This is a genomic window from Antarcticirhabdus aurantiaca (assembly GCF_009765365.1).
GTDB classification, from domain to species: domain Bacteria; phylum Pseudomonadota; class Alphaproteobacteria; order Rhizobiales; family Rhizobiaceae; genus Antarcticirhabdus; species Antarcticirhabdus aurantiaca.
On the sequence record NZ_VTOM01000003.1, the window covers coordinates 277,828 to 330,661 of the forward strand.

General features: G+C 70.4%; 49 protein-coding genes, 1 tRNA gene and 1 pseudogene (1 of these 51 cut by a window edge). 33 read left to right on the top strand and 18 right to left on the bottom strand.

Annotation, left to right across the window (positions count from 1 at the left end):
* A protein-coding gene (locus FZN60_RS05220) for an exonuclease domain-containing protein (RefSeq protein WP_158871915.1) crosses the window boundary here: on the bottom strand, positions 1-309 show its 5' end (the start). It extends 507 nt beyond the left edge of the window; the window shows 309 of its 816 coding nt (coding positions 1-309); it begins with the start codon at positions 307-309; its stop codon lies beyond the left edge, outside the window.
* 162 nt (positions 310-471) lie between these two features.
* Between FZN60_RS05220 and FZN60_RS05225 the strand changes: the two genes are divergently transcribed.
* Positions 472-547 (top strand) — tRNA-Thr (locus tag FZN60_RS05225).
* 249 nt (positions 548-796) lie between these two features.
* Here the strand turns inward: FZN60_RS05225 and FZN60_RS05230 are convergent.
* Positions 797-1,816 (bottom strand): ParA family protein, encoded by a 1,020-nt coding sequence (locus FZN60_RS05230; protein WP_158871777.1) that lies wholly within the window; start codon positions 1,814-1,816, stop codon positions 797-799.
* Between the two features lie 202 nt (positions 1,817-2,018).
* A complete protein-coding gene (locus FZN60_RS05235) occupies positions 2,019-2,396 on the bottom strand; it encodes a hypothetical protein (RefSeq protein ID WP_158871779.1) in 378 nt (125 codons plus the stop codon).
* A gap of 294 nt (positions 2,397-2,690) precedes the next feature.
* On the opposite strand from FZN60_RS05235, the gene FZN60_RS05240 reads away from it, so the two are divergent.
* The gene (locus tag FZN60_RS05240) at positions 2,691-2,873 is read left to right on the top strand and encodes a hypothetical protein (protein WP_158871780.1); all 183 of its coding nucleotides are present in this window, start codon (positions 2,691-2,693) and stop codon (positions 2,871-2,873) included.
* A gap of 43 nt (positions 2,874-2,916) precedes the next feature.
* Here the strand turns inward: FZN60_RS05240 and FZN60_RS05245 are convergent, their stop codons facing one another.
* Entirely contained in the window at positions 2,917-3,054 is a 138-nt protein-coding gene (locus tag FZN60_RS05245) for a hypothetical protein (RefSeq protein ID WP_158871782.1), read from the bottom strand.
* Positions 3,055-3,405: 351 nt separating this feature from the next.
* Between FZN60_RS05245 and FZN60_RS05250 the strand changes: the two genes are divergently transcribed.
* The gene (locus FZN60_RS05250; RefSeq protein WP_158871785.1) at positions 3,406-3,810 is read left to right on the top strand and encodes a VanZ family protein; all 405 of its coding nucleotides are present in this window, start codon (positions 3,406-3,408) and stop codon (positions 3,808-3,810) included.
* A gap of 45 nt (positions 3,811-3,855) precedes the next feature.
* Positions 3,856-4,062, top strand: coding sequence for a KTSC domain-containing protein (locus FZN60_RS05255; RefSeq protein ID WP_158871787.1), 207 nt, complete (start codon positions 3,856-3,858; stop codon positions 4,060-4,062).
* A gap of 118 nt (positions 4,063-4,180) precedes the next feature.
* Here FZN60_RS05255 and FZN60_RS05260 read toward each other — a convergent pair whose 3' ends face one another.
* From FZN60_RS05260 to FZN60_RS05275, 4 genes are read right to left on the bottom strand one after another with little or no spacing between them, the layout of a single operon-like run.
* Positions 4,181-4,909: an SDR family oxidoreductase gene (locus tag FZN60_RS05260; protein WP_158871789.1), complete on the bottom strand. Its 729-nt coding sequence runs from the start codon at positions 4,907-4,909 to the stop codon at positions 4,181-4,183.
* 52 nt (positions 4,910-4,961) lie between these two features.
* Positions 4,962-5,981 (bottom strand): zinc-dependent alcohol dehydrogenase family protein, encoded by a 1,020-nt coding sequence (locus FZN60_RS05265; protein ID WP_158871791.1) that lies wholly within the window; start codon positions 5,979-5,981, stop codon positions 4,962-4,964.
* Between the two features lie 29 nt (positions 5,982-6,010).
* Positions 6,011-6,793 (bottom strand): SDR family NAD(P)-dependent oxidoreductase, encoded by a 783-nt coding sequence (locus FZN60_RS05270; protein WP_158871793.1) that lies wholly within the window; start codon positions 6,791-6,793, stop codon positions 6,011-6,013.
* 14 nt (positions 6,794-6,807) lie between these two features.
* A complete protein-coding gene (locus FZN60_RS05275) occupies positions 6,808-7,506 on the bottom strand; it encodes a FadR/GntR family transcriptional regulator (protein WP_158871795.1) in 699 nt (232 codons plus the stop codon).
* 174 nt (positions 7,507-7,680) lie between these two features.
* On the opposite strand from FZN60_RS05275, the gene uxuA reads away from it, so the two are divergent.
* The 5 genes from uxuA (at position 7,681) to FZN60_RS05300 (ending at position 12,179) form a co-directional block, all read left to right on the top strand.
* Entirely contained in the window at positions 7,681-8,871 is a 1,191-nt protein-coding gene (gene uxuA, locus FZN60_RS05280) for a mannonate dehydratase (protein WP_158871917.1), read from the top strand.
* A 27-nt stretch (positions 8,872-8,898) separates the two neighbouring features.
* Positions 8,899-9,588 (top strand): D-lyxose/D-mannose family sugar isomerase, encoded by a 690-nt coding sequence (locus FZN60_RS05285; RefSeq protein WP_158871797.1) that lies wholly within the window; start codon positions 8,899-8,901, stop codon positions 9,586-9,588.
* Between the two features lie 165 nt (positions 9,589-9,753).
* The gene (locus FZN60_RS05290; protein ID WP_158871799.1) at positions 9,754-11,364 is read left to right on the top strand and encodes a putative bifunctional diguanylate cyclase/phosphodiesterase; all 1,611 of its coding nucleotides are present in this window, start codon (positions 9,754-9,756) and stop codon (positions 11,362-11,364) included.
* A gap of 8 nt (positions 11,365-11,372) precedes the next feature.
* Complete coding sequence (locus FZN60_RS05295) at positions 11,373-11,816, top strand: BLUF domain-containing protein (RefSeq protein ID WP_158871801.1); 444 nt, start codon at positions 11,373-11,375, stop codon at positions 11,814-11,816.
* Between the two features lie 96 nt (positions 11,817-11,912).
* The gene (locus FZN60_RS05300) at positions 11,913-12,179 is read left to right on the top strand and encodes a hypothetical protein (protein ID WP_158871803.1); all 267 of its coding nucleotides are present in this window, start codon (positions 11,913-11,915) and stop codon (positions 12,177-12,179) included.
* 66 nt (positions 12,180-12,245) lie between these two features.
* Here the strand turns inward: FZN60_RS05300 and FZN60_RS05305 are convergent, their stop codons facing one another.
* Both FZN60_RS05305 and FZN60_RS05310 read right to left on the bottom strand, forming a co-directional pair.
* The gene (locus tag FZN60_RS05305) at positions 12,246-12,995 is read right to left on the bottom strand and encodes a PspA/IM30 family protein (RefSeq protein ID WP_158871805.1); all 750 of its coding nucleotides are present in this window, start codon (positions 12,993-12,995) and stop codon (positions 12,246-12,248) included.
* Entirely contained in the window at positions 12,992-13,417 is a 426-nt protein-coding gene (locus FZN60_RS05310; RefSeq protein ID WP_158871807.1) for a YjfI family protein, read from the bottom strand. The genes FZN60_RS05305 and FZN60_RS05310 overlap by 4 nt, the downstream gene beginning before the upstream one ends.
* A gap of 106 nt (positions 13,418-13,523) precedes the next feature.
* Here FZN60_RS05310 and FZN60_RS05315 point away from each other — a divergent pair, with 106 nt between their 5' ends.
* The 4 genes from FZN60_RS05315 (at position 13,524) to FZN60_RS05330 (ending at position 16,406) form a co-directional block, all read left to right on the top strand.
* On the top strand, positions 13,524-14,180 hold the full coding sequence (locus FZN60_RS05315; RefSeq protein ID WP_422570288.1) for a DUF2491 family protein: 657 nt from the start codon (positions 13,524-13,526) through the stop codon (positions 14,178-14,180).
* 66 nt (positions 14,181-14,246) lie between these two features.
* Positions 14,247-14,648, top strand: a complete 402-nt coding sequence (locus tag FZN60_RS05320) for a DUF350 domain-containing protein (protein ID WP_158871811.1) — start codon at positions 14,247-14,249, stop codon at positions 14,646-14,648.
* Between the two features lie 13 nt (positions 14,649-14,661).
* Positions 14,662-15,246 (top strand): DUF1190 domain-containing protein, encoded by a 585-nt coding sequence (locus FZN60_RS05325; RefSeq protein ID WP_158871813.1) that lies wholly within the window; start codon positions 14,662-14,664, stop codon positions 15,244-15,246.
* A 2-nt stretch (positions 15,247-15,248) separates the two neighbouring features.
* Positions 15,249-16,406: a glutathionylspermidine synthase family protein gene (locus FZN60_RS05330; protein ID WP_158871815.1), complete on the top strand. Its 1,158-nt coding sequence runs from the start codon at positions 15,249-15,251 to the stop codon at positions 16,404-16,406.
* Positions 16,407-16,417: 11 nt separating this feature from the next.
* Here the strand turns inward: FZN60_RS05330 and FZN60_RS05335 are convergent, their stop codons facing one another.
* The 3 genes from FZN60_RS05335 to FZN60_RS05345 are packed head-to-tail and all read right to left on the bottom strand — an operon-like array spanning position 16,418 to position 19,043.
* A complete protein-coding gene (locus FZN60_RS05335) occupies positions 16,418-17,311 on the bottom strand; it encodes an NAD(+)/NADH kinase (protein WP_158871817.1) in 894 nt (297 codons plus the stop codon).
* A gap of 10 nt (positions 17,312-17,321) precedes the next feature.
* Positions 17,322-18,308 (bottom strand): SPFH domain-containing protein, encoded by a 987-nt coding sequence (locus tag FZN60_RS05340; RefSeq protein ID WP_158871819.1) that lies wholly within the window; start codon positions 18,306-18,308, stop codon positions 17,322-17,324.
* 18 nt (positions 18,309-18,326) lie between these two features.
* Positions 18,327-19,043, bottom strand: a complete 717-nt coding sequence (locus tag FZN60_RS05345; protein ID WP_158871821.1) for an NUDIX hydrolase — start codon at positions 19,041-19,043, stop codon at positions 18,327-18,329.
* Positions 19,044-19,404: 361 nt separating this feature from the next.
* Here FZN60_RS05345 and FZN60_RS05350 point away from each other — a divergent pair, with 361 nt between their 5' ends.
* From FZN60_RS05350 to FZN60_RS05390, 9 genes are all read left to right on the top strand, one after another.
* Complete coding sequence (locus FZN60_RS05350; RefSeq protein ID WP_158871823.1) at positions 19,405-23,259, top strand: DUF4132 domain-containing protein; 3,855 nt, start codon at positions 19,405-19,407, stop codon at positions 23,257-23,259.
* Entirely contained in the window at positions 23,256-24,359 is a 1,104-nt protein-coding gene (locus FZN60_RS05355) for an ATP-binding protein (RefSeq protein ID WP_246726605.1), read from the top strand. The genes FZN60_RS05350 and FZN60_RS05355 overlap by 4 nt, the downstream gene beginning before the upstream one ends.
* Positions 24,360-24,368: 9 nt before the next feature.
* Positions 24,369-26,858 (top strand): DUF5682 family protein, encoded by a 2,490-nt coding sequence (locus FZN60_RS05360; RefSeq protein WP_158871825.1) that lies wholly within the window; start codon positions 24,369-24,371, stop codon positions 26,856-26,858.
* Positions 26,855-28,003 (top strand): VWA domain-containing protein, encoded by a 1,149-nt coding sequence (locus tag FZN60_RS05365; RefSeq protein WP_158871827.1) that lies wholly within the window; start codon positions 26,855-26,857, stop codon positions 28,001-28,003. The genes FZN60_RS05360 and FZN60_RS05365 overlap by 4 nt, the downstream gene beginning before the upstream one ends.
* Positions 28,000-30,084 (top strand): SWIM zinc finger family protein, encoded by a 2,085-nt coding sequence (locus FZN60_RS05370; protein ID WP_158871829.1) that lies wholly within the window; start codon positions 28,000-28,002, stop codon positions 30,082-30,084. Before FZN60_RS05365 ends, FZN60_RS05370 begins: the two co-directional genes overlap by 4 nt.
* Before the next feature lie 130 nt (positions 30,085-30,214).
* Complete coding sequence (locus tag FZN60_RS05375) at positions 30,215-30,511, top strand: hypothetical protein (protein ID WP_158871831.1); 297 nt, start codon at positions 30,215-30,217, stop codon at positions 30,509-30,511.
* Positions 30,512-30,624: 113 nt separating this feature from the next.
* Positions 30,625-31,113: a GreA/GreB family elongation factor gene (locus FZN60_RS05380; protein ID WP_158871833.1), complete on the top strand. Its 489-nt coding sequence runs from the start codon at positions 30,625-30,627 to the stop codon at positions 31,111-31,113.
* Positions 31,114-31,214: 101 nt separating this feature from the next.
* Positions 31,215-32,192 carry an aldo/keto reductase gene (locus FZN60_RS05385; protein WP_158871835.1) on the top strand — a complete coding sequence of 326 codons (978 nt, stop codon included), beginning with the start codon at positions 31,215-31,217 and terminating at the stop codon, positions 32,190-32,192.
* A gap of 19 nt (positions 32,193-32,211) precedes the next feature.
* Positions 32,212-32,907 (top strand): SDR family NAD(P)-dependent oxidoreductase, encoded by a 696-nt coding sequence (locus tag FZN60_RS05390; RefSeq protein ID WP_158871837.1) that lies wholly within the window; start codon positions 32,212-32,214, stop codon positions 32,905-32,907.
* A 16-nt stretch (positions 32,908-32,923) separates the two neighbouring features.
* Here FZN60_RS05390 and FZN60_RS05395 read toward each other — a convergent pair whose 3' ends face one another.
* Entirely contained in the window at positions 32,924-34,270 is a 1,347-nt protein-coding gene (locus tag FZN60_RS05395; protein WP_158871839.1) for an MFS transporter, read from the bottom strand.
* Positions 34,271-34,457: 187 nt separating this feature from the next.
* Here FZN60_RS05395 and cyoA point away from each other — a divergent pair, with 187 nt between their 5' ends.
* The 7 genes and pseudogenes from cyoA (at position 34,458) to FZN60_RS05430 (ending at position 41,531) form a co-directional block, all read left to right on the top strand.
* On the top strand, positions 34,458-35,711 hold the full coding sequence (cyoA, locus tag FZN60_RS05400) for a ubiquinol oxidase subunit II (RefSeq protein WP_422570215.1): 1,254 nt from the start codon (positions 34,458-34,460) through the stop codon (positions 35,709-35,711).
* Positions 35,712-35,747: 36 nt separating this feature from the next.
* Positions 35,748-37,754, top strand: a complete 2,007-nt coding sequence (cyoB, locus tag FZN60_RS05405; protein ID WP_158871841.1) for a cytochrome o ubiquinol oxidase subunit I — start codon at positions 35,748-35,750, stop codon at positions 37,752-37,754.
* A gap of 5 nt (positions 37,755-37,759) precedes the next feature.
* Positions 37,760-38,395, top strand: coding sequence for a cytochrome o ubiquinol oxidase subunit III (cyoC, locus tag FZN60_RS05410; RefSeq protein ID WP_158871843.1), 636 nt, complete (start codon positions 37,760-37,762; stop codon positions 38,393-38,395).
* Positions 38,392-38,733, top strand: a pseudogene (gene cyoD / locus FZN60_RS05415) (cytochrome o ubiquinol oxidase subunit IV); the annotation flags it as partial. The gene cyoC and the pseudogene cyoD, both read left to right, overlap by 4 nt.
* 131 nt (positions 38,734-38,864) lie before the next feature.
* Positions 38,865-39,662 (top strand): SURF1 family protein, encoded by a 798-nt coding sequence (locus tag FZN60_RS05420; protein WP_199266488.1) that lies wholly within the window; start codon positions 38,865-38,867, stop codon positions 39,660-39,662.
* The gene (locus FZN60_RS05425; protein WP_246726606.1) at positions 39,659-41,008 is read left to right on the top strand and encodes an ATP-binding protein; all 1,350 of its coding nucleotides are present in this window, start codon (positions 39,659-39,661) and stop codon (positions 41,006-41,008) included. The genes FZN60_RS05420 and FZN60_RS05425 overlap by 4 nt, the downstream gene beginning before the upstream one ends.
* Positions 40,998-41,531: a response regulator transcription factor gene (locus FZN60_RS05430; RefSeq protein ID WP_158871847.1), complete on the top strand. Its 534-nt coding sequence runs from the start codon at positions 40,998-41,000 to the stop codon at positions 41,529-41,531. Before FZN60_RS05425 ends, FZN60_RS05430 begins: the two co-directional genes overlap by 11 nt.
* A gap of 17 nt (positions 41,532-41,548) precedes the next feature.
* Here the strand turns inward: FZN60_RS05430 and FZN60_RS05435 are convergent, their stop codons facing one another.
* Positions 41,549-42,544, bottom strand: a complete 996-nt coding sequence (locus FZN60_RS05435; RefSeq protein WP_158871849.1) for an SDR family oxidoreductase — start codon at positions 42,542-42,544, stop codon at positions 41,549-41,551.
* A 172-nt stretch (positions 42,545-42,716) separates the two neighbouring features.
* Between FZN60_RS05435 and FZN60_RS05440 the strand changes: the two genes are divergently transcribed.
* From FZN60_RS05440 to FZN60_RS05455, 4 genes are all read left to right on the top strand, one after another.
* On the top strand, positions 42,717-43,679 hold the full coding sequence (locus FZN60_RS05440) for a PfkB family carbohydrate kinase (RefSeq protein ID WP_158871851.1): 963 nt from the start codon (positions 42,717-42,719) through the stop codon (positions 43,677-43,679).
* A 117-nt stretch (positions 43,680-43,796) separates the two neighbouring features.
* Entirely contained in the window at positions 43,797-46,241 is a 2,445-nt protein-coding gene (locus tag FZN60_RS05445) for a glycoside hydrolase family 65 protein (RefSeq protein ID WP_158871853.1), read from the top strand.
* A gap of 92 nt (positions 46,242-46,333) precedes the next feature.
* Positions 46,334-47,383: a L,D-transpeptidase family protein gene (locus FZN60_RS05450; protein WP_422570214.1), complete on the top strand. Its 1,050-nt coding sequence runs from the start codon at positions 46,334-46,336 to the stop codon at positions 47,381-47,383.
* Between the two features lie 142 nt (positions 47,384-47,525).
* Positions 47,526-49,391 carry a DEAD/DEAH box helicase gene (locus tag FZN60_RS05455; protein WP_158871855.1) on the top strand — a complete coding sequence of 622 codons (1,866 nt, stop codon included), beginning with the start codon at positions 47,526-47,528 and terminating at the stop codon, positions 49,389-49,391.
* A gap of 485 nt (positions 49,392-49,876) precedes the next feature.
* On the opposite strand, the gene FZN60_RS05460 is transcribed toward FZN60_RS05455, so the two are convergent.
* The 3 genes from FZN60_RS05460 to FZN60_RS05470 form a co-directional block, all read right to left on the bottom strand.
* Entirely contained in the window at positions 49,877-50,089 is a 213-nt protein-coding gene (locus tag FZN60_RS05460; RefSeq protein ID WP_158871857.1) for a hypothetical protein, read from the bottom strand.
* Between the two features lie 509 nt (positions 50,090-50,598).
* On the bottom strand, positions 50,599-52,089 hold the full coding sequence (locus tag FZN60_RS05465; protein WP_158871859.1) for an NAD-dependent succinate-semialdehyde dehydrogenase: 1,491 nt from the start codon (positions 52,087-52,089) through the stop codon (positions 50,599-50,601).
* A 149-nt stretch (positions 52,090-52,238) separates the two neighbouring features.
* Positions 52,239-52,834: methyl-accepting chemotaxis protein (locus tag FZN60_RS05470; protein WP_246726607.1), on the bottom strand; the 596-nt coding region annotated here is incomplete at its 5' end.

A 52,834-nucleotide genomic window follows, 5' to 3' on the forward strand; every position in this document is an offset into this window, starting at 1 on the left:
CGCGCCGAGAAACGGCTTCACCGCCTCGGCGAAGGGCGGCGCGCCGACGAGCATCTCGTCGCTGATGTGGTGGACGCGGCGGGCACGGGGATCGATCCCGACGCCGGCCGGATCGACGAGGGTCTGCATCGGATTGCCGATCGTGCCCGTCGCAAGGTCGAGGTCAACCGAGCCGATCTCGATCACCGCGTCTTCCGCCAGCGGGCGCCCGGCGGTTTCCGTGTCGATGACGCGCACGAGGCCGGATACGGGCGGCGCGAACAGGTCGGGCGCCGCGTCGATCCTCGCGGCGGGAAAAACATCGTCCATCCGCCGCAATGTCGCCATCCCGTCGATCCGGCGCAAGCCCCTGCGTCACCGGGCGCCACGGCCAGGCTTGCGCGGAGTTTGCCTCAGCCCCCGCTTCCCGCTTGAACCCGCCGACGAACCGGTCTATGAGACCCCCATCCGCAGGCGCCACCGCCTGACAGGGCCGCTTTAGCTCAGCCGGTAGAGCACATCATTCGTAATGATGGGGTCGCGTGTTCGAGTCACGCAAGCGGCACCACTTCCCGCAACCAGAACAACCACTTACGTGATCAGCCCGCCTCGGGCGGCGATCGACGTTTTCCGCGAGGAATCACGGCGGAACCAAAGGGTCCAGCCGCCGGGTGCCCGTTCGCCGACGCTTCGCGAAGTTTGCTAAAACCCGAGCGACCCGCTCTCCGACACCCCCTGACATCCGACGCGATTCGTCGGATGTCGCGACATGGCGAGCGCCGATGGGGTGGCGATTCGCCACCCCGTGGCGTGCTCTTCACAGCTTCATGACCATCTCGTCGATCGCCTGTAGGCAGTTCTGACGATAGGGCTCGTTGACCTCGACTCGATGGCCGCCGACCGTCTGCTTGCCGGACTTCAACTGGCTGAAGGGCAGCCCCCGGGCGAACGCAACGACGCCAGTGGTCTGGAAGTCACGGATCGACACGGTGCCGTCGTGCAGGTTGTTGAAAGTGAACAGCTGCGGGTGGCCGAGCTGCAGGTTGGCGATGTCGACTTCAATGGCGTGAAGGACCGCAGCATAGGCCGACGCCGGGCCCATATACTGAGTGATTCGGTTCTTAGCGATCATGTGCACGAGCGGCAGCTGACGTCCGGCGGCCCGGAGCTTGGCGCTGAACGCGTACGTCGCATAGATCGGCGACGGAAGGCTCAACCCGTAGACTAGCGAGAGGGCGTTCTGGACGGCGCGGCGTGAGCTGTCGTCAGCCATGACCGGCAGCACGAGACGGTCGACCGTCGCGAGCGCGATCTGCGTGTAGAGCGAGAAGCTAGGATTGCAGTCGATGAAGACGACGTCGAAATCGTTGGCGAGCGGATTGAGGAAGTCCCGCAGCCAGTCGGCCACAGCGATCCACGTATCGGTGCCGGGGATCTGCGTATTCGACAGCGTGTTGATGGCGTTCGATTGAAGCTCAAGCAGCGGATCGCCACAAACAAGCGATATGTTCGCCGGCACCGCCGTGTTCTGGCTGTGCGGCTGCATCACGTAGTCCATCGGATTAAACGCCGGAACCGAGTACGGCGACGGAAGCCGGATCTGAAAATAGCCGCCGATGCTGCAACGTGGGATGCGGCCCTGCTGCAGGAGGAGCTTGTTCCCGCCACCGTTGGTCATGCCGCCAAGCAGCAGCTCCGACATGTTGGCCTGTGGGCACATATCGACGACAAGGATGCGAGTCTGAGGGTGCAGTTCGGCGTAGCGGGTGATCGCCTGAAAGGCGAGGCTCGTCTTCCCCGTGCCGCCCTTGTTGTTCCAGAATGCGTACTTGAGCATGGGTCCTCCTCGGACGCCTCGGCGTCCTAGCGGACGTCATGTTGTCTATTTATGACATATAGACGTCCATTTCGGACGTTTCAAGGTCTTCCTCGGACATGTTCTCCGCTAGGCCAAATCACCGTCGCCGCGGCGGTCAGCAGGACGTCGAGCCATGACAATTCCCCCGCTGGTGGAAGTCTCCAACGCCCGCCGCGACCCTTCACAGATCCGGGGCCCAGCCGTTGAGCTCGCGCAACGCCGAGCGCATGGCGTCGAACACCTCCATCAGCTCGCGCTTGCGATCGTCCGATCGCCGGCACGCCTCCACATTTGGGAATAGCGTGGCCTCCACGAGCTCGATGACCTCGTCGAGAGCGGGCGGCGTGAGGTTGGAGCCAGCCGGCATGTCGGCGGCCATCAGGTTGACGCCATTCCAAAGGAGCTTCGTCACCTCCTCGGCGTAGCTGCGCCGGGCCAGGAAGCCCCAGGACAGGCCGTCGGCATCGACGCGGAAGGCGTTCTCCGCCTCGCACGCGTTGATCATCGGCAGGAAGCTCACGAAGACGGGCAGGATCACTCGGTGGTGGATCGGCGTCACGCGATCGCCCGCTCGAGCTTAGACTACCGCCAGCGCTCGACGCGGTTCAGCGGCACTACTGCGACCGGGCCGTCGAAGGGTGCGCTGCGGATGGCTGCGAAGGACGGCGCTCGGTCGAAGGAGCACTTCTATGCGCCAGCACGCAGAAGCCAACCGGGCGAATGCCGGGCGGGCGCTGCATCCTCTTCGACACCGGGTTGGAGCGTCAGGTAGCTACATTAATCGTTTTATTTCCCTCTTTACGGCCATCAGGCGCCAGCTAACTCTCAGCCGGGACGCTTAATGAGGGGGGACATGATGTCCCATCTGAACATCGTTCAGCCGGTCGAACCGACACCGGCTGGTGCAACCGCGCGCAAGAAGGGTCCCGCCAAGCGGCTCTTGGTGCCGACATTGATCCTGGTCGGCGGCTTGAGCCAGATCGCCTGGGTCGTTTTCCTGGCCTGGTGTTTAGCCTGGCTCGTCGGCCTGGCCTGACGCTCGGCCGCCTCGAACGGACAGCCTGAAGCGAAGCTGTCCCTCAGCCGAAGATCAGCAGAAAAATCGCATTCCAAAGAAGCAGCGAGATCGAGAGGCCGAGGGCCATGCCCTGTATCGCCGAGACGCGAGCCTCGGCCCCATGCACCGTGCGAGCGTCGCAGCCAACGAATCGAGACATGCGTTTTCCCTCCCCGATCTCGGTCCAACGGCTCATTGGGCACGAGCGAATGAGAGTTGTACGTGAATCTCGGGGCGTCAACTATGTCATTCGGCGTATATGCCCTGCGGTTGGGACCAAGCACTTGCCGGCCCGCGATGCAGCGGACGACCGGCAGGGCATCATCGCAGAAGCCGGGCACGGCAAGCGCGGTCGCGATGCCCCGGAGGTGGCGGGCGCGGCACTTGACGCCCGGTGCAGCGAGCGATGGGCCGAGCTCATCACGGGCCGATGCCGCATGAGACGGCACGCCTCGGCACGGGAGACAGGCCGGCGTGTTGCAGCGCACACAAACGGCGCTATATCACGCGAATGGATTATCCGCGCGCGCTCAAGACTGCCTCCGCCATCGCGGCATGGGGCAGCGTCGCCTTTATCGCCTTCGCCACGATGTCGCCGATCCAGGCTCGGCCTCACCTTTCCTCGCAAGGCATCGAGCACCTCGGCGCGTTTGCTCTGGTCGGCTTGTTGTTTGGGATCGCGCATCCACGGCGCTTACCCCTCGTGGCCGCGGGCATCGTGCTCGTGTCGGGTGGGCTGGAAGCCGCCCAGCACCTGACGCCCGACCGACATGGCAAGTGGGTGGACTTCGGCATGAAGGTTCTCGGAGGCGGCATCGGCCTGGGCCTGGCTGCCGCCATCACCCTTTCGCTCGAGCTGTTCGCCCTTCGTCGGAGGCAAAGGATAAAATTGAAGCCGTTCTCCGACGGCATTTAAAAGCTTTGCCGGTCATCTTCGCTCCAATTGCGGTTGGAGCAACTGATGACGGACATCCCTGTCGCATCTCGCATCATCAAGGGCATTCACTTCAGCCCGTCTGATGGGCGTGTCATGCTCAGCTTCGCGAACGGGCAGACCCGTGTCTTCGAGGGCGTCCCGCTCGAAGCGATCACGGACATGGTCGAGGCCCCCTCGCCCGGACAGCACTATGTTGAACGCTTCCGGCATCAGTACCAGCGTGTCGCCTGAACCATGTAGGCGGCAGCGGGAGATGCTTCCGACCGTTGCTTGCACGGCGAAGACGTGACGATCGAGGAAGTGGGGCGCGCGAGCCCGTGATGGGCGCGCCCGCGCGTCCCCGAGGCTCTCAAAGGTCGAAGTTGCTCGGCAACATGACGACGTCGCGGATCGTCATGCCGCGGGGGCGCGTCAGCATGAACAGGATGACGTTCGCGACCTCCTCGGGCTCCAGCAGGCTGCCGGAGGCCTTGGCCTCGGCGAGCTTGTCGGCGGGCCAGTCGGCGATCAGCGCGGTGATGACGGGCCCGGGCGAGATCGAGCCGACGCGGATGCCGTCCTTGAAGACCTGCCGCCGCACCGTCTGGACGAAGCAGTCGATCGCCCACTTGGACGAGGCGTAGACCGGCTCCCAGGGGGTCGGATAATGCGCCGCGAGCGAGCTCGTCACGACGATGTCGCCGCTCTTGCGCTCCATCATGTGGGGCAGCACGTCGCGCACGTTCTTCATGACGACGTTGACGTTGAGGTTCAGCATCCGGTCGATGGCGGCGCCGTCCGCGTCCACGAGATTGCCGCCGATGTAGCTGCCGGCATTGGCGTGGAAGATGTCGATGCGCCCCGCCGCCTCGATGATGCGCGGCGCGAGCGCCGCGCAGGCCTGCGGATCGAGGAGGTCGACCGCCAGCGTCGAGGCGGCGTCGCCGAACTCGTCGCGGATCGCGCCGAGCGCCCTCTCGTCCCGGTCGACGGCGACGACGTGCGCGCCCGCGGCGAGCATCGCACGGCTGCTGGCCAGCCCGATTCCCGAGCCCGCCCCCGTCACCGCGGCAACCTTGCCGGCGAGTTCACCTGCCATGGTCGTTCTCCTTCCCAGTCGTTCTTGGGTGTTGGTGGTCGCGCGCCGCCCGTCAGGGAACGACGATCGTCCGGATCTCGCCGGCGGGCGCCGCGCCCGCGATCGCCGCGATGCCTTCATCGAGGCCGACCCGGCGCGAGACGAGCGGCTCGACCGAGATCTGCCCGCTGGCGATCAGGTGCGCGGCGCGGGCGTGGGTGAACGGATTGACGAAGGACGACAAGAGCCGGATCTCGCGGAACAGGAGATCGAAGGGCTCGACCGAGACCTTCTTGCCCTGCGGCAGGACGCCGAGGACGACCACCGTGCCGCCGCGGCAGGCGAGCCGCGGCGCCTGCTCCACCGTTTCCGGAACGCCGGCCGCCTCGATCACCACGTCGGCCCCGCCCGGAAGGAGCCCGCTTTCGCCGCAGATCGCAGCATTGGTGTCGCCGCTCGACGGGTCGATCGCGTCCGTCGCGCCGAGCCGCAGGGCGAGGTCCCGCTTGGCCGCGCTGCGCGTGACGAGGACGACGCGCGACGCGCCGGCAAGGCGGGCGAGCTGCACGGCGAGAAGGCCGATGAGGCCGCCGCCGAGCACGACGACGCAATCGCCGCTGCGGATCTCGGCCATGTCGATGCCGTGGATGCAGCAGGCGAGCGGCTCGCAAAAGGCGCCGAGCACGGGATCGAGGCCGTCCGGCAGCCGGTGCGCCTGGGTCTCGGGCAGGCAGACATAGTCCGCGAAGCCGCCGTCGCGATGGATGCCGATCGCCTGGAGGTTCCGGCACAGGTTCACGCGGCCGCGGCGGCATTCGGGGCACCGCCCGCAGGCGATGTTGGGATCGCCGGTGACCAGCATGCCCGGCGCGAAGTCGAAGACGCCCTCGCCCACCGCCTCGACCCTTCCGGCGAATTCGTGCCCGAGCGTCACCGGCGGACGCGACGGGAACTCGCCCAGGAACAGGTGACGGTCGGTGCCGCAGACCCCGCAGGCCGCAACCTTCACCAGGAGCTCTCCCGGCCCCGGCGCGGGCACCGCGACCTCGCGCAGCGCCAGTTCCCTCAGCCCTTCCAGGCGAATCGCCCGCATGCTCGTGATCCCCTTGCTCGTCATCGCACTCAGCGCACCGCGAGGCCGGCCTTCAGCCCGCCGTCGATCAGGAAGTCCGCGCCGGTGACGAAGCCCGCGCGATCGGAAGCGAGATAGGCGATGAGTTCGGCGATCTCCTCCGGCTCGCCGATCCGCCCGAGCGGATGGGCCGCACCGAAGCGCGCGAAGGCTTCCGCCTCCGAAACGCCCTCGCCGCCATAGGTGCGCGCCGCGAGCGACAGGATCGGGGTGCGCACGGAGCCGGGCGAGACCGAGTTGACGCGAATGCCGGCCGCCGCGTGGTCGAGCGCCATCGCCCGCGTCAGCGCGTGGATCGCGCCCTTGGACGCGACGTAGGCCGCGACGTTCTCCTGGCAGTTGTGGCCTTGCACGGAGGACAGGTTGACGATCGCTCCGCCGCCGCGGCGCATCATGTGCGGAACGGCGAAGCGCCCGGTCAGGTAGATCGAACCGACATTGACCGCCATGCAGCGCTCCCAGTCGGCCATCGCCGTCGAGACGACCGTGCCGTAGGGATGAACGGCCGCCGCGTTCACGACGATGTCGACGCCGCCGTGGCGCTCGACGCACGCGGCCACTGCCGCGTCCACCTCCGCCTCGCGCGACACGTCGGTCCGGCGGGCCCGCATCGACAGGCCCCGCTCCTCGGCCATGCGATCGAGGGCGGCGTTCGCCGCCTCGTCGATGCCGCAGGCGAGAACGGCGGCGCCGGCCGAGGCGAGCCGCACCGCCGTCGCGGCCCCGATCCCCGACGTTCCCGTGACGAGCGCCACCTTGCCGGCAAATTCCATCTGCTTGTCCTCGTTCAGATCGTGTCCGCCGGCATGCCGGGGCCAATGAAGCGCAGGCCGTAGCTGAGATGCCGGCCGACGAGATAGGCGTAGGCGACGCGGTCGCGCTCGCGCAGCGCCGCGACGATCTCGGCATGGGCGGCGTGGGTGTCGGCCTCGACCGTGCGGGCGGCCTTGCCGACGCGCATCAGGTTCTCGACGGCCGGCCGCAGCATGCGAAAGGTCGCGAGCGTCGTGCCGTTGTTCGACAGCGCGATCAGCGCCTCGTGAAACTCGTAGTCGGCGCGCGCCAGCTCGGCGACGCCGCCCGCGCCGAGGATGCGGTCGTTGATCGCCTCGAGGCGGTCGAGGTCCGCGCCCGTCGCGTGGAGGATCAGGTGATCGCCGATGCCGGTCTCGAGAATGCGGCGGAAGCCCTGCAGGTCGCGGAAGGTCTCGGCCGAGACGTCGCCGTGAAAGGAGAAGAGCTTCTCCACCGCGGCCGCGTGCCCGTCCGAAACCACCGCCCCGCTCTTCGGGCGTGTCTCGATCAGCCCGAAGGCGCGCAGGATCACCAGCGCCTCGCGCACCGTGTTGCGCGAGGCGCCGAGGAGCTCGCACAGGTCCCGCTCGGTCGGAAAGGGATCGCCGACCTTCAGGCCGCGCGCGGACACGAGCCCGCGGATCTCGTCCACGAGCCGGTTCACCACGGACCCGCCGGGCGCTTCGGACATGCCCGGTTCTATGGAAGGCTTCGACCCCATCATGTCGGCATCATGCCCGCCTGGTTGGTCCAGATGCAAGAGATTTGCGGGAGGCGGGTTGATGATCGCCCTATTTTCCGCCAATCCTCGCCCATCTGGACCAACCAGATCGTGCGCAGGCAAAAGGGTTCGTCGATGGATCACATGAAGGAGTGCTTCCGCTGGTACGGGCCGAACGATCCCGTTCCGCTCGCCCATATCCGGCAGGCGGGCGCGACCGGCATCGTCACCGCGCTCCACGAGATCTACGACGGCTCGGCCTGGAGCGAAGGCGACATCCGCGCCCGCAAGGCGCTGATCGAGGCGGCCGGGCTCGAATGGGCCGTGGTCGAGAGCATCCCGGTCCACAACTCCATCAAGATCGGCACGCCCGAGCGCGACCGCTACATCGGCTGGTATCAGGATACGCTCAGGGCGCTCGCCGCCTGCGGCATCGAGACGGTCTGCTACAACTTCATGCCGGTCCTCGACTGGACGCGCACGGAGCTTCGCCACCCCATGCCTTCGGGCGCGCTGGCGCTGCGCTACGACGCGGTGGACTGCGCGGCCTACGACCTCTTCGTTCTCCAGCGGCCCGGCGCCGACGCCGACTACGACGGCGCGCGGATCGCGCAGGCGCAGGCGCGCTTCGAGGCGATGGGCGCGGACAGGATCGCGCTGATCGAGCGCAACCTCATCGCCGGATTGCCCGCCAGCGAGCGGCAATACGACCGCGCCCGCTTCCTCGCTGCGCTCGGCGACTATGCCGGGCTCGGCCGGGACGAGCTGCACGCCAACCTCGCCTACTTCCTGCGGGCGATCGTGCCGGTGGCCGAGGAGGCCGGCCTGCGCCTCTGCATCCATCCGGACGACCCGGCCTTTCCGCTCTTCGGGCTCCAGCGCATCGTGTCCACCGCCGAGGACGCGCGGCGCATCCTTGCTGCCGCCGACAGTCCGGCCAACGGTCTCACCTTCTGCACCGGCTCCTACGGCACGCGGGCCGACAACGATCTGGCCGGGATGGTCCGCGCGTTCGGTCCCCGCATCCACTTCGCGCACCTGCGCAACGTGACGCGCGAGCCGGACGGCTCCTTCCACGAGTCCGATCATCTCGGCGGCTCGGCCGACATGCCCGCCGTCATCATCGCGCTGATGGAGGAGCAGGCACGGCGCCGCGCCGAGGGCCGCGCGGACTGGCAGATCCCGTTCCGGCCCGACCACGGGCACCTCATGGCCGACGACCTCGCCAAGGAGCGCATCAATCCCGGCTACTCGCTGATGGGGCGCCTGCGCGGCCTCGCCGAGATCCGCGGCGTCATGCACGGCGTGTCCGCCGACCGGCGCCTGTCGGTCTGACCCTTCTGGCTCCTTGAGGACGACGCGATGAAGCGCTCCGAGATCAACCGCATCCTGCGCGAGGGCGAGGCCTTCATGCGCTCCTTCGGCCAGGTGCTGCCGCCCTTCGCCTATCTCTCGCCGGCCGAGATGAAGGCCCGGGCGGCCGAGCTGCGGGCGCTGCCCGAGCGCCAGCTCGGCTGGGACGTCACCGACTTCGGCTCGGGCGAGTTCGCCCGCACCGGCCTCTTCCTGTTCACCGCCCGCAACGGGCAGGCCGCCGATCTCAAGCGCGGCGGCGGCATGGTCTATGCCGAGAAGATCATGATCGCCCGCCGCGACCAGCTAACGCCGATGCACCGGCACGAGCAGAAGGCCGAGGACATCATCAACCGCGGGGGCGCCCGCCTCGCCATCGAACTCTTCTCGGCGGCGCCCGACGGCTCGATCGACCCGGACCGGCCGGTCGAGATCCAGACGGACGGCCGTCTTCGCCGCCTGCGCGGCGGCGACGTCCTGACGCTCGGACCCGGCGAGAGCGTCACGCTCCTGCCCCGCCTGCACTGGCACGCCTTCTGGGGCGAAGGCGGCGACGTCCTCGTCGGCGAGGTGTCCACCGTCAACGACGATCTCGGCGACAACGTCTTCCGCGATCCGGTCGGACGGTTCGCCACGATCGAGGAAGACGAGGCTCCGCTCCACCTCCTCGTTTCCGACTACGAGACCTGGCTGCGCTGACCGCCGGAGGGACGCGAGCACTGGGTGACGATCGGTAAAGGATGTGGCCGACCGCCGCCCAACTCCGCCGCGGAACCACCGGCCGACGGAATATACGCGGCTGACATTCACTCCTACGTAGTTTTTCGCAGCTAGGCTGCTCCGATCACTCCGATCGGGAAGCCCATGTCCGTCCATCCTTTGCCGAACTCCGATGGGCGGGGCCGCGCCGCGCCGGGGTCGGACGCCGTTCTCGACGCCCTGCCCCATCCGGTGGTCGGCTTCGACTGGGACGGCGAGGTCATCTTCGCCAACGCGTCGGCTCGCGACTGCTTCGGCGAGCGGATCGTCGGCTCGGATTTCGCCGACCTCTTCCCGAACGGCTCGGACCCGTTCAAGCAGCTGGCCGCGGCTGGGCGCGTGCTCGGCCTTGTGTCCAACGCCCAGACTCGCTTTCGCGGCCTCTTCGGCGCCATGGCCGCCGGCGGCTTCGTCCTCAGCCTGATTGCCGAGGAGGCGGACGCGGCGGCTGGCGCGGAGGCGGACGAGCTTACCGGCATGATGAAGCGCGGCGGGCTCGCCCTCCGGCTGGACGCGGCGCTCGCCGATCTCGCCGGCGGCGGCGCGCGGCTCGCCGTCCACTGCATCGACCTCGACCGCTTCAAGACCGTCAACGACACGCTCGGTCACGGCGTCGGCGACGGCCTCCTGAAGAAGGTGGCCGACCGGATGCGCGCGGCCTGCCGCAAGGAGGACTGCGTCGCGCGCATCGGCGGCGACGAGTTCGTCGTCATCCAGGCCGGCGTCGGCGACCGCACCGATGCCGAGCGCTTGGCCGCCCGGCTCGTCGACCTCATCGGACGGACCTACGTCCTGAGCGGCCACACCGTGAACATCGGCGCGAGCGTCGGCGTGGCGCTCGCCGAACCGGGCCAGGGAACGCGCGATCTCCTGCGCAACGGCGACCTCGCGCTCTACGAGGCCAAGCGCGCCGGGCGCGGGCGCTTCCGCGTCTTCGAGGACGGGATGGACGCGGCGCTGCGCGACCGGCGCGAGCTTGAGATCGACCTGCGCCGCGCACTCGCGCTCAAGCAGTTCAGCCTCCACTATCAGCCCTTCATCGACCTCCAGACGGAGCGGACGATCGGCTTCGAAGCCTTGATCCGCTGGGATCATCCGGTGCGCGGCCGTGTGACGCCGGCAGACTTCATTCCGCTCGCGGAAGAAACCGGGCTGATCAGCAAGATCGGCGAGTGGGTGCTGCGGACGGCCTGCGCCACCGCGACGACGTGGCCGGACGAGATGTCGGTCGCCGTCAACGTTTCGCCCGTGCAGTTCAAGTCGGACAACCTCATCGAGACGATCGTCTCGGCGCTCGCTCATTCCGGCCTGCCGGCCCATCGGCTGGAGATCGAGATCACCGAAGGCGCGCTCCTGGAGGACACGTCCAACGTCCTGAAGACGCTGCACGCGCTGCGCGACCTCGGCATCCGCATCTCGATGGACGATTTCGGCACCGGCTACTCGTCCCTGAGCTACCTGCAGAAGTTCCCCTTCAACAAGATCAAGATCGACCGCTCCTTCGTCCAGGGTGCCGACGAGGGCGGCGACAACGAGGCCATCCTCAAGGCCATCGCCGGCCTCGGCCTGAGCCTGGGCATGGCCATCACCGCCGAAGGCGTCGAAACGCCCGAGCAGCTCGCCCGCATCCGCGGCGAACAGTGCACGCACGTGCAGGGCTACTTCACCGGCCGTCCCATGCCCGCGGACGGCATCGCGACCTTTCTTCAAGCATGAGAACCGGAATGCCCGCCCCCCTCTACCAGCTCGTCTACTACAGCCGGAACGCGGTCTCGCGCGACGGGGCCGGCTTCGAGGCGGAGGTCGCCTCGATCCTCGCCGCCAGCCGTCGCAACAACGAGGCGGCAGGCGTCACCGGCACGCTCCTGTTCAATGCGGGCGTCTTCGCGCAGGTCCTGGAAGGCCCGCTCGACGCCGTCGAGGCGACCTTCGAGCGCATCCAGCAGGACGACCGGCACGGCGACGTGTCGCTCCTGGCGCTGGAGCCGATCGCGCAGCGCTCGTTTTCCGGCTGGGCGATGGGTTTCGTCGGGCGCTCGGCGGAGAACACGGCGCGCTTCGCCGAGGTCGGCCTGTCCAGCGGCTTCGACCCCGCCGCGCTGGGCGGCCAGAAGGTCCACGCCATCCTGCGCGATCTGACCGTGGAAGAGGAAGCGGCCGCCGCCTGACGCCGTTCCGGGAACCCGCGCGCCGGCCGGGGGCTTCACCCCACCTGTTCCGCCCGCCGAAAAAGGGCAGCGGTGCGAGACCGAGGAGGATCGAGGATGGACATTTCCGATGACGAGCGCGAATTCCTGCACGGGATGCGCGCGCTGGAGATCAACGAGGCCGGCGACGAGGTCTATGTCGGCCTCAGCCGGGCGGAAAGCGTCGAATTCCTCGACCTCATGCGCCAGTACGAAACGGGCACCCTGCCCCCCGGCTCGACGGAGCGCTTCGAGGCGCTGCGCAAGCGGCACGAGGAAACGCGGCGGGCGATCGTCGCGGGCGAGGCGCCGATCAACCACTCCGCCCCCGACGGCAGCCGCTAGAAAGGCGCGGCTCTCCGCTCACATGCCGGCCCGCCGCCGAGGCTTCGGGCCGGCCGCCTCGACCGGTCAGGGTTTGGGATCGTAGCCGATCCCCGGCACCGGAGCTTGCGGTCCGGGCAGCGCCTTGTTGGCGTCGCCGCGCATGATCTCGGCGAAGACGTCGTCCGACGAGGAGCGGCTGCCGCCGATGCCGGCTTCGAGAAGCGCCTGGTCGAGCGAGGAGCCGCTCTGCAGCGCCTGGAGTTCGGCGCCCGCTTCCAGGCGGCCCGCCATGGTCTCCTGCCGCTTCTTCACGCGCTCGAGCGACTCCATCGCGCTGCCGAGCCGCGAATTGACGCCGGCATGGCTGGAGGCGATCGCCGACTGCGCCTGCAGCAGCGACTCGTTCGCCTTCACGCTCTCCACTTCGCGGCGCATGGTCTGGATGCGCGTCTCGGTGTCCTGGACGGCGCGGAGCATCTGCGCCTGCGCGCCCTGGAGCCGCTGCAGCTCGCTCTCGTCGCGGGCCATGTCGGCGCGGTTGCGCGACATGCGGTCGGCGAGCTGGCGGGCGAGGTCCTCGCGGCCGGCCGTCATCGCGGCACGCGCCGACTCCATGTCCTTCTGGTCCTTCGCCCGCGCCTCGTCGACCCGGCGGCCGAGCGACTTGGCGGAGGCCATGATCCCGGCGAGGTCCGAGCGCGCCTTGCGCAGAGCGTTCTCCGCGTCGCGGATCTCCTGGTCGAGGATGCGCAGCGCCTGCGCGTCGACGGCGGTCTCGGCCGCCTCGTTGATGCCGCCGCGCACGGCGGAGAACAGCTTGCCCCAGACGCTCATGCCGCGATCTCCCCGTTGCGCCATTCCTGGATGAGGTTGGCCGCGTCCTCGGCATTGCTGGCCAGGACAGCGATCTCCTCCACCACGACCTCGGCCGACGAGCGGGCCGAGAGCGAGCCGAAGAGTTCGTACCATTCCTCGCCGTTCACGATCGAGATGCCGAAGGTGGAGAGCGGCACGAGCTTGTGCGTCTTGAGGGCGAGGCGCTCGAAGGCGCTGCGCTCGGGCACGCTGTCGGCCGGGGCCAGCATGACGCTGGCGAGGATCTGGTCGCCGCCCGCGACGACGAAGACGTCGAGGTGCCCCTTCTCCTTCAGCGTGACCCGCAGGACGTCGCCCTCGATCGAGACGTCGACGTCGCCGAGGGCGGGTGGATCGGAGGCGAAGAGCTCCGTCAGGGATGCGAGGTTCCAGTTGGCCAAGTCTCTCAAACTCCCGTCTCGAACCGTCGCCGCCCTTCCGTTGGGCGGCCGGCATGTAATAAGGGTTGCGGCGAACGGCACAAGGTGAATCGAGATGATCGGACGCATCTTCGGCTGGGGATCGGGCGGCGGGCAAGCGGCGCTGCCGGCCGAGCGCGGGCCGCTCGGCGTCGCCATCGGCGGCGGGATCGAGATCGACACGCTGAGCCTCCAGGCCGGCATGGCCGGGGCCGAGCCCTCCATGCCGCTGCCGTCCGGCGGCATGATGATCGTCGCGGCCTATGGCGAGGCCCGGCTCGACGCGAGCACCGTCCTGTCGCGCTACTACGATGCCGACAACACCATCCTCCAGGTTCTCTCGGCCTCCGCGACCCTTGGCGAGGAACTCCTCGACGTCAGCATCTACCAGCCCTGGGACAGCGTGGTGCCGGCGGGCGCGGCAGACTGGGCGCGCTGGCGCGGGCCCTCCGGCCTCATCGGCCAGCCCCGCTACGACGCGGACGGCATCGTCTTCGAGCGCTTCTGGGGCGACGGCGCGGGGCGCGCCGACCTCGTGGAGTTCGTCGAGACGGTGGACGACGGGGAAAGCCGGCGCGAGATCCACCAGTCCTGCATGCTCTACGCCCGCCCGCTCGGCCAGGCGCGGGAGATGCTCCTGATCAACATCGAGCGCGACCTCGGCCTCGGCGCGGCCTCGCAGGGCACGTCGATCGAGTTCATCCTCGGCTACGGGCTGATGGCGGCCGACGTGCGCCGCCTCTGACCGCTCCGCCGCTCCCTTCGCATCGTCCGCCCGATCCCGCCACCTGAGCAAAGGACTTCCCGCAGCATGTTCGGCTACGTCGCAGGCCTGCCGGCCTTTCTCGCCTACTTCGCCACCGGGCTCGGCTCGCTCGCCGCCTTCTCCATCCTGTACTCCGCCCTCACCCCGCAGCACGAGCTGTCGCTGATCCGCACGGGCAACGCGACGGCCGTCGTCGCCTTTCTCGGCGCGATCCTCGGCTTCTCCCTGCCGCTCGCCTCGGCCGCGGCGAACTCCGTCTCGCTCGTCGACTTCCTGATCTGGGCGATCGTCGGCGCGGTCTTCCAGGCCATCGCCTTCGCCGTCGCCTGCCTGACCATGAAGGGCCTGCCACAGCGGATCACGAACGGCGAGATGGCCGGCGGCCTCTGGTCGGCTGGCATCTCCGTCGCCGTCGGCATGCTCAACGCCGCCTGCATGACCTACTGAGCGGGGCGCGGCCATGACCAGACGCTTCATCAGCCGCAAGCCGCCGCTGCTCGCGCTCGGCACGATCGCCGCCGGCGGCCTCGCGCTGTCGGCCTGCGGGGACGAGCCCGCCGACGACACGCTCTTCACATCGCCGGCCCAGTGCATCGAGGCCGGCGTCGAGACCGACATCTGCAACGCCGAGTACCAGGCCGCGCTCAGCCAGCACCTGCGCGACGCCCCGAAGTTCGACGGCCAAGCGGCCTGCGAGGCCGAGTACGGCGCGGGCCGCTGCATGGAGGTTCCGCGCGACCAGGCCGGCGGCTCCGGCGCGGGCAGCTTCTTCCTGCCCTTCATGACCGGCTACCTGATCTCCTCGGCCGTCCAGAGCCTGACGAACTACAACTCCTACGGCACCTATGTCGGCGGCGGTTCCTATCGCCGGCCGACGCCGATCTTCACGGGCCGCAACGGCACGACCTACCGGTCCGATCCCGCCATCGGCAACCGGACGTCGACGCCGCGCCCCGCCAACGTCAACACCCGCACGGTGTCGCGCAGCGGCTTCGGCGGCCTGTCCTCCAGCCGGAGCGGCGGCGGCTTCTCCTTCGGCGGCTGACGGTGGAGCGCCTTCCGATCGAGCCTCGCGAAGGCTGGCAGGCGAAGGCCGAGGCCGTCGGCTTCGGCTTCCACGAGATGTACGGCGAGCCCTACTGGCTCGACGACGTGCACTTCCGCTTCACCATGGCGGAGATCGAGAACGAGATCGAGGCGCCGACGCAAGACCTGCACGACCTCTGCCTCGACCTCGCGGCGGAGGTCGCCGAATCCGACGCGCTGATGGCGCGGCTCGCGATCCCGCCCGAGCAGTTCGCCACCGTGCGCGAGTCCTTCCGCTCCGGCCAGCGCTCGCTCTACGGCCGCTTCGATCTCGCCTATGACGGGCGTGGCCCCGCCAAGCTTCTCGAATACAATGCCGACACGCCGACCGGCGTCTTCGAGGCGGCCTACTTCCAGTTCAACTGGCTGACCGATCAGGTCGCGCTCGGGCGCCTGCCCGAGGCGGCCGACCAGTTCAACCTCCTGCAGGAGAGCCTGATCGCGGCCTTCGCCGCCTTTCCGGCCGACCGCATCTTCCACTTCGCGGCGGTGACCGCGAGCGACGAGGACCGGGGAACGGCCGCCTATCTCATGGACTGCGCCGTCCAGGCAGGCCATCGGACCGCGCTCATCGACATGGCTGCGATCGGCGTCGACGCGGTCGGGCGCTTCACCGATCCGCAGGACCGCGTCATCGACCGCTGCTTCAAGCTCTACCCCTGGGAAGACATGATGCGCGAGCCCTTCGCGCGCCATCTCCCGGGGTCCGGAACGGAGTGGGTCGAACCGGCCTGGAAGGCGATCCTGTCCAACAAGGGCATCCTGCCGCTCCTCTGGGAGCGCCATTCCGGCCACCCCAATCTCCTACCCGCCTTCTTCGGGGACGATCCGCGCGCAGCCTCGCTGGCGGACGGCGTGCGCAAGCCCTTCTTCTCCCGCGAGGGCGAGAACATCGCGATCGTCGAAAATGGCCGCGAGATCGAGGCGACGGGCGGCGACTACGGCGCCGGCCCGACGATCGTCCAGGCCCTGACGCCGCTGTTCGAGGCCGGGGGCCAGTTCGCCGTTCTCGGCACCTGGGTCGTGGGGAACGCGGCGGTCGGCCTCGGCATGCGCGAGGACCGCTCGCGCATCACCCGCAACCTGTCGCGCTTCGTTCCGCACGCGATCGTCGGCTGAGATCGCGCGGCTCAGCCGGCGACGAGGTTGAGGGTTCTGGGAGCCGGCGACAGGCGGACCTGCCGCCCCCAGTCGAAGGCGATGAAGTCCTGCTCGATGCCGTCGGCGAAGATGACGCCGCCCTCGTTCATGCGCGAGGTGACGAGGAGCGGCTCGACCGACAGCTTGCCGGCGCGCATCCGCGTCGCGGTGGCGAGGCTCGGAAAGGGCTCGCGAACCCAGTAGCCGACCGCCCGCTCCTCCCGGCCGAGATCGAGTTCCAGATGCGTCGCCTCGGCGATGGAGCGGGCCCACCCCGTCGCCCCGGTTCCCGAGGCGACGATGAGGCCGCTCGACGCGTGTTGCTCGGCCGCCCCGTCCGCCTCGATGCGGTAGCGGGCGGACTGGTGGCTGCGATGGCCGACGAAGATCTCGTTCAGCGCCAGAAGCGTTTCGCCGCCGTCCAGCACGGCCTGCACCATGGTCCGCCGCTCCAGCCGCGCCTCGCGCGCCGCGCTCGCCGGCAGGAGCGCCGCGAGTTCTTGCGCGGAGAAGCGCACGAGGACGCCGTCGACGACGTCCGGCGCCGGGTTGACGCCGATCACGGGCTGGGCGTCGAGATATTTGGCGACGTTGGCGACGAGCCCGTCCTGGCCGAGCGCGATGACGACGTCCTCGGCGGCGAACAGGAAGCGGTCGAGATCCTCGCGCCGCACCGCCGCCTGCCGCCAGGTCGGGGGCACGGCGGCGCGCGCCTGCCCCAGCGCCGCCTGGAAGCGCCGGTGACGCTCCTCGACGTCCTCGATCCGCTGGCCGCGGCTTTCGAGGAAGAAGCGCGCCTGGTCGCGCGTCGCGTGGGCCGCGACCAGGAGCTCGTAATCCGTCGCGCGCGTGACGAAGACGGCGCGGGGCGCGAGGGTCGTCATGGCCGGCCCCTCACCGCGCCTCGATGCCCGCGACCGGCGCCTTGCCGAGGCCGCCGAGAAGCGTCGCGAGAAGGTCGGGCGTGACGTTCAGGTGCTCGATCGTGTCGAGCTTGCCGGCGAACTCGCGCGCGGCGAGCGCGAAGAGGATCGGGGGCGGCAGGTCGCGATAGACCGCGACGTGGTCGCGCTCGGCCGCGATCTTGGCGCCTTCCAGGGCGCGGATGCGGTTCGCGTCCGTCGCCGTTTCCACCTCGCGCGCCTCGGCGGCGCCCATCGCGCGGTTTCGAGCGTTCTCGGCCTCCTCGGCGATCAGGAGCTTCTCGCGCCGGGCAAGCTCGGTGCGCGTCGCCAGCTCGTTCTCGGCAATCGCCCGCTCCTTCTCGACGGCCAGCGCGCGGCGCTCGAACACGGCCTCGTCGGCCTTCTGCTGCAGGGCTTCGAAAGTCGGCGTCTGCAGCGCGCGCTCCAGCTCGCTCGTCGGCGCGAGGCCCTTCAACCGCACCGACACGACGGCGATGCCGATCTCGGCGAGCGCTGGGTCGGCGGCGAGCACCGCTTCCAGGCGTCGGCGCATCGGCTCGGGTCCGGCGTCGAGAAGGACGCGCACCGGCTCGCCCGCCAGTTCCTGCAGCACCGCCTGGTTGGCGACGCCCGCGATGCGGGCCTCGATCCGCTCGATCGGCTCCTTCTGCGGCTTGCCGCCGACGAGGCCGATCGAGAAGTCGACGCGGCTCGCCAGAAGCTCGGGATCGACGACGTGCCAGCCGACCGTTCCCTGCACCGCGACGGTCTGGAAGTCCTTGCTGCGGCCCTTCACGAAGAGCGTCATTTCCCGGTCGTCCATCGGCAGCTCGGCGATGCTGGCGGTCTCCGGCCGGAACCAGAAGACGAGGCCCCGGCCGCTGCGCTTCACGCGGCCCCGGCGGTAGTGGATGACGTGGTGGCTCGCCTCGCTGCGAAGCTGGGCGAGGACGCCGAAGTTGCGGATCGTGGCCATGGAAAGCCTCCTTTGCGGTCAGGTGTTCGGCTGGAAGCGGAAGAGCTCGGCGGGGCGGAAGGAGGCCCCTTCCTCGCGGGCGCCGGTCGGCGCGATCCAGCCCTTGTCGAGCATGCGCCGGCGAAAGGCGGGCTTGTTCAGCGACGTCCCGAGGATCGCCTCGTGCACCTCCTGGAGCTGGCGCAGCGTGAAGCGCTCGGGCAGGAGCGAGAAGCCGACATCCGACCAGTCGAGCTTGCCGCGCAGCCGCATCAGCGCCGCGGCGAGGATCTCGGCATGATCGAAGGCGAGCGGCAGCGCCTCGCCGCGCGGCGAGCGGGCGGCGAAGCCTTCCCCGGTCGGCCCGATCTCGAGGACTGCGCCGAGACGGTCCGGCGTGTCGCGAAGCGCGTCCTCGAAGGCGCCCTCCTCCATCAGCCCGAGATAGGCGACGGTCACGATGCGCATGCGCGGATCGCGGTCCACGGCACCGAAGGTGTAGAGCTGCTCCAGCCGCGCTCCCTCGATCCCGGCCTTGTCGCGCGCAACCCGGGCCGCCGCCGCTTCCAGGTCCTCGTCGATGCCGACGAAGCCGCCCGGCAGCGCCCAGCGGTCCGCCTGCGGCGGCGCCGTGCGGCGCATCAGCAGAACGGATGGGCGCCCGCCGCGGATCGACAGCAGCACCAGATCCACCGTGATCGATGGCCGCGCGAAGGCTTGCGGATCGTAGTTCCGGAGAAAATCGTCATCGCTCATCGGAAAGCCTTACGCCATTTTCTAGATATATCTAATACGCAAAAAAGATATATGTAAAGAGGGCTTTCGTCCTGGCCTGCAGAGTTGGTGGATCCGATCTCCCTCCGAAGTTCTCCGAACTACGATCCGGTCGACGGCCCCTCCAGCGGAACGCTGCGGGCATAGTCGCCCGTCAGTCAGCTCTACAATCTTAGGCTTTAGTCGTGCGCCCTTTGCTGCCGCACAGCCGTCCCCGGCCGACGCCTGCGGCCGTGCTTTCCGGACTTTCCGAGTCCCCTTTTCGTCACATGTTCGACAAGCTGAGGATGCAGACCGGCACGAGAAAACGGCAGAAGGCGACCCGATGATCGGATCTAACCTGATGAAACTGTTCGGAATCGGCGCAACGCCGGCGACCGCTCGATCTGCCGAAGGCCTGACGGAAGCAGACCGGCGGGCGATCGCCGCCGACCTCCAGCCGCTCGACGAGGTCGAGAAAGGTCTCGGCGAAGCGGTGACGCGGCACGTGCTCGGCGGCGAGGAAGCCTCGGCCTTCCTGCGCATCGAGGCGCTCCTGGCGGGCGGACGCAACGGCTCGCCCCCTGACATCGTCTCCGCCCTTCAACCCTGGGGCGCCTACACGGAGAACAAGACGGAGAACAAGCGCCGCCTTGCCGCCCGGGCCCGCGTGATCATGGGGCTCGAAGGCTTCGACCCCGGCGTGATGCGGCGCTACGGCCAACTCTTCGCCTATCACTACGCGACCGGCAGCTACCGCTGGAACTTTCCCGGAAGCGACGCATCGCCGCTCTGGCTGCGCACGCTCGTTGCAATGGTGACGAACCACCTCGACCGGGACCAAAATCCGAAAGGTGCGGGCTTCCTGTCGGTGCCTCGGATCGCCGCCATGCTGGAGGGCGCGGGCATCGCGTTTCTTCGCCCGCTCGTCGACTGCGCCTTCACCGACGGCGAGGAGCGGCGCTACAGTTCCTCGGGAAGCGGCAGCTACCTGCGCATGGACGGCTTCGCCGAGGCCCTCGCGGCGCGGCCCGACGAAGCGCTGGAGGCGATCCGGGCGCTGGCCGCCAGCGGCCGCCTGACCATGCTCAACCTCCTCGCCCGGACGCAGCTGATCAACGCCGATCCGCGCTTCTTCGACTTCGCCTTCGCCTCGGCCGGGGACGGCTCGCGCGTGGTGCGCGACGGCGCGATCGCCACACTTGCCGGCGCGGACGCGGCGCGCATCCGCCAGAAGGCCAACGAGGCGCTGGCTTCGCGCCAGGCCGCCGATCGCCTCGCTGCCGTCCGGATGCTGCTCGCGCGCTTCGGTGCCGAGGCACTGCCGATCCTCGACGCGCACGAGGCCTCCGGCGAGAAGGCCAAGGCCGTGCTGCAGGCCATCGCCACCGCCCGGGGCACGGCGACGCTCGCCAGCGAGAGCGACGACGGCGTGGCGGACGGCGCGGAGGGCTTCGTCGCCTTCGACGGCGCCCTCGTGCCCGCACCGCCGCCGTCCGAGCCCGAGCCGCCGTTGCCCGCCGACCTCGAAGCGGCGCTTCGCGAGGTCTTCGAGGCGGTGAATGCGGCAGCGCGCGTCGACTACGACCGCACGCCGCCGGGCAAGAACTGGAACGAGCGGCCCGCAAAGCCCTTCGCCCAGCCGATCGATCCGCGGGTTGCCCGGCATGTCGTCGCGGCGATGCGCGGCGAGAGCCTGTCCGACGCGGACAGGAAGTGGGTGCGGCGGACGGTGGCCGGTCATCTCGACCATTGGATGACGACGGCCCGGCGCGCGCACTGGAGCGGCCTCCTGGCGGTCATGGGGCGCAACGACGTCGGTACGGTGGCGATCGCCCGCCTGCTCTTCCTCGACGAAGGCCGCAACAGGGCCTGGACCCGCGTCGTGCAGGACGTGCTCGGCCTGCACTCCTATACGTCCGACGCTGCCGAAAAGGAGCTGAAGCGGCGGTTGGAAGCGGGAGCCGACTTCCGGGCCGTCATCGAGGCCGCGGAGGCTGCCGAACGCCCGTTCAGGGCGGAATACGCGGAATGCGAATCGGGATATGCCAACTTCCCCACCCATCCGAAGGCCCCGCGCAACGACAGCGTCTGGCCCGTCCTGTCGGCGAACATGGACGTGCTCGATGCCGGCTTCGGCACGGTCACGAGCCGTGCCCGCGGCAACGCCGCCGACGTCGCGCTCTTTGCCCTGCGCTTCTTCCCGCGCCTGCCGCGCCGCTTCTTTCCGGCCGTGGTCGACCGGGCCTCGCAGGGCACGCTGCGCCAGCGCAACTTCGCCCGCTGGCTCCTTCGCGACATCGCCGACCTGACACCGGTGATCGCGCCCATGCTGGAGGCCGGGCCGGAAGCGACGCGGATCGCCGGGGCGCGCTGGCTCGGCGAGCGGCGCGATCCCGCCGCCATCGCGCCCTTGCGCGCCGCATTGCTCAAGGAAAAGTCGGTCGGCGCGAGCGCCGCCATCCTCGCGGCGCTCGCCGCCTGCGGCGACGACGTGTCCGACCAGTTCTCGGAGGAAAAGCTCCTCGCCGACGCCGAAGCGGGCCTCGCCAAGACCAAGGCCGACTTCTCCGTCCTGTTCGACGCGGACAATCTTCCGGCGCTGCGCTGGGCGGACGGGCGCCCCGTGCCACCCAAGCTCGTGCGCTGGTGGTTCGTCCGGGCGCACAAGCTGAAGAACCCCGGTGGCGACCCGCTCCTCCACATGGCGCTGGAGCGGCTGGACCGGAGCGACGCGGAACGGCTCGGGCGCGAGGTGCTCTCGGCCTTCATCGCCTACGACACCCGCCGGCCCTCCAGCGAGGAGGCCAATGCCTATGCCGGCCAACATGCCAAGAGCCGCGCCGACGGCTACAAGCGCTGGCGGCAGGACTATACCGAGGATCTCGCTTTCGCCGAGCTGCGCCGCGAGAAGCTGGCCGAATATCTCGGCAGCGCGCTCGACCATCGCGGGCTCCTCGCCCTCGCCCGCTTCGCCCCGGCGGCGGAATCGACGGCGCTGGTGAAGCGCTTCCTGCGCGATCACGGCAAGCGGCCGAACCAGTGCCGCGCGCTCGTCGACGCGCTGATGGCCAATCCGACGCCGAGCGTCCTCCAGCTGGTGCTGGCCGCCTCGCAGCGCCACAAGCAGCCGGGCCTGCGAAAGTATGCCGGCGAGGTGGCGGCGCGCTATGCCGAGGATCGCGGCTGGACGCCGGCCGAACTCGCCGACCGCACCATCCCGACCGCCGGCCTCGACGAGACCGGAATCCTGGAACTGCCGATCGGCGAGCGGACCTTCCGCGCCCGCCTGGAAACGGCCAAGAACAAGAAGGGCGGGCAAGACCTGCGCCTCGTCCTGGAGAACCCGGACGGCAAGCCCGTCGCGTCCCTTCCATCGCCGAGCGATCCCGACGAGGCGAGCGAGGCCAAGGACGCCAAGGCCGCCCTGTCGGCCGCCAAGAAGGAGCTGAAGCAGACCGCCGAGCTGCAGACCAAGCGGCTCTACGAGGCCATGTGCTCCGGCCGGATCTGGTCGCGCGAGGACTTCGAGGGCTTCATTCTCGGCCATCCCGTCATGGTCCACCTCGTGCGCCGGCTGGTGCTGAGCGGCCACGACGCGGACGGCGCGCCGATCGCGAGCTTCCGCGCCCTCGAGGACGGCTCCTTCACCGACGCCGAGGACGGTCGCGTCGAGGTCGCCGCGTTTTCCGGCATCGCCATCGCCCATCGTGCCGGGCTCGGCGAGGCCGCGAGCGAGGCGTGGCGCACGCACCTCTCCGACTACGAGGTCGCGCCGCTGTTCGAGCAGTTCGAGCGTCCGACGCTCGAAGGCGCCAAGCCGGAAGCGACCCGCATCGAGGACCGCCGCGGCTGGATGATCGACAACCTCGCCCTGCGCAGCGCCGCGGAAGGGCTCGGCTACGGCCGCGGCTCGGTCGAGGACGGGGCCGGCTTCTACACCTACGAGAAGACCTTCCCCGACAGCGAGCTCGTGGCGGTGATCGAGTTCAGCGGCAGCTACATCGGAGAAACCGAGCGGGTGGCGAAGTTCCTGACGGCCCTGACCTTCGAGCCGGCGGGCGGCGAGCGCGCCGGGCGCTGGTTCGGCAGCGACAACGGCGTGAAGCTCGCCGACGTGCCGCCCGTTCTCCTGTCGGAGGCCTGGAACGACTATCACCAGATCGCCGCCAAGGGCACGGGCTACGATCCCGCGCACGAGCGAAAGGGCGGCTGGTGAGCGCCGTGTCCGAAATCCGCGCGCTCCGCCCCGCCGCCGAGGCGCTCCACGCCGCCGAACTGGAACGCCTCCTCGACGCCGACCGCGCGCCGCGCCCGCCGGGGTGGCGGCTGTCGGCCCGGGCGGTGCGCGCCTTCGTTCTCGGCGACGAGGCGCTCGGCGTTTCGCGCAAGTTCTACGGCGACGACGCGCTCGTCGAGCGGGCGATCGTCAGCCTCATGGGCGAGCAGGGACTGATGCTGGTCGGCGAGCCGGGAACGGCGAAGTCGATGCTGTCCGAACTCCTCGCCGCCGCCGTGTCGGGAACGACACGCCTCGTCGTCCAGGGCTCGGCCGGCACGACCGAGGACCACCTGCGCTACGGCTGGAACTACGCCCTGCTCATCGCCGAGGGGCCGAGCGAGCGGGCGCTGGTGCCCTCGCCCGTGCTCCAGGCGATGCGCTCGGGCTCGATCGTGCGCGTCGAGGAGCTGACGCGCTGCCCGCCGGAGATCCAGGACGGGATGATCTCCATCCTGTCGGAAAAAATGATCGCCATTCCAGAGCTCGGCGAGGACGCCGTGGTGCGCGCCGCGCCCGGCTTCAACGTCATCGGCACGGCGAACCTGCGCGACCGCGGCGTCAACGAGATGTCGAGCGCGCTCAAGCGCCGCTTCAACTTCGAGACTGTCCACCCGATCGGCGATCCCGCCTTCGAGCGCGAGCTGATCGCCCGCCGCCTCGCCGACCGGATGGGACCGTCCGGCATCGAGCCGCGCCTGCCGGACGCGACGCTGGAGATCCTCGTCGCCTGCTTTCAGGAGCTGCGCGAAGGCAAGACCCGCGAGGGCGTCGCGCTCCAGAAGCCGGCGGCCGTGATGTCCACGGCCGAGGCCGTCAACGTCGCGCATGCCGCGGCGCTGGAGGCGGTTTATCTTGACGGCGGCGAGGTCACCGGCGCCCATCTGGCGCGGCAGATCGGCGGCGTGGTTCTCAAGGACGATCCCGAGGACGGGCGCAAGTTCAAGTCCTATGTCGACCACGTCGTGAAGGACCGGGCGCGCGGCGGCGGCGCCTGGCGAACCTTCTACGAGGCCGCGCGGACGCTGAGGCTCGGCTGAATGACGGCGATGGCAGACGGATCGCGGGCCGGGCGCGGCGATCTCGCCGCCTGGGGTCGGCGGCTCGCCGCCGGCGAGAACGGCACCGTCTTCTTTCCCATCCGCCACCACAGTCCGGCCTGCGCGCTGCACCTCGCCCGCGCACTGGCCGAAATCCGCCCCCGCGCGCTCGTTCTGGAGATGCCGGCCGACTTCGCGCCGCTGCTGCCGCTGCTCGCCGACCCGGCCATCCGCACGCCGGTTTCGATCGTCTCGATCGCGGCGGGCAAAGGCGACGAGCGCGTGCCGATCGGCCATTGGCCGCTCTCGGCGACGGCGCCGGAATGGGCGGCGTTGCGCTTCATCCAGGCGAACGAGGTTCCGGTGTTCCTCGCCGACCTGCCGAGCGGAACGCGCCTCGCGGACGAAGCCGCGACGGACGAGGAGGCTGAGCCGGACGCGCCTGAGGAGCCGGCGGACGCGCCGGCCCCCATGCTCCTCACCGACGAGGCGGCGCTCGCCTATGGCCGCTACGCCGACAACATCGTCCGCGCCCTCGGCGCGCGGGACTTCAACGAGGCCTGGGACCGCCTCTTCGAATCGCGCCTCGCCGCGACCGACTGGCGCGGCTTCTTCCGCGACGTCGGCGTCCATTGCTTCCTGACCCGGCAGGCGACGTCGGAAACGACGATCGCCGCCGACGACACGTTGGCGCGCGAGGCCGCGATGCGCGCCGCGATCGCCGAAGCGCGGGACCTCGCCGGCGACGGGCCGGTCGCCGTCGTCACCGGCGGCTTCCACACGCCTGCCCTTCTCGACCCGCCGGATGCTCCCGAGCCCAGGCGCCACGCGGCGAAGCCGGGCGCGGCGACGCCCTATCTCGTGCGCTACACCCATCAGGCGCTCGACCGGATCAACGGCTACGGCGCCGGCATGCCCGCCCCCGCCTGGTACGAGCGGCTGCAGGCCGCGGCGCAGGCCGGCGCGCCCGATCCCTTCGCGGCGGCGACCGACGACCTCGTCCTGCATCTCGCCGACCGGCTGCGCCGCGAGCGGCCGGGCTTCGCGCCGCCCTTTCCGGCCGTGGTCGAGACGCTCGCCCATGCCCGCCGGCTGGCGGCGCTGCGCGGCCTTCCCGGCCCCGGCCGCTGCGAGGTGCTCGACGCCGCGCGCTCCTGCCTCGTCAAGGACGAGGAGCCGCGGCTCGGCTCACCCCTTATCGAGCTGCTGGTGGAGGAGCTGACCGGCGGCGCCATCGGCGAGGTGCCGCGCGCCGCCGGAAGCCCGCCGCTCGTCGAGGCCGTGCGCACCCGCGCCCGGGCGCTCGGCTTTCGCATCGAGGACGGCATCGAGAAGGCCCGCAGCCTCGACCTCCATCGCCGCGCGCGCCACCTCGCCGCGAGCCGCTTCCTTCACGCCATGACGCTGCTCGGCACCGGCTTCGGCCAATGCCGGCAGGGGCCGGACTGGACCGGCGGCGTGTCGACCAACATCCTGACGGAGCAGTGGACCTATCGCTGGTCGCCGGCCGTCGAAACCCGTCTCGTCGCGCTCTCCGCCGACGGCGACACGATCGAGCGGGCGGCTGGCGGGGTGCTGGCGCGGCAGGTCGCAGCGCTCGGCGAAGCCGGCCGCGACCGCGATGCGGCAGCGGCCGTGCGGCTCCTCGTCGGCGCGGCGCAGGCGGGGCTCGCCGGCGCCTGCGGGCCGCTGGTGCGGGCGATCGGCGCGGCGGTCGCGGCCGACCCGGACTTCGGCCGCGTCGTGTCCGCTCTCGCCGCGCTCGACAACCTGTATCGCGGGCGGCACGTCCTCGGCCTCGCCGACACGCCCGATCCCGAGCATCTTCGCGCCGGCGCCTTCCGCCGCGCCATCGACCTCTTGCCGACGCTGCGCGACGCGCGCGAGGACGACGTGCCGCGCCTCGTCGAGGCGCTCGCGGCGCTCAACGAGATCGCCGAGACCGACGCCGGCACCGGCACCTCCACCGGAGAGCGCCAGGGGCTCGATCTCGACCTTCTGGACGAGGGCGTCGCGGACCTCCTCGACGCGGCGCTCGCGCCGCGCGTCGCCGGGGCGATCGCGGGGCTCGCCTTTCTCACCGGCCGCCTCGACGCGGCCAAGCTCGCGGCGATCGTCGGCGGACCGCTCGATCACGGCGGCGACGCCAGGATCCGCGTCGAGCCGCTGGCCGGCCTGCTCGCCGTGCAGCCCGCGGTCCTGAAGCGCGTGCCGGCGCTGCTCGCGCGGGTGGATGCCGGCCTGTCGCGCCTATCCGAGACGGAGTTCCTGGCGCTGCTGCCGCCGCTCCGCCTCGCCTTCACGGGGCTCGCGCCGGGCGAGACCGACAGCCTCGCCGCCGCCATCGCCGCCGGCCGGAACAGCGACATGGATCTCTCCGCCCCGCTTCCGAGCGGCCTTGCCGAAGCCGACCTCCTCGCCAATGCCCGACTCGACGCGGCGCTTGCCGCGAGGCTGCGCGACGACGGCCTCGGGGCCTGGCTGGAGGCGGCGTCGTGAGCGAGAACGGCCCCGACGAGGCCCTGCGCCGCTGGCGCCTCGTGCTCGGCCGCTTCGCCGACCGGTCGCTCGCCGGCTGCTGCGGGGGCGACGACCTCCGGCGCGACCGGGCGCTCGAGCGGATCTACGGCGAGTCCTACCGCCGGCGCGGACTGCGCCTCGACGTCGGCCCGAAGAGTTCGCGCGGCGGCTCGGAGCCGACGCGCATGACCATGCCCGAATGGTTCGGCGAGATGCGCGAGCTGTTTCCCCGCTCGACCCTGGAGGTCGTCAAGGCAGACGCGCTGTCGCGCTTCGGCATGACGGAGATCCTCGACGACCCGAAGGCGCTCGCCGAGCTGGAGCCCGACCCCGCGATCCTGTCGGCGCTTCTCGCCCATCGCGGCCGCTCCGACCCGGCCGTGGAGGCGAAGATCCGGCAGGTCGCCAAGCGCGTGGTGGAGGAGCTGACGAAGCGCCTGCGCGTCCAGACGAGCCGCGCCCTATCCGGCGCGCGGCGGCGCGGCGCGACCACGGGCCTGCGGGGCGCGGCGCGCGACATCGCCTGGGACGAGACGATCCGGCGCAACCTGCGCAACTGGGATCCCGAGCGGAAGGTGCTCGTCGCCGACCGTCTGCGCTTCCACGCCGCGACGCGCCGGCACCTGCCCTGGCGCATCATCCTGTGCATCGACCAGTCCGGCTCGATGGCGACCTCGCTGATCTACAGCGCGGTCATGGCGGCGATCCTGTCGACGCTGCCCGCGGTCGACGTGAAGCTCGTGCTCTTCGACACGGCGATCGTCGACGTCAGCGATCAGGTCGGCGACCCCGTCGACGTCCTGATGTCCGTGCAGCTCGGCGGCGGCACCGACATCGGCCGGGCGCTCGCCTATTGCGAGCAGAAACACGTCGCGACGCCCGAGCGCACCGTGCTCGTCCTCGTCTCCGACTTCTGCGAGGGCGCGCCGATAGGCCCCATGCTCTCCACGGTCAAGCGGCTCGCCGGCGCGCGGGTGAAGCTCCTCGGCCTCGCCGCGCTCGACGAGGCCGCCCGACCCTCCTACGACCACGCCACCGCCCAGCGGCTCGCCGAAGCGGGGATGGCCATCGCCGCGCTGACGCCCGAGCACTTCGCCGACTGGGTCGCGGGGCACCTGCGATGAGCGGGGCGCCGCGCTTCGAGCCGGCGGGCTTCGGCGACGACGTCCTGGAGGCGGCGGCGTCGAAGGGCCTCGTCCGGCGTGCCCGGCGCGACGTGGAGGCCGGTCTCGTCGCAGCGCCGGCCTGGGAGGATGGAACCGCCGTCCTGTCCAGCGACGGCGAGACCGTCCGCCTGCCGCCGGGCCCGCTTTCGGGCGCGCGCTGCACCTGCCCGGCGGGTGGCGCCTGCCGCCACATCCTCGCCGCCGTGATCGCGCTGCGCGAGGCCCCGGTTGCCGAGGATGCGCTTGAGGTGGAGGACGCGGAAGCCGACGCCCTGCCGCTCCAGCCCCTGTCGCCGCCCGCGGACCCGCTCGCCGAGATCCGCGCCATCCCGCCGGCCGCGCTTGCCAAGGCCTTCGGTCGCGCGGCCGTTGTGCGCGCGGAGGGACTCCTCGCGGCCCTCGCTCCCGACGACGTGCGGATCGAGGCGGAGCCGGGCTTCGCCCGCATCCGGCTCGGCGAGCATCCCGAGGTGATGGTGCCGGTGGGTGCCGGCTTGTCAGGGCTCGTGTCCAAGGCGGATCGCCGCGAGCGCGCCGCGCTCCACGCCGCGGCCCTCCTCGCGGTGCTGCGACCGGACCTCGTCGGCGCCAAGACCGAGGACGAGACGCAGTTGGCGGGGAACCCGTCGAGCGTCGCCGCGAACGGCCTTGCCGAGGCCGTGTCGGCTCTCCTGCGCGACGCGGCGCGGCAGGCCCTGTCGAGCGCCCCGGCGGCGCTGGAGGAGCGGATCGGCGACCTCGTCCTGTCCTCGCGCGTCGAAGCCATGCCGCGCCTGGCGGCGGAGCTTCGCGCGCTCGGCGCCTCGCTGCGGCGACGGCGCGAGCGCAGCGATGACGAGGAGCCACGCATGCTTCTCGCCCGTATCGCCCAGGCCTACGCGCTCGCCGAGGCGCTGCGCCTGTCCCCGAACGACCCCGCCCTCTCGGGCGCCGGCCGGGATACGCCGGAGCCCCTGCCCGACGGCCGCTTCGTCGGCTGCGGCCTGGAACTCTGGCGCACCGGCAGCGGCGCGCGCGGCGCCACCGCGCATGTTCTGCGCGCCGAGGACGGGCGCCCCTTCACGCTGACGCTCGCCCGCGCCGCGGGGACCGATCCGGGCTTCACCCGAAGCCGCTCGGCCACCGAGGAAGCGGTCCTCGGGCAAACGCTCGCCCGGCTCGCCGCCGCCGATCTCACGCTGGCCGGCGCGGCCGCCGACGGCCGCGGGCGCTTCTCGTTGCGCGCGGGCGTCGCGACCCGCCAGCCGGGCTCCTGGCGCGCCGCGATCGAAGCGGTGCCGGGCGCCGTCTTCGACGATTGGGGCCAGCTCGCCGCGCGGCTCGGCGAGGCGCTGCGCCCGGCGCTGGCGGGTGCCGCCGAGCGCGGTCGCCCCTTCGTGCTGCGCCCCACCGCGCTCGGCCCCTTGAGCTTCGACGGCGTCGCGCAGGTCGGCCGCTTGCCCGTCGCCGATGCCGAAGGTGTCTTCGTCGAGCTGGAAATACCCGGCGACGAGCGGCTGGAAGCGCGCGTCGAGGCGCTGGCGCGGGCGCGCGGCGCCCCCACGCCGCCGCTCCTTTGCGTGATGGCGCGGCTGCGCGGCGACGGGATCGTGCTCGTTCCGACCGCGATCGGCGGCGATGCGCTGCAGCTTCTCGATCTTCCCGCCGATCCGTATCGTCGGCAGCCGGCGACGAGCTTCTTCGCCGACTGGGCCCGTCGCCTCGACGCGCTCGCCGGTCGCCGCACCTCCGAAGAGCCGCGCTTCGAGCCGGTGCCCCGGCCCAACGGCCCGCGAATCCGACTCGCGGAAACGGCCGCCGACGAGCTTCTCGCGCTCGCCGAGCTCGGTGGCCGGATGGAGGACCCGGAACGGCTCGCGCGCATCGAGCGCGCGGCGAACGGCCTGCGCGAGATCGGGCTCGACACGCCGGCGCGCGTCCTCCAGCGCCTCGCGGCGGCTCCGCGCCACGAGCGCGCCCACCACCTCCTCGTCGCCGCCTACGCGCTGGACACGCTTTCCCGCCTGGAGCCGCGCCTTCCCTTCGTGCAGCGCGTTTGACGACGCGCGGGCTGGGGCTGCAGCCTCGCTTTCGCCGCTCCGGGCAACGAGCCTGGTGCGCAAACGGAGGATCGCCCGCATGTCCCCATCTCGCTCAAGCACCCTGCGTGTCTCATGCCAGGCCGGCGGGATGCTGCTTCCGGTATGCGCTGTGCTTCTGGGCGCCGTCCCGGCTCTCGCCGCCCTGCCGCCCGGCGCGCAGCGCGCCAAGGAGATCGCCGCCGTGGTTGAAGCCGCGGCCTTGCGGCTCGATCGGCCGATCGAGTCCGTCCGGCTGATCGAGCCCTTTCGCTACGACGTGCAGGCCGGTCCCTGCCACCTGGAGGTGCGCATCATCGCGCTGCCGCCGAAGCCGGAGAACGGCCCCGCCCCGCCCGGCCCCATGCCCTTCCGAGCGGTCGCCGGCGAGCCCGACTGCCGACCGTGACCGGTTATCGGTGAAGCGTGGCCGGGTGCGCCCATCGCGCCGCCGCCGGTTCGCACCCTATATCTTCCCCATGGCGCGGCGCGCCGGCAGCGGAATGCGGGAAGGAGAGGCCGATGAGCGTGGCCTTCGTAAAGGAGCCGAACGAGGATCAGGTGGAGGCGCTGCCCGAGCGCGACCTCGGCACCGAGCCGAACTTCGTGACGCCGCGCGGCCTTCGCCTTCTCGACCGGGAGATCGAGACCAACGAGGCGGCGCTCGATGACGCCCGCGCCAAGGGCGACAAGATCGCCATGGCGATGATCAACCGCGACCTGCGCTACTGGCGCGCGCGGCGCTCGACGGCCCAGGTGGTCGCGCCGCAGGCCGACAGCGACCTCGTGCAGTTCGGCCACGCGGTCGAGATCCGCCGCCCGAACGGGCGGACGCAGACCTTCCGGATCGTCGGCATCGACGAGGCCGATCCGCCGCAGGGACGGATCTCCTACCTGTCGCCGCTCGCCCGCCAGCTCGTCGGCAAGGAAGAGGGCGACACGGTGCGGGCCGGCCCGGACGACGCCGAGATCGTCGCGATCCGCCTCGACGAGGATGCGCCGATCCCCTGAGCGTGGACGCGCGTGGATGATGGTCGAAGGCGCTTCGAGGGAACGCGCGGGCTGCCTCGACGCTTCGGGGAGACCGCAGGCGGATTATCGAGGACTGATCCATGACCCACTTCGCCCCTCCCGGCCCGCTCGGTTTCGGCGGCGCGCCGCTCGGCAACATGTTCGAGGTCGTCGACGAGGCGACCGCGGAGGCCGCGCTCGTGGCCGCCTGGGACAGCGGCGTGCGCACCTTCGACACCGCGCCCCATTACGGCAGCGGCCTGTCCGAGCATCGATTCGGCGCGGTCCTGCGCCGCTATCCCCGCGAGGATTTCGTCCTGTCGACGAAGGTCGGGCGGCTGCTGCGCCCGGATCCGAGCCGCCCCGAGAACCCGCCCTTCAAGCACGGCCTGCCGTTTCGGGTCGAGGTCGACTACTCCTACGACGCGACGATGCGCTCGATCGAGGACAGCCGGCAGCGGCTCGGGCTCGCCGAGATCGACGTCGCCTTCGTCCACGACGTGGCGGCCGACCATCTCGGGGACGCCTGGACCGAGCAGTTCGAGATCGCCCGAAAAGGTGCCTTCCGCGCCCTCAGCGAATTGCGCGACCAGGGCGTCATCAAGGGCTGGGGCCTCGGCGTGAACCTCACGGAGCCTTGCGTGCGGGCGCTGGAGGAAGCCGATCCCGACGTCTTCCTGCTCGCCGGGCGCTACAGCCTCCTGAACCAGCCGGCGCTCGACAGGCTCTTCCCGATGTGCGCCGAGCGCGGCGTCCACGTCGTGGTCGGCGGCCCCTACAACAGCGGCCTTCTCGCCGGCGGACGGACCTTCGAGTACCAGGACGCGCCGCCCGAGATGGTGGAGAAGCGCGACCGAATCGCGGCGATCTGCGAGCGCCACGGCGCCGACATCCGCTCGGCGGCGCTGCAGTTCTGCGCCGCGCATCCCGTTGTCGCCGCGATCATCCCCGGCGCCAAGCGGCCGGAGAAGGTGCGCGAGAACGCCCGCCTGATGGCGCAGAGCGTGCCGGCCGCGGTCTGGGAGGAGCTGCGCCGCGAGGGCCTGATCCCGGAGAACGCGCCGGTCCCGACGTCCTGAGGCGGACGGGCCGCGCGCGATGCGATCTCTGCCGGAGGGATTCCGGGCCGTCGTGATCGGACGCTCGGGCGGCATCGGCTCGGCGGTCGCCGCCCGCCTCGAAGCCGATCCGCGCTGCGGCGAGGTCGTCGGCCTGTCGCGAGCGGAGGGCTTCGATCTTCTCGACGAGGCGTCGATCGAAGCGGCGGCGCGGCGGCTGGCGTCGACCGGCGGGCCGCTCGACCTCGTCTTCGACGCCACCGGCGCGCTGCAGATCGACGGCTACGGCCCGGAAAAGACCCTGCGCGCCCTCGGTCCGGCGGGAATGGCGATGCAGTTCGCGGTCAACGCCATCGGTCCGGCGCTGGTGCTCAAGCACTTCGCGCCGCTCCTGCCGCGTGAGCGGCGCGGCCTGTTCGCGACCCTGTCGGCGCGGGTCGGCTCGATCGGCGACAATCGGCTGGGCGGCTGGATCTCCTATCGCTCGGCGAAGGCGGCGCTGAACCAGATCGTGCGCACCGCCGCGATCGAGATCGCCCGCACGCATCCTCGGGCGGTCGTCGTCGCGCTGCATCCGGGCACGGTCGCCACGCGGCTCTCCGACCCCTTCGCCGGACAGCGCGACCGGCTGTCGCCGGACGCCGCCGCCGCGGCCCTCCTCGAAACGCTCGACGGCATGACGCCCGAGCGCACCGGCACCTTCCACGCCTATGACGGGTCTTCCATCGCGTGGTGAGCGCAGCCGCGTCGCCTCAGGAGGCGCCGCTGTCCCGCAGGCCGCGGCGCTTGTTGTAGGCGAGTGCGGCGAGCGTGCAGGCCGCGCCCGACAGGAGGTAGAGCGCGATCGCGCCGACGCCGAACAGCGACGTCAGGCCGAGGGCGACGAAGGGTGCGAAGCCCGCGCCGATCAGCCAGGCCAAGTCCGAGGTGAGCGCCGAGCCGGTGTAGCGGTTCTGCGAGGTGAAGTTCGACGCCGTCGCGCCCGCCGCCTGGCCGTGGGACAGGCCGAGGAGCGCGAAGCCGATGTAGACGAAGGCCGTCTGGCCCGCCGAGCCGCCGCCGAGGAGGAAGGGCGTCGCGAGCGCGAAGACGGCGATGGCGCCGGCGCAGATGCCGAGCACCTTCCGGCGGCCGATGCGGTCGGCGATCAGGCCCGACAGCGCCATGCAGACTAGGCAAAGGGCGGCCCCGCCGAGCTGCGTCAGCAGGAACTCGCCGATCGAGCGGTTGGAATAGATGTCGATGTAGGAGAGCGGGAAGATCGTCACGAGGTGGAACAGCGCGAAGCCCGCCAGCGGCACGAAGGCGCCGAGAAGGATCGCAGATCCCTGCTCGCGCAGGAGCTCCATCACTCGCACCGGCTTCAGGTCGCGGCTCTCGTAGAGCTGGATGAAGTCCTCCGTCGCGATGAGGCGCAGCCGCGCGAAGAGCGCCACGACGTTGATGGTGAAGGCGACGAAGAAGGGATAGCGCCAGCCCCAGCCGAGGAAGTCCTCCTGGGACAGGTTGAGGACGAAGAAGGCGAAGAGCGCGCTCGCCACGATGAAGCCGATCGGGCCGCCGAGCTGGGGCAGCATGGCGTACCAGCCGCGCTTCTTTTCCGGCACGTTCAGCGCCAGGAGCGAGGCGAGGCCGTCCCAGGCGCCGCCGAGCGCGAAGCCCTGCCCCGCGCGGAACAGGATCAGCGCCGCGATCGCCCAGTTGCCGATGGTGGCGTAGCCCGGCAGGAACGCGATCGCCGCCGTCGAGCCGCCGAGCAGGAAGAGCGCGATCGTCAGCTTGACGCCGCGCCCGTGCCGCCGGTCGACCTCCATGAACAGGATCGAGCCGATCGGGCGCACCACGAAGGCGAGGCCGAAGATCGCGAAGCAGTAGAGCGTCGCGGTCAGCTGGTCGAGAAAGGGGAAGATCAGGGCCGGGAAGACCAGGATCGAGGCGATGCCGTAGACGAAGAAGTCGAAGGCTTCCGAAGCGCGGCCGATGACGACGCCGATGGCGATCTCGGCCGGGCGCACGTGGCCGTCGGAGGAGACCTGCCGGGCGTCGGCCTCCAGCCCCCGAGACGTCGGCAAGCCCTGCGTTGTGGTTGTGGCGGCCATGCCCCCATCCTTCCTGCCTAAGGCGACGCTGCGCGCCCGGATCTCGTCGGAAAGCGCGCTTCCGCGTCTTCTTTCTAGCGAATAAGATGCGAGTCGTCTGCGCGTCAAAGGGGCGGGGGTTGGACAAAACGTCCAATCCCGCAGCGCAGCAGACAGCCGTAGATGGCAGGCAACGAATGGAGATCAGATGGCCGTGCTCCGCCGAACCCGCCTGCGCGCCCTTGCGATGCTGCCCCTGCTCGCCCTGATGGGCGGCTGTAATCTCGTGGTCATGAATCCGTCGGGCGACGTCGCCGCCCAGCAGAGCGACCTCATCGTCGTCTCGACGCTTCTGATGCTGATCATCATCGTGCCGGTGATCGCGGCGACGTTCTGGTTCGCCTATCGCTACCGCGCCTCCAACGCGCAGGCGAAGTACGATCCCGACTGGCACCACTCGACGGGCCTCGAAGTCCTGATCTGGACGGCGCCCCTGATGATCATCATCGCGCTCGGCGCCGTCACCTGGATCTCGACCCACCTCCTCGATCCCTACCGCCCGCTCGGCCGCATCGCTCCCGGCCAGCCGGTCACCCCTGAGACGCAGACGCTCAAGGTCGAGGTCGTCGCGCTCGATTGGAAGTGGATGTTCTTCTATCCGGACTACGGCATCGCCACGATCAACGAGCTCGCCGCGCCCGTCGACATGCCGATCGAGTTCAAGCTGACCTCGGCGGCCCAGATGACAGCCTTCTACGTGCCCGCGCTCGCCGGCATGATCTACACCATGCCCGGCATGGAAACGACGCTCCACGCCGTGATCAACGAGGACGGCGTCTATGACGGCCTCGCATCGCACTACAACGGCCCCGGCTTCTCGCGCATGCGCTTCAAGTTCCACGGCCTCGACCAGGCCGGGTTCGACGGCTGGGTGCAGAAGGTGAAGGCGCAGGGCGAGCCGCTGACCCGCGAAAGCTACCTTGAGGTCGAGAAGCCGAGCGAGGGCAATCCGCCGCGCTACTTCAACCTCGTCGAGCCCGGCCTCTACCAGGCCATCCTCGGCATGTGCGTCGAGCCCGGCAAGATGTGCATGCAGGAGATGATGGCGATCGACGCGCAGGGCGGCGTCGCCGAGAACCACGAGGCGAACCGCGAGCGGCTCGTCCACGACCGCACCGGCAGCCACGAGGGCTTCGGCTACGGCTCGAACTACGGCGGCGGCGGTCACGGCGGCTCGGAAGCCCCGGGCGCCACGACGCCGGCGTCCGGCCGCGAGTCGCGCTCGGAAGAACAGCCGGAGGGCATGACGCCCGACGAGAACGGCCCGGCGCCCGCGCCCGGCGAGAACATCCAGGACGGCCATGCCGGCCACGGCGCCGAGGGCACGGCGCCGGGTGCCCCCGGCGCTCCGCCGCCTGCCGAGAGCGGCTCGGCCGCTCCCGCGCAGCTCAATCAACAGTAAGCCCGACGCGACACCGATCGAAGAACAGGTCCTCCCATGTTCGGAAACACCGATCTCCAGCAGCTCGTCTTCGGGCGCCTGACGCTCGACGCGATCCCGCTTCACGATCCGATCCTGCTCGTGACCTTTGTCGTGGTCGCGCTCGGGGGCGGCGCGCTTCTCGCCGCCATCACCTACTTCCGGCTCTGGGGCTATCTCTGGACCGAATGGTTCACGAGCGTCGATCACAAGAAGATCGGCATCATGTACATCGTCCTGGCGCTGATCATGCTGATGCGCGGCTTCGCCGACGCGCTGATGATGCGCGCCCAGCAGGCCATGGCCTTCGGCGCCAACGAGGGGTACCTCCCCCCGCACCACTACGACCAGATCTTCACCGCCCACGGCGTGATCATGATCTTCTTCGTGGCGATGCCCTTCGTCACGGGCCTCATGAACTTCGTCGTGCCGCTGCAGATCGGCGCGCGCGACGTGTCCTTCCCCTTCCTGAACAACTTCTCGTTCTGGATGACGGCGGCCGGCGCGGTCATGGTGATGATGTCGCTCTTCGTCGGCGAGTTCGCGCGCACCGGCTGGCTCGCCTTCCCGCCGCTCTCCGGGCCGGCCTACAGTCCCGGCGTCGGCGTCGACTATTACATCTGGGCCTTGCAGATCGCGGGCGTCGGCACGCTGCTATCGGGCATCAACCTCGTCGTGACCATCGTGAAGATGCGCGCGCCGGGCATGTCGATGATGAAGATGCCGGTCTTCACCTGGACCTCGCTCTGCACCAACGTCCTCATCGTCGCCGCCTTCCCGGTGCTGACGGCCGTTCTCACGCTGCTGATGCTCGACCGCTACGTCGGTACGAACTTCTTCTCGAACGATCTCGGCGGCAACCCGATGATGTACGTCAACCTCATCTGGATCTGGGGCCATCCGGAGGTCTACATCCTGATCCTGCCGGCCTTCGGCGTGTTCTCGGAAGTTGTCTCGACCTTCTCGGGCAAGCGCCTCTTCGGCTACGCCTCGATGGTCTACGCGACCGTCGTCATCACGATCCTCTCCTACCTCGTCTGGCTCCACCACTTCTTCACCATGGGCTCGGGCGCCAGCGTCAACTCGTTCTTCGGCATCACGACGATGATCATCTCGATCCCGACGGGCGCCAAGATCTTCAACTGGCTGTTCACCATGTACCGGGGCCGCGTGCGCTTCGAGGTGCCGATGCTCTGGACGGTGGGCTTCATGTTCACCTTCACCATCGGCGGCATGACCGGCGTTCTCCTCGCCGTGCCTCCGGCCGACTTCGTCCTTCACAACTCGCTGTTCCTCGTCGCCCACTTCCACAACGTCATCATCGGCGGCGTCCTGTTCGGCATGTTCGCCGGCACGGTCTACTGGTTCCCGAAGGCCTTCGGCTTCAAGCTCGACCCGTTCTGGGGCAAGGTCTCCTTCTGGTTCTGGCTCACCGGCTTCTGGTTCGCCTTCGCGCCGCTCTACGTCCTCGGCCTGATGGGCGTGACGCGCCGCGTCCAGCACTTCGAGGACCCCTCGCTGCAGATCTGGTTCGTCATCGCCGCCTTCGGCGCGGTGCTGGTGCTGTGCGGTATCCTCGCCTTCCTCGCCTCGATCGTCGTCGCCTTCATGAAGCGCGAGGAGCTCAAGGACGTGACGGGAGACCCCTGGAACGGGCGCACCCTGGAATGGGCGACGGCCTCGCCGCCGCCGGCCTACAACTTCGCCTTCTCGCCGATCGTCCATGACAACGATGCGTTCTCCGACATGAAGAAGCGCGGCTACAAGCGCCCGCTGGAAGGCTTCCGGGCGATCCACATGCCGAAGAACACCGGCGCGGGCGTCATCCTGGCCGCCCTGAGCGTCATCTGCGGCTTCGCCATGATCTGGTACATCTGGTGGCTGGCGGCGCTCTCCTTCGTCGCGATCATCGGCTACACGATCGCCCACAGCTTCAACTACGACCGCGACTTCCACATCCCGGTCGAGGACGTGGTGGCCGAGGAAGACCGGCGCACCCGCGCCCTCATGGCGACGGGAGCCTGACCGACATGGCGAACGCTTCGCACGCCGCCCTGGCGGGAACCGAAGAGGAGCCGCGCTTCTACGTCGCGGAAGAAGAAGGGCATGCCGAGGGCGGCACGCTCCTCGGCTTCTGGATCTACCTGATGAGCGACTGCCTCATCTTCGCGGTCCTCTTCGCCTGCTACGGCGTCTACGGCCGGTCCTTCGCGGCCGGCCCGACACCGGCCGACCTCTTCGACCTGCGCCTCATCGCCTTCGCGACGGCGATGCTGCTCTTCTCCTCCATCACCTACGGCTTCGCCATGCTGGAGATGGAGCGCAAGCGGAAGGGCGCGACGCTCCTGTGGCTCGCCGTGACCGGCCTCTTCGGCCTCGCCTTCCTCGGGGTGGAGCTCTACGAGTTCAACCACCTGATCCACGAGGGCGCCGGCCCGCAGCGCTCGGCCTTCCTGTCGTCCTTCTTCGCCCTCGTCGGCACGCACGGCCTCCACGTCACCTTCGGCGTGATCTGGCTGGTGGTGCTGATGATCCAGGTCGCCCAGCGCGGCCTCGTCGCCGACAACCGGCGCCGCCTGATGTGCCTGTCGATGTTCTGGCACTTCCTCGACGTGATCTGGATCGGCGTCTTCTCCTACGTCTACCTTCTGGGGGTGCTGCAATGAGCGGCGAGGTCCACGTCCTTCACGACGAGCACGAGGCCGGCCACGGCACCTTCAAGGGCTACGTCACCGGCTTCGTCCTGTCGGTCGTCCTCACCGCCATCCCCTTCTGGCTGGTGATGGGCGACGTGCTCGACGATCCGCGCGTCACCGCCTTCTTCGTCATGGCCCTGGCGGTGGTGCAGATCGTCGTCCACATGATCTACTTCCTGCACATGAACACGCAGTCAGAGGGCGGCTGGAACATGCTCGCCCTGATCTTCACCCTCGTCCTGGTGGTGATCACGATCGCGGGCTCGCTCTGGGTGATGTACCACCTCAACACCAACATGATGCTCATGCACGGACACGAGCCGGGCGCCCTTTCGGCGCCGGCCGACCCGAGCGGCATGGGCTCGGGCCAGAACGCGGCGCCGGCACCGGCGGGCGGACACGGCGCGGGCCACGCCGGTCACGGCATGAGCGACATGCCGTGACGCACGCGGGCGGCGCCGAGCCGCCCCGCACCCGCTCCCATCCCCGGCGCCGCGGATTGCGGGCGGCGCTTGGGATCGCTCTCCTCGGAGTCTTCGTCTCCCTCCTCGCGCTCGGCACCTGGCAGGTTCAGCGCCTCGGCTGGAAGACCGACCTCATCGCCCGCGTCGACGCGCGCCTCGCCGCCGAGCCGGTGGAGGCGCCCGGCCCGGCCGAGTGGGCGGCGATCACGCGCGAGGCCGACGAGTACCGGCGCGTCGCGCTTTCCGGCAGCTTCCTCCACGACCGCGAGACCCTGGTTCAGGCGCTGACCGAGCGCGGCGCCGGCTTCTGGGTCCTGACGCCGCTGCGCCGACCCGACGGCACGCTCGTCCTCGTCAACCGCGGCTACGTGCCGGCCGACCGGCGCGATCCGGCGAGCCGCGCGCAGGGCCAGATCGCCGGCGAGGCGACCGTGTCCGGTCTCCTGCGCCTGTCCGAACCGGGCGGCGGCTTCCTGCGCTCCAACGATCCCGCGGGCGATCGCTGGTTCTCCCGCGACATCTCCGCCATCGCGGCCGCGAAGCTGCCCGGCGAGCGCGTCGCGCCCTATTTCGTGGATGCCGACGCCGCTCCCAATCCCGGCGGGCTGCCGGTCGGCGGGCTCACCGTGGTCTCCTTCCGCAACCATCATCTCGTCTACGCCCTCACCTGGTACGGCTTGGCCCTGCTGCTGGCAGGCGCCATGGTCTGGATCCTGCGCGAGAAGCGCCGCCGCGCCGGCCGGCCGGACGCGGCACCGGAGAGCGAAGGGTGAGCGCCGGCATCGACGCCGGCGCCGCGGCGCTGGCTCATCCGGCCGCGCCGACCGTGCGCTCGCCGGCGCCCGTCGACCAGGCCGGGCGCAAGAACCTCCTTCTCCTGATCCAGCTGCGCTGGCTCGCCGTGGCGGGCCAGGTCGTCAGCATCCTCGTCGTCGCCTTCGGCTTCGGCGCGACGCTGCCGCTGGCGCCGATGGCGGCGGTGATCGGGGCGCTCGTCGTTCTCAACCTCCTCAGCGTCCTGCGCCTGCGCCGGCGCATCCGCGTCTTCAACGCCGAACTCTTCGCCTCGCTCGCCCTCGACGTCGCGGCGCTGACCGCGCAGCTCTATCTCAGCGGCGGCACCGAGAACCCCTTCGCGCCGCTCTACCTCCTCCAGGTGACGCTGGGCGCCGTGCTCCTCGAGGCCTGGTCGCTCGGGCTCCTCGTCGGGCTCGCGATCCTCTGCTTCGCCGCGCTGACGGCGTTCCACCTGCCGCTGCCGCTCCTCGATGCGGAAGGGCCGTGGGGCGTCAGCCCGCAGATGTTCGGCATGCTCCTGTGCTTCGTCATCAACTCGGTGCTGCTCGTCGTCTTCGTGACGCGGATCAACCGCAACGCCCGCGAGCGCGACGAGCGCCTCGCGCTGCTGCGCCAGCGTGCGGCAGAGGAAGAGCACATCGTGCGCATGGGCCTCCTCGCCTCCGGCGCCGCGCATGAGCTCGGCACGCCGCTCTCGACGCTCTCGATCATCCTCGGCGACTGGCAGCGCATGCCGCAGCTCTCCGCCGATCCCGAGATCGCCTCCGACCTCGCCTCGATGCGGGCCGAGGTCGCGCGCTGCAAGTCGATCGTCACCGGCGTCCTGATGGCGGCCGGCGAGACGCGCGGCGAGTCCGCCGCCGAGACCACGATGTTCGCCTTCCTCGACGGCCTCGCCGCCGACTGGCGCGCCGCCCACCCGCAAGGTCGGCTCACTTACGAGAACCGCTTCGACGAGGACCTGCCGGTCGTGTCCGAATCGACGCTGCGCCAGGGCGTCTTCAACGTCCTCGACAACGCCTTCGAAGTGTCGCCCCAGGCCATCGCCCTCACGGCCTCGCGCGATCGGGACATGCTCGTCCTGGCCGTGGAGGACGAGGGGCCGGGCTTTCCGCCGGAGATCCTGGCGGGCGCAGGCCAGCCCTACCGCTCGACGAAGAACAGCCCGGCGCGCGGCCTCGGCCTGTTTCTCGTGTTCAACGTCGTGCGCACGCTCGGCGGCACCGTCACGGTCCGGAACCGTGCGGGCACGGGCGCGCGCATCGAGATGCGCCTGCCGCTGACGGCCCTGGTGATCGAGGAGGACGGCGATGGCGCCTGACAAGACCCTTGTCGTCGTGGACGACGACCCCGTCTTCGCGGCGTCCCTGAAGCGCTCCTTCGAGCGGCGCGGCTATCGCGTCGAGACCGCGCCGACGCCGGCCGACATCGACGCCCTCCTCGCCCGCACGACGCCCGGCTACGCGGTGGTCGACCTGAAGCTCGCCAACGCCTCCGGCCTCGACTGCGTGCGCCGCCTCCACGCGCACGACCCGTCCATGCTGATCGTGGTGCTGACGGGCTTCGCCAGCATCGCCACGGCCGTGGAGGCGATCAAGCTCGGCGCCTGCCACTACCTCGCCAAGCCCTCCAACACCGACGACATCGAGGCCGCCTTCTCCAAGGCGGAGGGCGATGCCGGCGTGCCCATCGTCGGGCGCCCGACCTCGATCAAGACGCTGGAATGGGAGCACATCCACGAGGTTCTGGCGGAAACGAACTTCAACATCTCGGAGGCCGCCCGGCGCCTCGGCATGCACCGCCGCACGCTCGCGAGGAAGCTCGAGAAGCAGCAGATCAAGTAGCCGCCGCGAACCGCGGCTCAGCGCCAGCGGTCGTCCAGGCGGCGGCGCCGGGTGCCTCGGCCCGATCGGCCGAGAAGGAGCGCGAGCCCGCCGAGCGCCGCGACGCCCGCGATCGCGGCGAGGCCCGCCGCCTGCCGGCGCTGGTCGGGTCGGCGGAAGCCGCCGTCGATCGCTCCGTCGTCCGCAGGAGGCGCGAAGAGATTCCCGTCCGTCGGCCCGGTCCGGACGGCGCGGCGGAAGTAGCTGCCGAGAAAGGCGTTCATGGCGGTGGCGCCGAGGTTCGGCGCGAGCACCTGGGCGAGCGACATCAGCCCGGCCGGGGCGCCGACCGCGGTGGTCGGACGGGGCCGATCGGCGAGCCGCACCACGGCGCGGGCGACGGTGCGCGGGTCGAGGACGCCGGGCGGAACGGAAGTTTCCCCGCCCGTGTAGTTGCCGGCATGGCGGATGGCGGGCGTGTCGACAAAGGTCGGGTAGACGTCGCAGACGTGGATGCCGGGATAGGCCGAGAGCTCTCCGCGCAGTGCCTGCGACATGCCGCGCAGGCCGAATTTCGAGGCGGTGTAGGCCACCGCCCAGGGCGCCGGCAGGAAGCCGCCGACCGAGATCATGTTGATGAAGATCCCGCGGCGCTGCTGGATGAAGATCGACAGCACGGCATGGGCGTCGTTGAGATGGCCGACGAGGTTGCTCTCGATGACGCGTCGATGCGCCTCGATCGGCACCTCGTGGAACCTGCCGACCACGCCGACGCCGACATTGCTGAACCAGACGTCGATCCCGCCCATCCAGTCCCGAGCCGCGCGGGCGAGCGCGGCGACCGCGTCTGCGTCGGCGACGTCGACGGGCACCGTCAGCACCTCGGCGCCCCGCGCCCAGCAGCGCTCGGCCACCACGTCGAGCGCCTCCTTGCCGCGCGCGGCGAGGACGAGCTGCGCGCCTGCGGCCGCGAAGGCTTCGGCCGTCGCGGCGCCGATGCCGCTCGATGCTCCGGTGATGACGACGCGCTTCATGGTGGATCCGTCCCGCTGCCTGTTGCCGTTCCCGAACAGCGCGGGGCACGGGCGGAAGGTTCAGGCAAAGCGTAGGCGGGCGCGCACTTCGCCGCCTCGCCTCCGCCGTTGGCCTTCCCGCGCGGCGATCCTAGCTCCCCGGCCGACCCCCTCCGAAAGGCATCCGCAGACCATGGCCCGGCCGCTCCTCATCGCCTTCGGCAGCATCAATGCCGACTTCCAGGTCCGCACCGGCGAAGCCGTCGAGCCGGGCCGCACCATGCTCGCGGACGGCTTCAGCCGGCTGGGCGGCGGCAAGGCGGCGAACCGCGCCTTTCTCGCCCACCGCCTCGGGCACGGGGCTCGCCTCATCGGGCAGGTCGGCCGCGACGACCTCGCGGCGCAGGCGCTGGCGCCGCTGGAAGCCGTGGGCCTCGATCTCGGCCACGTCATGCGCCGCGACGGCGTCTCGACGGCGGTTTCGATGATCATGGTGCCGCCCGACGGCAAGAAGACGATCGTGCTCGCCGCCAACGCCAATGACGACTGGAGCGACGACAACGCCGAAGCGGCCTTCCGCGCCATCGCCGAGGCGCCGACGGGCTCGATCCTGTCGATCGACTGCGAGGTGCCGGTCAACCTCGTGCGCCGCGCCCTGCGCGCCGCGGCGGATTCGGGCCTGCGATCGATCCTCGATCCCTCCCCGGCCGACCGGGTCGACGACGCTCTGCTGGAGGGGCTCCTGTCGGTCACGCCCAATCCGAAGGAAGCCGGCGGCATTCTCGATCGACGCGTCGAGAGCGAGGAAGATGCCGTCGAGGCGGCGATCGCGCTGCGCGACAAAGGCGTGAAGAGCCCCTGCGTGAAGATGGAGGATGGCGGCTGCGTCGTTGTCCATAGGAACGAGATCAGCCGCATCGCGCCGCTGAAGACCGAGCCGGTCGACACGACGGGCGCGGGCGATGCCTTCGCGGGCGGCCTGTGCGCCGCGCTTCTCGACGGGCGTCCGATGAGCGAAGCCGCCGCCTTCGCCGTCGCCTCCTCCTCGCTCGCGGTTCGCGGCTGGGGCTCGCAGGAAGCCTATGCCGACCGCGCGGCGATCGAGGCGGCGCTGCCGGACGTCCTGGCCGGCATGCGCCGCGTCCGGCGCCTGTGAGGCGCGGCATCCGACGAGAATGTGAACCCGGCGCCACCCCTCCGGCCGACTTCCTCGGGAACATCGTTGTCCGACTGCGCTTCACGATGGGATGCCAGCCTGCGCAGACGGTGCCACGTGGATTTGACGATACCCAAGCCTGCCGAGATCGCGTCCGGCGAGAGCTTCGCCATCCTGTTCGACCATTACGACCAGGAGGACGAGCGGCGGCGGGAATCGCTCCTGTCGCTCGGCAACGGCGTCCTCCACTGCCGCGCCTCGGCGCCGGAGGAGCCGGCCGGGTCCTGTCATTATCCCGGCCTCTACCGGGCCGGCTGCTACGCGCGGCTGACGGGCCGGGTCGAGAGCGAGGACGTCTCTACCGACTCCCTCGCCAACCTGCCGAGCTGGCTGTCGCTCGCCGTCCGCTTCGACGGCGAGAGCGAGACCTTGAGCTTCGACCGGGTCGAGATCCTGCGCTATCGCCAGCGCCTCGACTTTCGCGAAGCGGTTCTGACGCGCGACGTCGAGTTCCGCGACGCGCAAGGGCGCCGGACCCTGTTTCGCGAGGAGCGCTTCCTGTCCATGGCCGCACCGCATCTCGGGGCGCTGCGCACGCGGCTGACGCCGCTCGACTGGTCCGGCACGGTCGAGATCCGCTCCGGCATCGACGCTGCCGTGTCGAACGCTTTGGCGGTCGAGGAGGGCGGCTACCGCCCCGAAGCCCTGGCCGAAACCCACCTCGAAGCGGCGCCGAATGCGTCCGGGCTCCTCGCCCGGACCCGAACGCTCGGCACCGACGTCGCGATTGCCGTCGCGGCGCGCACGCGGCTGTCCGTTGAGGGCCGTCCCTCGATCGAGGCGGGCGCGGCCTCGATCGCGCAGGTCTGGCGCCTGCCGCTCGAAGCGGGCGAGACGCTGACGGTCGAGAAGGTCGGCGCGGTGCGCACCGCCCGCGACCACGCGATCGGCGAGCCGGCCGAGGCCGCGCTCGCCGACCTCGACAGGGCCGAAACCTACGAGGCCCTGCGCGACGAGCACGGCCGCGTCGTCGACCAGCTCTGGACGCGCTGCCGGATCGAGGCGGAGAACGAGAACCTCGCCCGGGCGCTCGGCCTTCACGCCTTCCACCTTCTGCAGACAGCCTCGCCGCACGCGCCGGCCTCGGATGCCGGCCTGCCGTCGCGCGGCTGGCAGGAGGCCTATCACGGCCAGATCTTCTGGGACGAAACGCTCTCCCTGCCCTTTCTCAGCCTGCATCTGCCGGAGGTGGTGCGATCTGCCCTCCTCTACCGGCATCGCCGGCTGGACGCCGCGCGGGCGCGCGCCCGCTCCTTCGGCCTCGACGGGGCTCTTTATCCCTGGCGCAGCGGCACGAGCGGCGAGGAAGAAACGCCCGAGTTCCAAGAGAACCCCAGGACCGGCGCCTGGAAGCGCGACGAGACGCACCGGCAGTTCCACGTGTCGGCGGCGATCGCGCACAATGTCTGGCAGTACTTCCTCGCCACCCGCGACGTCGACTTCATGGCCGGCTACGGCGCCGAGATGATGATCGAGGTCGCGCGCATGTGGGCCTCGCTGGCCAAGCCCCATCCGGACCGCCCCGGCCGCCTGACGATCCGCGGCGTCGTCGGCCCGAACGAGTTCCATACGCGCCGCCCCGGAGCGACCGAGCCGGGCCTGAGCGACAACACCTATACCAACGTCATGGCCGCCTGGACGCTCCTGCGGGCTGGCGCGGTGCTCGAGCGTCTCCCGACCTGTTATCGCCGAGCGGTCGAGGCGCGGCTCGCCTTGCGCGCGGACGAGCCGGAGCGCTGGGCGGACGTGGCCGGCCGTCTCCACCTCCCGCTCGACGCGGACGGGCTCTTCCTGCCGCACGACGATTTCGACGCGCTGGAGCCCTTCGACCTTCCGGCCTACGAGCGGGAGCATCCCGGCGAGCGCATCGACTGGTCGCTGGAAGCCGAAGGCGGCAGCGCGGAAGCCGCGCAGGTCCTCAAGCAGGCCGAGTTCGCGATGCTGGCCTACCTCCTCGACCCCGCCGAGCTGCGGGCCCTCCTCGCGCGCCTCGGCGCGCCATCCGACCGCGACACGATCCGGCGCACGATCGAAACGGACCTCGCCCGGACGTCCCACGATTCCAGCCTGTCGGACCTCGTCTACGCCGGGGCGCTGGCGCGCCTTTCGCCGGAGCATGGCTGGACGATCTTCCGCGACGCCGTCCATCCGGACGAGAAGTCCGGCCATTCCGGCACGGAAAAGGGCGTCCATCTCGGCGCCATGGCGGCGACGCTCGACATCGTCCAGCGCATCCATCTCGGCATCCGCCCGTCGGAGGACGCGCTGCTCGTGGATCCCGCCCCGCCGCCGCAGATCGGACGGCTCGGCCTCCACCTTCTCTTCCGCTCGCAGTCGGTGAGGGTCGAGTTGGCGGACGGCGTCATCCGCATCAGCGCCGATCCGGCCAACCACGAGACGGTGCCGCTGCGCCTTCTCGGCGCCTCGCACAGCCTGGCTCCCGGCGCGGAGGTGACGGCGGAGCTGACCAGTGACGCCGATCCCGCAGACCCTGAAGCGTGAGCGTCGGCGCGACGTTTTAGCGTGCCACCGGGTTGCGATGGAGCCGGCAAGCCGGCCGCGCGTTGCTCCGTCCGATCTCCTTGGGAAGGTTGATGATGAAACCCCTCTCGCTCCTGTCGGCCGCAGCGATCCTGGCTTTCGCGACGGGTGCCGCGCCGGCCGCACCGCCCGTACCGGACCTGTTGGAAGGCGCGATCAACGCCGCCACCTTCGCCGATTGGCAGCAGCGGCAGGCGACCGCCGAAGCCGCCGAACCGCAGGAGGGGGACGCCGGGGAGCCGGAGGCGAAGATTCCGCCCGATCCCTTCCTGATCCGGCTCCAGATCCTGCTCGACCGCGCCCACGCCTCGCCCGGCGTCATCGACGGCCGGGAAGGCGGCAACACCGACAAGGCGGTCCGCGCCTTCGAGGAGATGCGGGACCTGTCCAGCGACGGCGAGCTGAACGAAGAGCTCTGGCAGGCGATCTCGGCCGACGCCGCGCCGGTCGTGAAGCCCTATCGCCTCACCAAGGAGGACGTCGAGGGCCGCTACGTGCCCGACCTGCCGAGCGACTACGGCGCGCTGGCGAAGTTCGACTGGCTCGGCTATCGCGGCCCCGCCGAGATGCTGGCCGAGCGCTTCCACATGGACGAAGACCTCCTGCGCGAGCTCAATCCCGGCGCCGACTTCAACGCGGAAGGCGCGACGATCCTCGTCGCCGATCCCGGTCCCGAGCCGACGGCCAAGGTCGAGCGCATCGTCGTCGACAAGTCCAAGGGCGAACTCATCGCCTATGGCGAGGACGACCGCATCGTCCTGGTGGATCCCGCCACCATCGGCTCCGACGACACGCCCTCGCCGAGCGGCACGATGAAGGTCAAGGGCAGCGCGCACGAGCCGACCTATGAATACGATCCGGAGAAGAACTTCCGCCAGGGCAAGAACGACGAGGAGCTGACCCTTCCGCCCGGCCCGAACGGGCCCGTCGGCACGGTGTGGATCGACCTGTCGAAGCCGACCTACGGCATCCACGGCACGCCCGAGCCCTCGCAGATCGACAAGACCGCGAGCCATGGCTGCGTGCGCCTGACCAACTGGGACGCGGAAGCTCTGTCCCGCCTCGTCAAGCCGGCCGAAACGGTGGTCGAGTTCAAGGGTTGAGCCTGACGCCGGCCGGCTATGCGTTAGCCGAATTGGCCCGCCGATTGCATCCGCGCGCCCGGCAGCCTATGTCGGCGCGTGTGCCCGCGCGATGCGGGCGGAAGGATTGCGATCGCATTCCTGTTGCGAGGGAGTGCCCGCCATGCCGTTTCGTCCGACCCATCCCGCCCTTGAGCGTGCGCTGGCCGCCCGCGGCTATACCGATCCGACGCCGGTCCAGGACGCCGTCCTGGAACCCGAAGCGGACGGCCGCGACCTCCTGGTCTCGGCCCAGACCGGCTCGGGCAAGACCATCGCCTACGGTCTCGCGCTCGCCAGCACGATCCTCGGCGATGCCGAGCGCCTCAGCCCCGGCGGCGAGCCCCTGGCGCTCGTCGTCGCGCCGACGCGCGAGCTGGCCCTCCAGGTGCGGCGGGAGCTCGAATGGCTCTATGCCGAGACGGGCGCCAGCATCGTCACCTGCGTCGGCGGCATGGATCCGCGCGCCGAGCAACGCCGCCTGAACGCGGGCGCGCACATCGTCGTCGGCACGCCGGGTCGCCTGCGCGACCATCTGGAGCGCGGCCACCTCGTGATCGGCGCCCTCAAGGCCGTCGTCCTCGACGAGGCGGACGAGATGCTCGACCTCGGCTTTCGGGAGGACATCGAGTTCATCCTGGAAGCGACGCCGGCCGAGCGCCGCACCCTCCTCTTCTCCGCGACGCTGCCGAGCGCCATCGCGACTCTGACCAAGCGCTACCAGCGCCAGGCGCTGCGCATCGAGACCGCCGCCTCGTCCAGCGGGCATGCCGACATCGAGTACCGCGCCGTGCGCATCGCGCCCAACGAGGTCGAGCACGCGGTGGTCAACCTCCTGCGCTTCACCGAGGCGCCGAGCGCGATCGTCTTCCTGAACACGCGCGAGGCGGTGCGGCACCTGCATTCCGGCCTGCTCGAGCGCGGCTTCTCCGCCGTCGCCCTGTCGGGCGAGCTCGGCCAGAACGAGCGCAACGCCGCCATGCAGTCGCTGCGCGACGGCCGGGCGCGGGTCTGCGTGGCGACCGACGTCGCAGCGCGCGGCATCGACCTGCCGAGCCTCGGCCTCGTGATCCACGCCGAGCTGCCGAACGACCCGGAAACGCTGCAGCACCGCAGCGGCCGAACGGGCCGCGCCGGGCGCAAGGGCGTCTCCGTCCTGCTGGTTCCGATCTCGCGCCGGCGCAAGGCCGAGCGGCTCCTGGCCGAGGCGGGCATCACCGCCGCCTGGGGCGGCGCGCCGACGGCCGATGCGGTGCGCGAGCGCGACGAGGAGCGCCTCCTCTCCGACCCGCAGCTCTTCGCCGAGCCCGGCGAGGAGGAAGCCGCCATCGCCGCGCGGCTCCTGGAGAAGCGCCGGCCGGAAGAGCTGGCCGCCGCCCTCGCCCGCCTCTGGCAGGATCGCCATCCGGCCCCCGAGGACGTCTACGACCCCGGCTTCGGCCGCGATCCGAAGGCCGGGCGGGAAACCTTCGAGCGGCCGAACAAGCGCGACCGTGAGATCGGCGGTGCCGGCCGGGGGCCGACGGGTGCGACCGTCTGGTTCCACATGGACGTCGGGCGGCGCAACAATGCCGATCCGCGCTGGCTCCTGCCGCTGCTCTGCCGCCGGGGCAAGGTGACGCGCCAGGAGATCGGCGCGATCCGCATCTTCGATCGCGAGACCAAGTTCGAGATCGCCGAGGCGGCGGCCGACCGATTCGCCAGCGCCGCGGAGACGAGCGAGGGCGACGACATCACGATCAGCCGCGTCGACGCCGCGGCCCGTCCGGCCGGAGGCAAGGGAGGCCGTTCCAAGAGCGGCCCCGCGGGCGAGGCCGGATCCGGCGCCCGGCCGTTCAAGGGCCGCAAGCCCTTCGACGGCGAGCGTGCGGACCGCGGCCCGGGCGCCAAGGCCAAGCCGTTCCGCCGGGACGAGCGGCCGGCGTCGGGCGGCGAGGACAAGCGCGCGGCAACCGGCAAGCCGCGTCGCCCGAAGCGCCCCAAGCCCTGAGGCGCGCCGGCAGCGCCCACCCGGTGCTGCGGACGGCCCGCGATGTTACACATGCCTCGGGATCGCGGCCTGTCGAGCCAGCGAACGTTGCGCCGCAGCGCGCCAGCAAGCCCGAGCAGGTCGATCGTGACGATCAACCTCGCCACGATCCTCGCTTCAGGCGCATGAGCGGCTACCGGACGGGCGCAGCGCCCTGTCCCTGTATCAAGGCGAAGAAGGGCCCGGCAGTGCCGGGCCCTTTCGTTGAGGACGCAGTGCCGCGGCCGGGACCGCGCAGCACGGCCCAGGTCCAGACACAACAAAGCCGCCAAGAGTTTCCTCCGGCGGCTCCGCGTGCCCTTCTCGAGGGCGAGTGCGGCTCCCCGATCCCGTCGCCAGTACATCCGTGGTCGAGGCGATGGGAAGCCGTGTTGCGCGACAGCCCGATCGTGACCGGGCGCGCTGCACTCAAGGTAGATGGGTAGACCTCACGCCTTGTGCAAGGCTTACGAAAGCGTTTTTCCGGCGCTGCGGATGCCCGGCTGGCCGGGCGAGCGCTCTTCCGGATCCGGCTCGATCGGCGGGATGTCGGTGCCCGGTTCGCGGATGTCGTCGCCACCGACGTGATCGTCATCCGGATCGTCCAAGGGCGGCACCACGTCCGGCGGCGGCACGGGCGGGTTTGCGGGATCGATGATGGCCGGATCGATGTTCGACATGGGTTCGGCTCCTTCGTTCCTGGTCGGCTGCCTCAGGGCAGACCGGGATCCAGGAAGGTGCAAGGCGCAGGAGACGTTCCCGTCAAGCGCGCGGCGATCCCGCCTTTTTCACGGGACCTTGCCCGTGCCTGTCCAAGTCACGCTCGAAGCCATCCGCTACGAACAAGGCAGCCATGCGGGCGGGCGCCTACCGAAGGACACGGTAGCGGGCTATTGGTTTCGCGTCGACGCAGAGCCGGCGACGCGAGATTCCAAGTTTCGCAGGAACCATCCTCCTCCCAAGGGTTTCCTGCGGATCGCCCGCGACATCCTCCTCCCAGTCGCAGGGCATTGATACGACGCCCGCCGGTCCTCCCCCGGCGGGCGTCGTTCGTTCGGGCGTCCGTTCGATCCTTCGGTCCCGGCTCGCACTGCCACCGGCGCACCGGGCTTCGCGCGTCCCGGCCGGATCACTCCGGCGGGGACTGCGGATCCGAGATGATGGACGCCTGGAGCGCTCCCGCCGGCCCTCAGAGGCCGGCAAGGGCGACGTATTTCAGCTCGATGTAGCCCTCGATGCCGTGGTGCGACCCCTCGCGCCCGAGGCCGGACTGCTTGACGCCGCCGAACGGAGCCGCCTCGTTGGCGAGTGCGGCCGTGTTGACGCCCACGATGCCGCTCTCCAGCGCTTCCGCCACCTTGAACACCCGCCTCATGTCGCGCGCGTAGAAGTAGGCGGCAAGGCCGAACTCGGACTCGTTCGCCATGGCGATCACCTCGTCCTCGGTGTCGAAGGCGATGATCGGGGCGAGCGGCGCGAAGGTTTCCTCGCGCGTCACGAGCATGCCCTGGCGCACGCCCGTCACCACCGTCGGCTCGAAGAACGTGCCGCCGAGCTCGGAGCGCTTGCCGCCCGAGACGATCGTCGCGCCCTTCTCCACCGCGTCGGCGAGGTGCGCCTCCATCTTGGCGACGGCCCTCTCGTCGATCAGCGGGCCCATGGTCACGCCCTCCTCGGTGCCCCGGCCGAGCCGGAGCTTGGCGGCGCGCTCCAGGAGCTTCTGCGTGAAGGCCTCCACCACGCCCTTCTGAACGTAGATGCGATTGGCGCAGACGCAGGTCTGGCCGGAGTTGCGGAACTTCGAGGCGAGCGCCCCGTCGGCCGCCGCGTCGAGATCGGCATCGTCGAAGACGATGAAGGGCGCGTTGCCGCCGAGTTCGAGGCTGAGCTTCTTGATCGTGTCGGCGCCCTCGCGCATCAGCCAGCGCCCGACGGCGGTGGAGCCGGTGAAGGTGATCTTGGCGACGAGCGGGTTCTTGGTGACCTCCGTCCCGAAGCCCTTGGCATCGGTGGTGGTGACGACGGAGAACGCCCCGCTCGGCACGCCCGCGCGCTCGGCGAGGACGGCCAGCGCCAGCGCCGAGAGCGGCGTGAGCTCGGAGGGCTTCAGCACCATGGTGCAGCCGGCGGCAAGCGCCGGCCCCACTTTGCGGGTGATCATGCCGTTGGGAAAGTTCCAGGGCGTGATCGCCGCGCAGACGCCGACCGGCTGCTTGAGGACCAGGATGCGCTGGGAAGCGCTCGGGCTGGGGATGATCTCGCCGTCGAGGCGCTTGGCCTCCTCCGCGAACCATTCGAGATAGGCGGCGTTGGACAGGATCTCGGTGCGCGCCTCGGCCAGCGGCTTGCCCTGCTCCGCCGTGAGGATGAGGGCGAGGTCCTCGACGTTCTCGACGACGAGGTCGAACCAGCGCTTCAGCACCTTGGCGCGAGCCTTTGCCGGCTCCTTCGCCCAGAGCTTCTGCGCCTTCGCCGCCGCCTCGACGGCGCGCCGGGCATCCTCCGGGGTCAGATCCGGCAGGCTGGCCAGCACAGCCCCGTCGACCGGATCGCGGACGGTGAAGCTCTTGGCACCCCCGCCTACCCATTCGCCAGCGACCAGCGCACGATTCTCGAGAAGCGACGGGTCCTTGAGGGACAGGCGGGCAGCGGCGGCTTCGTCGCGGGCAAGTGCAGACATGGTCGGCGTCCTGGAGGTTTGCGGTCGGATGTTCGTCCGCAAGATAGGGCCGCCCGTCGTTCGTCGCAAAGCCGTTTGATCCGTCGACAAGGAAACGGGCGGGCCGAAGCGACCCGCCCGTTCCACATGCGATGGTGGAGAGAGCCCTATCAGCCGCTCATGCGCTCGAAGCCGGCATCGTCGTTGCCGCTGCCGCTGTCGAGGTCGAGCGCCACGCCGCGGGCGGGCGCCGCCGGGCGGCGTGCCGGCTGGAAGCCGCTCGCCCGCGCCTGAAGCGCGCGAACGTCCTGGCGAGCCGGAGCGGCAGAGGAAGCCGGGGCCGGCGCAGCGGCACGCGGCGTCTGCGGCCGGGTCGCGGCAGCCATCGGCGCCTGCGCGTCGAGCTTGAAGAAGCCGGCGCGCTCGTTGAGGGCCTCGGCCTCGGCCGAGAGCTCGCCCGCCGTCGCCGTCATCTCGTTGGCCGCGCCTGCGTTGGCTTGCGTCACCTGGTCGAGCTGCTGGATGGCCTGGTTGATCTGCTCGATGCCGATCGACTGCTCGCGGCAGGCCGCCGAGATCTCGCCCACCAGCTCGGCCGTGCGGCGGATGTCGGGAACGAGCCGCTGCAGCATCTCGCCCGCTTCCTCCGACACCTGCAGCGTCGACACCGACAGCTCGCCGATCTCGGCCGCCGCCTGTTGGCTGCGCTCGGCGAGCTTGCGCACTTCCGAAGCGACCACCGCGAAGCCCTTGCCGTGGGAACCGG

Coding starts and splice junctions, on each gene's coding strand:
- FZN60_RS05230 (WP_158871777.1), bottom strand. CDS start 1,816: ATGCTCAAGTACGCATTCTGGAACAACAAGGGCGGCACGGGGAAGACG.
- FZN60_RS05465 (WP_158871859.1), bottom strand. CDS start 52,089: ATGTCTGCACTTGCCCGCGACGAAGCCGCCGCTGCCCGCCTGTCCCTC.
- cyoA (WP_422570215.1), top strand. CDS start 34,458: ATGGCCGTGCTCCGCCGAACCCGCCTGCGCGCCCTTGCGATGCTGCCC.
- uxuA (WP_158871917.1), top strand. CDS start 7,681: ATGAAGGAGTGCTTCCGCTGGTACGGGCCGAACGATCCCGTTCCGCTC.
- FZN60_RS05290 (WP_158871799.1), top strand. CDS start 9,754: ATGTCCGTCCATCCTTTGCCGAACTCCGATGGGCGGGGCCGCGCCGCG.
- FZN60_RS05385 (WP_158871835.1), top strand. CDS start 31,215: ATGACCCACTTCGCCCCTCCCGGCCCGCTCGGTTTCGGCGGCGCGCCG.
- FZN60_RS05255 (WP_158871787.1), top strand. CDS start 3,856: ATGACGGACATCCCTGTCGCATCTCGCATCATCAAGGGCATTCACTTC.
- FZN60_RS05240 (WP_158871780.1), top strand. CDS start 2,691: ATGATGTCCCATCTGAACATCGTTCAGCCGGTCGAACCGACACCGGCT.
- FZN60_RS05440 (WP_158871851.1), top strand. CDS start 42,717: ATGGCCCGGCCGCTCCTCATCGCCTTCGGCAGCATCAATGCCGACTTC.
- FZN60_RS05250 (WP_158871785.1), top strand. CDS start 3,406: ATGGATTATCCGCGCGCGCTCAAGACTGCCTCCGCCATCGCGGCATGG.
- FZN60_RS05395 (WP_158871839.1), bottom strand. CDS start 34,270: ATGGCCGCCACAACCACAACGCAGGGCTTGCCGACGTCTCGGGGGCTG.
- FZN60_RS05325 (WP_158871813.1), top strand. CDS start 14,662: ATGACCAGACGCTTCATCAGCCGCAAGCCGCCGCTGCTCGCGCTCGGC.
- FZN60_RS05285 (WP_158871797.1), top strand. CDS start 8,899: ATGAAGCGCTCCGAGATCAACCGCATCCTGCGCGAGGGCGAGGCCTTC.
- FZN60_RS05430 (WP_158871847.1), top strand. CDS start 40,998: ATGGCGCCTGACAAGACCCTTGTCGTCGTGGACGACGACCCCGTCTTC.
- FZN60_RS05380 (WP_158871833.1), top strand. CDS start 30,625: ATGAGCGTGGCCTTCGTAAAGGAGCCGAACGAGGATCAGGTGGAGGCG.
- FZN60_RS05305 (WP_158871805.1), bottom strand. CDS start 12,995: ATGAGCGTCTGGGGCAAGCTGTTCTCCGCCGTGCGCGGCGGCATCAAC.
- FZN60_RS05270 (WP_158871793.1), bottom strand. CDS start 6,793: ATGGAATTTGCCGGCAAGGTGGCGCTCGTCACGGGAACGTCGGGGATC.
- FZN60_RS05265 (WP_158871791.1), bottom strand. CDS start 5,981: ATGCGGGCGATTCGCCTGGAAGGGCTGAGGGAACTGGCGCTGCGCGAG.
- FZN60_RS05345 (WP_158871821.1), bottom strand. CDS start 19,043: ATGAGCGATGACGATTTTCTCCGGAACTACGATCCGCAAGCCTTCGCG.
- FZN60_RS05300 (WP_158871803.1), top strand. CDS start 11,913: ATGGACATTTCCGATGACGAGCGCGAATTCCTGCACGGGATGCGCGCG.
- FZN60_RS05390 (WP_158871837.1), top strand. CDS start 32,212: ATGCGATCTCTGCCGGAGGGATTCCGGGCCGTCGTGATCGGACGCTCG.
- cyoB (WP_158871841.1), top strand. CDS start 35,748: ATGTTCGGAAACACCGATCTCCAGCAGCTCGTCTTCGGGCGCCTGACG.
- cyoC (WP_158871843.1), top strand. CDS start 37,760: ATGGCGAACGCTTCGCACGCCGCCCTGGCGGGAACCGAAGAGGAGCCG.
- FZN60_RS05335 (WP_158871817.1), bottom strand. CDS start 17,311: ATGACGACCCTCGCGCCCCGCGCCGTCTTCGTCACGCGCGCGACGGAT.
- FZN60_RS05455 (WP_158871855.1), top strand. CDS start 47,526: ATGCCGTTTCGTCCGACCCATCCCGCCCTTGAGCGTGCGCTGGCCGCC.
- FZN60_RS05360 (WP_158871825.1), top strand. CDS start 24,369: ATGGCAGACGGATCGCGGGCCGGGCGCGGCGATCTCGCCGCCTGGGGT.
- FZN60_RS05320 (WP_158871811.1), top strand. CDS start 14,247: ATGTTCGGCTACGTCGCAGGCCTGCCGGCCTTTCTCGCCTACTTCGCC.
- FZN60_RS05340 (WP_158871819.1), bottom strand. CDS start 18,308: ATGGCCACGATCCGCAACTTCGGCGTCCTCGCCCAGCTTCGCAGCGAG.
- FZN60_RS05275 (WP_158871795.1), bottom strand. CDS start 7,506: ATGTCCGAAGCGCCCGGCGGGTCCGTGGTGAACCGGCTCGTGGACGAG.
- FZN60_RS05435 (WP_158871849.1), bottom strand. CDS start 42,544: ATGAAGCGCGTCGTCATCACCGGAGCATCGAGCGGCATCGGCGCCGCG.
- FZN60_RS05260 (WP_158871789.1), bottom strand. CDS start 4,909: ATGGCAGGTGAACTCGCCGGCAAGGTTGCCGCGGTGACGGGGGCGGGC.
- FZN60_RS05460 (WP_158871857.1), bottom strand. CDS start 50,089: ATGTCGAACATCGATCCGGCCATCATCGATCCCGCAAACCCGCCCGTG.
- FZN60_RS05295 (WP_158871801.1), top strand. CDS start 11,373: ATGCCCGCCCCCCTCTACCAGCTCGTCTACTACAGCCGGAACGCGGTC.
- FZN60_RS05375 (WP_158871831.1), top strand. CDS start 30,215: ATGCTGCTTCCGGTATGCGCTGTGCTTCTGGGCGCCGTCCCGGCTCTC.
- FZN60_RS05450 (WP_422570214.1), top strand. CDS start 46,334: ATGATGAAACCCCTCTCGCTCCTGTCGGCCGCAGCGATCCTGGCTTTC.
- FZN60_RS05370 (WP_158871829.1), top strand. CDS start 28,000: ATGAGCGGGGCGCCGCGCTTCGAGCCGGCGGGCTTCGGCGACGACGTC.
- FZN60_RS05350 (WP_158871823.1), top strand. CDS start 19,405: ATGAAACTGTTCGGAATCGGCGCAACGCCGGCGACCGCTCGATCTGCC.
- FZN60_RS05245 (WP_158871782.1), bottom strand. CDS start 3,054: ATGTCTCGATTCGTTGGCTGCGACGCTCGCACGGTGCATGGGGCCGAG.